The 45,967-nt window shown below is 70.3% G+C and carries 50 protein-coding genes (1 of these 50 only partly in view); 26 read left to right on the top strand and 24 right to left on the bottom strand.

Annotated elements, in window-relative coordinates:
• Positions 1–171 precede the first annotated feature (171 nt).
• The 4 genes from hisI to DQW50_RS18145 all read left to right on the top strand — a co-directional run bounded on the left by hisI (position 172) and on the right by DQW50_RS18145 (position 2,531).
• Entirely contained in the window at positions 172–552 is a 381-nt protein-coding gene (gene hisI, locus DQW50_RS09225) for a phosphoribosyl-AMP cyclohydrolase (RefSeq protein ID WP_112078989.1), read from the top strand.
• Complete coding sequence (locus DQW50_RS09220) at positions 552–1,757, top strand: hypothetical protein (RefSeq protein WP_112078988.1); 1,206 nt, start codon at positions 552–554, stop codon at positions 1,755–1,757. The genes hisI and DQW50_RS09220 overlap by 1 nt, the downstream gene beginning before the upstream one ends.
• A gap of 78 nt (positions 1,758–1,835) precedes the next feature.
• Positions 1,836–2,234 (top strand): hypothetical protein, encoded by a 399-nt coding sequence (locus DQW50_RS09215; RefSeq protein WP_112078987.1) that lies wholly within the window; start codon positions 1,836–1,838, stop codon positions 2,232–2,234.
• A 132-nt stretch (positions 2,235–2,366) separates the two neighbouring features.
• Positions 2,367–2,531, top strand: a complete 165-nt coding sequence (locus DQW50_RS18145) for a hypothetical protein (RefSeq protein ID WP_198664649.1) — start codon at positions 2,367–2,369, stop codon at positions 2,529–2,531.
• A gap of 396 nt (positions 2,532–2,927) precedes the next feature.
• On the opposite strand, the gene DQW50_RS09210 is transcribed toward DQW50_RS18145, so the two are convergent.
• Entirely contained in the window at positions 2,928–3,725 is a 798-nt protein-coding gene (locus tag DQW50_RS09210; protein WP_112078986.1) for an SDR family oxidoreductase, read from the bottom strand.
• A 109-nt stretch (positions 3,726–3,834) separates the two neighbouring features.
• Between DQW50_RS09210 and DQW50_RS09205 the strand changes: the two genes are divergently transcribed.
• The 3 genes from DQW50_RS09205 (at position 3,835) to DQW50_RS09195 (ending at position 7,383) form a co-directional block, all read left to right on the top strand.
• Positions 3,835–5,085 carry a CaiB/BaiF CoA-transferase family protein gene (locus tag DQW50_RS09205; protein ID WP_112078985.1) on the top strand — a complete coding sequence of 417 codons (1,251 nt, stop codon included), beginning with the start codon at positions 3,835–3,837 and terminating at the stop codon, positions 5,083–5,085.
• 100 nt (positions 5,086–5,185) lie between these two features.
• Positions 5,186–6,400 carry a threonine synthase gene (locus tag DQW50_RS09200; RefSeq protein ID WP_112078984.1) on the top strand — a complete coding sequence of 405 codons (1,215 nt, stop codon included), beginning with the start codon at positions 5,186–5,188 and terminating at the stop codon, positions 6,398–6,400.
• A 62-nt stretch (positions 6,401–6,462) separates the two neighbouring features.
• Complete coding sequence (locus DQW50_RS09195) at positions 6,463–7,383, top strand: decarboxylating 6-phosphogluconate dehydrogenase (RefSeq protein WP_112078983.1); 921 nt, start codon at positions 6,463–6,465, stop codon at positions 7,381–7,383.
• Between the two features lie 18 nt (positions 7,384–7,401).
• Here the strand turns inward: DQW50_RS09195 and DQW50_RS09190 are convergent, their stop codons facing one another.
• Positions 7,402–8,160 (bottom strand): hypothetical protein, encoded by a 759-nt coding sequence (locus tag DQW50_RS09190; protein WP_112078982.1) that lies wholly within the window; start codon positions 8,158–8,160, stop codon positions 7,402–7,404.
• 112 nt (positions 8,161–8,272) lie between these two features.
• On the opposite strand from DQW50_RS09190, the gene DQW50_RS09185 reads away from it, so the two are divergent.
• The 3 genes from DQW50_RS09185 to DQW50_RS09175 all read left to right on the top strand — a co-directional run bounded on the left by DQW50_RS09185 (position 8,273) and on the right by DQW50_RS09175 (position 12,136).
• Entirely contained in the window at positions 8,273–8,617 is a 345-nt protein-coding gene (locus tag DQW50_RS09185) for a DUF5802 family protein (RefSeq protein ID WP_112078981.1), read from the top strand.
• 98 nt (positions 8,618–8,715) lie between these two features.
• Positions 8,716–9,624 (top strand): Vms1/Ankzf1 family peptidyl-tRNA hydrolase, encoded by a 909-nt coding sequence (locus DQW50_RS09180; protein WP_112078980.1) that lies wholly within the window; start codon positions 8,716–8,718, stop codon positions 9,622–9,624.
• Between the two features lie 298 nt (positions 9,625–9,922).
• Entirely contained in the window at positions 9,923–12,136 is a 2,214-nt protein-coding gene (locus DQW50_RS09175) for a hypothetical protein (protein ID WP_112078979.1), read from the top strand.
• A 67-nt stretch (positions 12,137–12,203) separates the two neighbouring features.
• On the opposite strand, the gene DQW50_RS09170 is transcribed toward DQW50_RS09175, so the two are convergent.
• The 4 genes from DQW50_RS09170 to DQW50_RS09155 form a co-directional block, all read right to left on the bottom strand.
• On the bottom strand, positions 12,204–12,587 hold the full coding sequence (locus tag DQW50_RS09170) for a rhodanese-like domain-containing protein (RefSeq protein ID WP_112078978.1): 384 nt from the start codon (positions 12,585–12,587) through the stop codon (positions 12,204–12,206).
• Positions 12,587–12,913 carry a cupin domain-containing protein gene (locus DQW50_RS09165; RefSeq protein ID WP_112078977.1) on the bottom strand — a complete coding sequence of 109 codons (327 nt, stop codon included), beginning with the start codon at positions 12,911–12,913 and terminating at the stop codon, positions 12,587–12,589. The genes DQW50_RS09170 and DQW50_RS09165 overlap by 1 nt, the downstream gene beginning before the upstream one ends.
• A gap of 62 nt (positions 12,914–12,975) precedes the next feature.
• Entirely contained in the window at positions 12,976–13,929 is a 954-nt protein-coding gene (locus DQW50_RS09160; protein WP_112078976.1) for an alpha/beta fold hydrolase, read from the bottom strand.
• A 94-nt stretch (positions 13,930–14,023) separates the two neighbouring features.
• Positions 14,024–14,653: a bifunctional 2-polyprenyl-6-hydroxyphenol methylase/3-demethylubiquinol 3-O-methyltransferase UbiG gene (locus DQW50_RS09155; protein WP_112078975.1), complete on the bottom strand. Its 630-nt coding sequence runs from the start codon at positions 14,651–14,653 to the stop codon at positions 14,024–14,026.
• A 272-nt stretch (positions 14,654–14,925) separates the two neighbouring features.
• On the opposite strand from DQW50_RS09155, the gene DQW50_RS09150 reads away from it, so the two are divergent.
• The gene (locus DQW50_RS09150) at positions 14,926–15,411 is read left to right on the top strand and encodes a CinA family protein (protein WP_112078997.1); all 486 of its coding nucleotides are present in this window, start codon (positions 14,926–14,928) and stop codon (positions 15,409–15,411) included.
• A 67-nt stretch (positions 15,412–15,478) separates the two neighbouring features.
• Here the strand turns inward: DQW50_RS09150 and DQW50_RS09145 are convergent, their stop codons facing one another.
• From DQW50_RS09145 to DQW50_RS09135, 3 genes are all read right to left on the bottom strand, one after another.
• Positions 15,479–16,369: an MOSC domain-containing protein gene (locus DQW50_RS09145; RefSeq protein ID WP_112078974.1), complete on the bottom strand. Its 891-nt coding sequence runs from the start codon at positions 16,367–16,369 to the stop codon at positions 15,479–15,481.
• A gap of 172 nt (positions 16,370–16,541) precedes the next feature.
• Positions 16,542–17,078: a hypothetical protein gene (locus DQW50_RS09140; protein ID WP_112078973.1), complete on the bottom strand. Its 537-nt coding sequence runs from the start codon at positions 17,076–17,078 to the stop codon at positions 16,542–16,544.
• A gap of 158 nt (positions 17,079–17,236) precedes the next feature.
• Positions 17,237–18,040, bottom strand: coding sequence for an archaeal proteasome endopeptidase complex subunit alpha (locus DQW50_RS09135; RefSeq protein WP_112078972.1), 804 nt, complete (start codon positions 18,038–18,040; stop codon positions 17,237–17,239).
• A gap of 140 nt (positions 18,041–18,180) precedes the next feature.
• Between DQW50_RS09135 and DQW50_RS09130 the strand changes: the two genes are divergently transcribed.
• From DQW50_RS09130 to DQW50_RS09120, 3 genes are read left to right on the top strand one after another with little or no spacing between them, the layout of a single operon-like run.
• Complete coding sequence (locus tag DQW50_RS09130; protein ID WP_241964384.1) at positions 18,181–19,569, top strand: hypothetical protein; 1,389 nt, start codon at positions 18,181–18,183, stop codon at positions 19,567–19,569.
• Positions 19,562–20,398, top strand: coding sequence for an ABC transporter ATP-binding protein (locus tag DQW50_RS09125; RefSeq protein ID WP_241964383.1), 837 nt, complete (start codon positions 19,562–19,564; stop codon positions 20,396–20,398). Before DQW50_RS09130 ends, DQW50_RS09125 begins: the two co-directional genes overlap by 8 nt.
• Positions 20,395–21,531, top strand: coding sequence for an ABC transporter permease (locus DQW50_RS09120; RefSeq protein WP_112078970.1), 1,137 nt, complete (start codon positions 20,395–20,397; stop codon positions 21,529–21,531). The genes DQW50_RS09125 and DQW50_RS09120 overlap by 4 nt, the downstream gene beginning before the upstream one ends.
• Before the next feature lie 44 nt (positions 21,532–21,575).
• On the opposite strand, the gene DQW50_RS09115 is transcribed toward DQW50_RS09120, so the two are convergent.
• From DQW50_RS09115 to thyA, 3 genes are read right to left on the bottom strand one after another with little or no spacing between them, the layout of a single operon-like run.
• Positions 21,576–22,361, bottom strand: coding sequence for a molybdopterin-binding protein (locus DQW50_RS09115; protein ID WP_112078969.1), 786 nt, complete (start codon positions 22,359–22,361; stop codon positions 21,576–21,578).
• Positions 22,362–22,414: 53 nt separating this feature from the next.
• Positions 22,415–23,041, bottom strand: a complete 627-nt coding sequence (locus tag DQW50_RS09110; protein ID WP_112078968.1) for a dihydrofolate reductase — start codon at positions 23,039–23,041, stop codon at positions 22,415–22,417.
• Positions 23,041–24,069: a thymidylate synthase gene (thyA, locus tag DQW50_RS09105; RefSeq protein WP_112078967.1), complete on the bottom strand. Its 1,029-nt coding sequence runs from the start codon at positions 24,067–24,069 to the stop codon at positions 23,041–23,043. Before thyA ends, DQW50_RS09110 begins: the two co-directional genes overlap by 1 nt.
• A gap of 234 nt (positions 24,070–24,303) precedes the next feature.
• Here thyA and DQW50_RS09100 point away from each other — a divergent pair, with 234 nt between their 5' ends.
• The 4 genes from DQW50_RS09100 to speB all read left to right on the top strand — a co-directional run bounded on the left by DQW50_RS09100 (position 24,304) and on the right by speB (position 27,094).
• A complete protein-coding gene (locus tag DQW50_RS09100) occupies positions 24,304–25,464 on the top strand; it encodes an aminotransferase class I/II-fold pyridoxal phosphate-dependent enzyme (RefSeq protein ID WP_112078966.1) in 1,161 nt (386 codons plus the stop codon).
• A 1-nt stretch (position 25,465) separates the two neighbouring features.
• On the top strand, positions 25,466–25,735 hold the full coding sequence (locus DQW50_RS09095) for a hypothetical protein (RefSeq protein WP_112078965.1): 270 nt from the start codon (positions 25,466–25,468) through the stop codon (positions 25,733–25,735).
• 149 nt (positions 25,736–25,884) lie between these two features.
• Complete coding sequence (locus DQW50_RS09090; protein ID WP_094532605.1) at positions 25,885–26,262, top strand: translation initiation factor IF-5A; 378 nt, start codon at positions 25,885–25,887, stop codon at positions 26,260–26,262.
• 7 nt (positions 26,263–26,269) lie between these two features.
• Complete coding sequence (gene speB / locus DQW50_RS09085; protein WP_112078964.1) at positions 26,270–27,094, top strand: agmatinase; 825 nt, start codon at positions 26,270–26,272, stop codon at positions 27,092–27,094.
• A 37-nt stretch (positions 27,095–27,131) separates the two neighbouring features.
• Here the strand turns inward: speB and DQW50_RS09080 are convergent, their stop codons facing one another.
• Together DQW50_RS09080 and DQW50_RS09075 are read right to left on the bottom strand one after the other, a co-directional pair.
• Positions 27,132–27,383 carry a hypothetical protein gene (locus tag DQW50_RS09080; protein ID WP_112078963.1) on the bottom strand — a complete coding sequence of 84 codons (252 nt, stop codon included), beginning with the start codon at positions 27,381–27,383 and terminating at the stop codon, positions 27,132–27,134.
• 110 nt (positions 27,384–27,493) lie between these two features.
• A complete protein-coding gene (locus DQW50_RS09075; RefSeq protein WP_112078962.1) occupies positions 27,494–28,144 on the bottom strand; it encodes an HVO_0476 family zinc finger protein in 651 nt (216 codons plus the stop codon).
• Between the two features lie 172 nt (positions 28,145–28,316).
• Here DQW50_RS09075 and prs point away from each other — a divergent pair, with 172 nt between their 5' ends.
• Genes prs through DQW50_RS09060 form a run of 3 tightly spaced genes read left to right on the top strand, consistent with a single transcriptional unit; the run spans position 28,317 to position 30,921 of the window.
• Positions 28,317–29,195, top strand: a complete 879-nt coding sequence (prs, locus tag DQW50_RS09070; protein WP_112078961.1) for a ribose-phosphate diphosphokinase — start codon at positions 28,317–28,319, stop codon at positions 29,193–29,195.
• Positions 29,192–29,365: an AbrB/MazE/SpoVT family DNA-binding domain-containing protein gene (locus DQW50_RS09065; RefSeq protein WP_112078960.1), complete on the top strand. Its 174-nt coding sequence runs from the start codon at positions 29,192–29,194 to the stop codon at positions 29,363–29,365. The genes prs and DQW50_RS09065 overlap by 4 nt, the downstream gene beginning before the upstream one ends.
• 53 nt (positions 29,366–29,418) lie before the next feature.
• Complete coding sequence (locus tag DQW50_RS09060; RefSeq protein ID WP_112078959.1) at positions 29,419–30,921, top strand: replication factor C large subunit; 1,503 nt, start codon at positions 29,419–29,421, stop codon at positions 30,919–30,921.
• A gap of 16 nt (positions 30,922–30,937) precedes the next feature.
• Here DQW50_RS09060 and DQW50_RS09055 read toward each other — a convergent pair whose 3' ends face one another.
• The 3 genes from DQW50_RS09055 to DQW50_RS09045 all read right to left on the bottom strand — a co-directional run bounded on the left by DQW50_RS09055 (position 30,938) and on the right by DQW50_RS09045 (position 33,883).
• A complete protein-coding gene (locus DQW50_RS09055; RefSeq protein WP_112078958.1) occupies positions 30,938–32,173 on the bottom strand; it encodes a HAMP domain-containing sensor histidine kinase in 1,236 nt (411 codons plus the stop codon).
• A gap of 223 nt (positions 32,174–32,396) precedes the next feature.
• Positions 32,397–32,891: a PaaI family thioesterase gene (locus DQW50_RS09050; protein ID WP_112078957.1), complete on the bottom strand. Its 495-nt coding sequence runs from the start codon at positions 32,889–32,891 to the stop codon at positions 32,397–32,399.
• A 542-nt stretch (positions 32,892–33,433) separates the two neighbouring features.
• Positions 33,434–33,883 (bottom strand): universal stress protein, encoded by a 450-nt coding sequence (locus DQW50_RS09045; protein WP_112078956.1) that lies wholly within the window; start codon positions 33,881–33,883, stop codon positions 33,434–33,436.
• Between the two features lie 150 nt (positions 33,884–34,033).
• On the opposite strand from DQW50_RS09045, the gene DQW50_RS09040 reads away from it, so the two are divergent.
• Entirely contained in the window at positions 34,034–35,683 is a 1,650-nt protein-coding gene (locus DQW50_RS09040; RefSeq protein ID WP_112078955.1) for an amidohydrolase, read from the top strand.
• Between the two features lie 38 nt (positions 35,684–35,721).
• Here the strand turns inward: DQW50_RS09040 and trpG are convergent, their stop codons facing one another.
• The 6 genes from trpG to DQW50_RS09010 form a co-directional block, all read right to left on the bottom strand.
• Positions 35,722–36,321 carry an anthranilate synthase component II gene (gene trpG, locus DQW50_RS09035; protein WP_112078954.1) on the bottom strand — a complete coding sequence of 200 codons (600 nt, stop codon included), beginning with the start codon at positions 36,319–36,321 and terminating at the stop codon, positions 35,722–35,724.
• Entirely contained in the window at positions 36,318–37,988 is a 1,671-nt protein-coding gene (trpE, locus tag DQW50_RS09030) for an anthranilate synthase component I (protein ID WP_112078953.1), read from the bottom strand. Before trpE ends, trpG begins: the two co-directional genes overlap by 4 nt.
• Positions 37,985–38,629 carry a phosphoribosylanthranilate isomerase gene (locus DQW50_RS09025; protein ID WP_112078952.1) on the bottom strand — a complete coding sequence of 215 codons (645 nt, stop codon included), beginning with the start codon at positions 38,627–38,629 and terminating at the stop codon, positions 37,985–37,987. The genes trpE and DQW50_RS09025 overlap by 4 nt, the downstream gene beginning before the upstream one ends.
• On the bottom strand, positions 38,629–39,684 hold the full coding sequence (trpD, locus tag DQW50_RS09020) for an anthranilate phosphoribosyltransferase (protein ID WP_112078951.1): 1,056 nt from the start codon (positions 39,682–39,684) through the stop codon (positions 38,629–38,631). Before trpD ends, DQW50_RS09025 begins: the two co-directional genes overlap by 1 nt.
• A gap of 119 nt (positions 39,685–39,803) precedes the next feature.
• A complete protein-coding gene (locus tag DQW50_RS09015; RefSeq protein ID WP_112078950.1) occupies positions 39,804–40,460 on the bottom strand; it encodes a universal stress protein in 657 nt (218 codons plus the stop codon).
• Positions 40,461–40,542: 82 nt separating this feature from the next.
• A complete protein-coding gene (locus DQW50_RS09010) occupies positions 40,543–41,826 on the bottom strand; it encodes a tRNA pseudouridine(54/55) synthase Pus10 (protein ID WP_112078949.1) in 1,284 nt (427 codons plus the stop codon).
• Between the two features lie 88 nt (positions 41,827–41,914).
• Here DQW50_RS09010 and DQW50_RS09005 point away from each other — a divergent pair, with 88 nt between their 5' ends.
• Together DQW50_RS09005 and DQW50_RS09000 are read left to right on the top strand one after the other, a co-directional pair.
• Positions 41,915–42,295 carry a DUF5830 family protein gene (locus tag DQW50_RS09005; protein WP_112078996.1) on the top strand — a complete coding sequence of 127 codons (381 nt, stop codon included), beginning with the start codon at positions 41,915–41,917 and terminating at the stop codon, positions 42,293–42,295.
• A 131-nt stretch (positions 42,296–42,426) separates the two neighbouring features.
• Positions 42,427–43,068 carry a cyclase family protein gene (locus DQW50_RS09000; RefSeq protein WP_112078948.1) on the top strand — a complete coding sequence of 214 codons (642 nt, stop codon included), beginning with the start codon at positions 42,427–42,429 and terminating at the stop codon, positions 43,066–43,068.
• A gap of 77 nt (positions 43,069–43,145) precedes the next feature.
• On the opposite strand, the gene DQW50_RS08995 is transcribed toward DQW50_RS09000, so the two are convergent.
• Positions 43,146–44,501: a RimK/LysX family protein gene (locus tag DQW50_RS08995; protein WP_198664648.1), complete on the bottom strand. Its 1,356-nt coding sequence runs from the start codon at positions 44,499–44,501 to the stop codon at positions 43,146–43,148.
• Between the two features lie 120 nt (positions 44,502–44,621).
• Between DQW50_RS08995 and DQW50_RS08990 the strand changes: the two genes are divergently transcribed.
• Both DQW50_RS08990 and DQW50_RS08985 read left to right on the top strand, forming a co-directional pair.
• Complete coding sequence (locus tag DQW50_RS08990) at positions 44,622–45,674, top strand: succinylglutamate desuccinylase/aspartoacylase family protein (protein ID WP_112078947.1); 1,053 nt, start codon at positions 44,622–44,624, stop codon at positions 45,672–45,674.
• 99 nt (positions 45,675–45,773) lie between these two features.
• Positions 45,774–45,967, top strand: partial view of a hypothetical protein gene (locus tag DQW50_RS08985; protein WP_112078946.1) — the 5' portion only. Its footprint extends 529 nt past the window's final position; only the first 194 of its 723 coding nucleotides appear in the window; its start codon is at positions 45,774–45,776; the stop codon falls past the right edge of the window.

The following is a 45,967-nucleotide window of genomic DNA, read 5'->3' as shown; positions in this document are numbered from 1 at the left end:
CGCCCTCCGGGCGCTCACCGGCACGCCACCGCAGAATCGTTCGTTCCTTCACCTGTACTGAGCATCCGCGAGGGAAGCGAGCAGTTCACGCGCGATCCGACGGGACGTGTGCGAACGGTTCTCTACCACCCTAACAAAAGGCCTATTCGGGGGGCCCGCCTCCGGCGAGGTATGAGCGAGGCAGACACGGACGCCGAGGTGGCGGTCGAGTTCGGCGAGAACGGGCTCGTCCCCGCGATCGCACAGGACGCCGAGGACGGCGAGGTGTTGATGCTGGCGTACGTCTCTCCGGAGGCGCTCGAGTTGACCCGCGAGACGGGCGAGGCCCACTACTACTCCAGATCGCGCGAGGAGCTGTGGCACAAGGGCGGCTCCTCGGGACACACCCAGGCCGTCGAGGAGATCCGTGTCGACTGCGACGCCGACACCCTGCTGTACCTCGTCGACCAGTCGGTCGGCGCGTGTCACACCGGCTATCGGTCGTGTTTCCACCGCACGATCGACGGCGAGCACGTCGGCGAGCGGGTCTTCGACCCCGACGAGGTGTACTGATGGCCGGGCGGGAGGACGGTGACGATGCGAGCGGGCTCGCCGACCCGGTCGACGTCGACGCCCGCGACCTCGACCCCGAGGGCCCGGTTCGCTCCGCCGGCGAGGCGGCCGCCGAGCTACGCGAGCGGTACGACGAGCTCCGCCGGCTCGAGTCGCGGATCGCGGACCTGGGCGAGGGCCGGGTCGAGGCCGCCGCCGACGCCTACCGCCGGGCCCACCGCGTGCTCGACCAGTACGAGGACGACGCGGTCGGCACCGGCGACTTCGGCTCGTACGTCCAGTTCGAGGGGGCGTTCGCGAACGCGGTCGACGTCGACGACGACACCCCCGCGGCGGACGCGTTCGCTGTCGCCGACGAGGCCGTCGACAAGCGTCGGCTCTCCGAGTCGGACTTCGCCACGGCCCGCGAGGCGCTCGAACCCGCGGGCGACTACGTCGAGTTGCTGTCCGACCGCGACGACGCCGTCGACGCGTACCGGCGCGCCAGAAAGGCTGTAACCGACGCTCGCGGCGCGCTCGCCGATCGGCTCGAGGAGCTCCGCGAGGTCGCCGACATGGCGGACGCCGACCTCGACGCCGACGTCTCCCGACTCCGCGAGCCGATCGAGGGGTACAACGAGGCGGTCCGCGGGGCGTTCCACGAGTTCTCCGGGTCGGCGTCGGCCCGCGACGTCCTGGACTTCCTCGAGCGCGCGGACGCGACTCCCTTCGTCGACGCTGACGTCCCGCCGGCGGACCTCCGCGAGTACGTCGACGACCACGCCGCCGGCGAGGAGCCGATCCCGACCTTACTCGAGTACGCCGACTACTCCAACTCGAAGCTGGAACACTACGTCGACGACGTGGGCGCGCTCCGGACCGCCGTGGCCGTCCACCGGACGTTCCTCGACCGGATCGACGCCGAGCCGCTGACGCTCGCGTGGCCGCCCGCCCCCGGCGACGAGTTGGCCTACGAGATCGACGAGCTGATCCCGCTGGTCTCGCGGATCGCTTCCGCCGACACGGTCGCGGACCTCCGGTCTATCCGCGACCTCGCCCGCTCGGCGGAGTACGCGCGGCTCCGGCGCGCCGCGGTCGTCCGGGACGCCCTCGACGGCGCCGAACTGGCCTTACTCGAATCCGGCGAGATCGACGGGCGAGTCGCCGAGGCGGAACGGACGCTCGCGCTCGTCGACGACGTGCTCGCGGAGACGGAACGCGGGTAGCGTCGCCTCCCTCCCGTCTCCGGGGCGCGCTCGACCCGACCGCGACCGTTTAAGTCGTGAGGGCGACGAGACGACGGCATGACCCGATTCGACGCCGCGACGGAGTCCGAGCGGCTGGCGCTGTTCGCGGACGCGGCGGCAGCCCACCGTGCCCGCTCGAGCGACGTGATGACCGTCGACGTCGACCCCGAAAGCGACGTCACGGACGGCGGGGAGCTCCCCCCGTGGATCCAGCTCGCGGGCACCGAGCTCGTGATGGACTGTACGGACGCGGAGCTCGATCGGCTGAAGGACCTCCTCTCCGAGTTCCCCGAGTTCCGGATCGACGAGCTCGTGACCCCGGAGGAGGCCGAGGGGACGAACGCGGTCGTCACCGCCCGGTCGGACGCGAACCGCGTCGCGGGCTTCATCGAGCGCGCATTCCGGGAGGTGTACGGGCTCGACCCGGAGTATCGGGCCTGGGTCACCGCCGTCTAGCTCGCGGCGTCACAGCCGTGTAGCTCGTGGCGTCACCGACGCTCGGCTCGCCGCGTCACAGCCGTGCCGTTCGGTTCCGATCGTCCCCGCCGGACCAATAGCTTGAAATCCGACGTGGTCCCACGGGTACGCATGGCGCTCGAAAAGGACGTGAACTGTCCGGAGTGCGGGGAGACGAACGCGTTCTACCGGACGGCGGCGACGACCCTCCACCTCGGGGAGAAGACGAAGTGGCGGTGTCCGGAGTGTGGCTTCGGCTACGTTGAGATCGACGGCATCAGCACGCTTTCGGCCTGAACCGTCGGTTCCTCTCTCCTCGACGCTGTTGAAATGGTTTCGGAGTGATCTGTTCGTCCCCCGTGCGGTCAGTACAGCCCAAGCAACGATCACTTGTAGTTCGGTGGCGTCGCCGGCGCTTCGCGCCGGCTTCAAGCGAGAGCCTCGCCCTGCGCCGGTGAGCGCCCGGTAGGGCGCGAGGAACCCACGCGATCACCGGGACGACGCCGAGTTCGAGCGCGAGGGTCGAGCCGGTCGAGCCGGGACGGGTCGAGGACGCCGACGCTCAGGAGGTCCGTGTCGACGAGCAACACCGCGCATTCCGAGAAGACCGAAGAGGACCTCCACGGGAGCCACACTCCCCGGGAGGTGGTGATCGTTCGGGTCGCGGACCGCAAACCGGTTCCGGTCGGCCCGCTACAGGTTCGCGTTGCCCGCGCCGCCGTCGAGAACGATCGACTGGCCGTTGATGTAGCCAGCTTTCGGCGAGGAGAGGAACGCGACGGTGTTGCCGAGTTCCATCGGATCGCCGATTCGCTCGGCCGGGATACCCTCGCCCCAGGCGGCGAGTCCCTCCTCGTAGGAGTCGTACTCGCCGCGTTCGACGGCCTGGGTCACGAGGTCCTCGATCCGGCTCGTCTCGTGGGGGCCGGGCAGGACGGCGTTCGCGCGTACGTCCGGGGCGAGCTCCTTCGAGAGCGTCTTCTCCAGCCCGATCACGCTCATGCGGACGGAGTTCGAGAGCACGAGCCCGTCGATGGCCTCCTTGACCGACCGGGACGTGACGTTGACGATGGTGCCGCCGTCGCCCTCGCGGAGCGGATCGGCCGCTTCACGGCAGAGCCGGACGACGCTCATCACGAGCAGGTCGTACGCGTGGTACCAGTCCTCATCGTCGGTTTCCAGGAACGGTCCCGACGGCGGGCCGCCCGCGGAGGTGACGAGGTGGTCGAGCCGACCGAACTCCTCGAGCGTCTCGTCGACGAGCCCCACCACGTCGTCCTCGTCCGTCAGGTCGCCCTGGACGGGGTGGACGCGCGCGTCTCCGGCAGCCTCCTCGCGCAGTTCCTCGGCGGCCTCCGCGAGTCGGTCCTCGTCACGGCCGTTGATCACGACGTTGACGCCCTCGCGGACGAGTGCGGTCGCGGCCGCGTTTCCGAGCCCGTCGCTCGATGCCGTCGTCAGCGCCACGTTCCCGTCGATATCGAGATCCATACGTGAACCCCTCTCACCCGAAGGGTTAATGATTACCGACTCGGCATCGGGAGCCGGCGACGGGGGATTTATCACGGTCGGCTCGGAGGTGCGCGTATGCGAGGGAACTATGGTCGGTGAGGCGCGCCACCCGTCGAGCGATACCGGACCGCTGGACGGCGTCACCGTGCTCGACGCCTCCCGCGTGCTCGTGGGGCCGTTCTGTACGATGCAGCTCGGGGACCTCGGCGCGGACGTGATCAAGATCGAACGGCCGGGCATCGGCGACCAGACGCGGACGTGGGGTCCGCCGTCGTTCGGGGAGGGTGAGGACGCCCAGAGCGCCTACTACACGAGCGTCAACCGGAACAAGCGCTCGGTCGTGTTGAACCTCGCGAGCGAGGAGGGACGGGACGTCTTCCGGGACCTCGCCCGCGAGGCCGACATCGTCGTCGAGAACTTCCGCGTCGGCAAGACCGCGGAGTGGGGGCTCGACTACCCCGACCTCGTCGAGGAGAACCCCGGACTGATCTACTGCGGGATGTCGGGCTACGGCGAGTGGGGTCCCGACCGCGACGAGCCGGCCTACGACATCGTGATGCAGGCGCGCGGCGGGCTGATGTCGATCACGGGCGTCGACGGCGGCGCCCCGGTCCGTGTCGGCGTCGCGCTCGCGGACATCGGTGCGGGGATGTACGCCACGCAGGCGATCCTGGCCGCACTGCTCGAACGCGAACTCGGCGACGGGACGGGCCAGAAGATCGACGTGAGCCTGCTCGACGGGCAGGCCGCGTGGATGAGCTACATGGCGACGAACTACTTCGCGAGCGGGGAGGTGCCGGGTCGGATGGGGAGCAAACACCCGAACATCGCGCCGTACCGGGCGTTCGAGACCGAGGACGACTACGTCGTCGTCGGCTGCTCGACGGACTCCTTCTGGCCGCGGCTGTGTGACGCCCTTGACCGGCCGGACCTCCTCGCGGACGAGCGGTTCGAGACCAACGAGAAGCGGGTGAAACACCGCGAGGCGCTCGACGCGGACCTCGAGGCCCAGTTCGCCGAGATGTCGACCGACGAAGCCGTCGGGACGCTCACCGAGCACGGCGTGCCCGCGAGCCACGTTCGCGACATGGCCGAGCTGTTCGACGACCCACAGCTCGAGACGCGGGACATGCGCCTGGAGATCGACCACCCCGGGGTCGGCACGGTGGAGGTGCCGGGCTCCCCGATGAAGTTCTCACGGACGCCCGTGACGGTCCGCCATCACCCGCCCATGCTCGGCGAACACACCGAGGAGGTCCTCCGGGAGTACGGCTACGCCGACGCGGACCTCGGCCGCCTCGCGGAGGCCGACGTGATCCCCGAGCCTGCGGACGACTGATCCGCGGGTCGACACCTGCCGAACTGCCGATCCCGGTCCACCGGTCGACGAACGTTCCCCGACCGATGGAGCGAAGTCCCCCGGTGTGCGATCCTCGCGCATGGAAACGACCGCTGCCTTCGAGGGGCTCACGTGTGTCGACTGCGGGGAGACGTTCGACGCCGAGACGGCCACGCACCGCTGTCCGGACTGCGACGGGATCCTCGACCCGAGCTACGACCTCGACCGCGTCGACCTGACCCCGGCGGCCCTCGAGCGCCGCCCCGGCGAGACGATGTGGCGCTACGAGGAGCTGTTGCCGTTCACCCGCGAGGCCGCGGTGACGCTCGGGGAGGGCGGAACCCCGCTCGTCGAGTGCCCCGCGCTCGCGGACGCGATGGACGTCGGGCGGGTGCTTTTGAAAGACGAGGGGGCGAACCCCACGGGAACGTTCAAGGACCGCGGGCAGTCGCTCGCGACCACGGCGGCGCGCGAGCACGGCGCGACCGAGGTCGCGTTGAACAGCGCCGGCAACGCGGGACAGTCGGCGGCGGCGTACGCGGCCCGCGCCGACCTCGACGCGCACGTCTTCCTCCCGTCGCGGGCGGGGTTCACCCAGAAGGCGATGACGGAGGTCCACGGCGCGGACCTGACCGTGACCGACCCCGTCGGCGGCAACTCGCAGATCGGCGACGCCGGGAGGGCGTACGCCGCTGCGATGGAGGAGCACCCCGACTGGTACTCCACGAAGACGTTCGTCACGCCGTATCGCCACGAGGGAAAGAAGACGATGGCGCTGGAGCTCCTCGAGGGGCTCGACTGGGAGGCCCCGGACGCGGTCGTCTACCCGACCGGCGGCGGCGTCGGGCTCGTCGGGATGCACAAGGCGGCCCGCGAGGCCCGCGAGCTCGGCTGGAGCGACGACCTCGTCCCGATGTACGCCGCCCAAGCTGTCGGGTGTGCACCGGTGGTCGACGCCTACGAGGCGGGCGCGGACCGTCACGAGCCGCTCGCGGACGACGAGGTCGACACCGCCTGTAACGGGATCGCGATCCCCGACCCGGGCGCGAGCCCGCTGATCCTCGAGGCGATCCGCGAGTCGGACGGCGGCGCGGTGGCGACGACCGACCGCGAGATCCTCGACGCCGCGATCACCGTTGCCCGCGAGGAGGGCCTGGAGATCGGCGCGACGTGTGCGGCGGCGGCCTCGGGCGCGTTCGCGCTCGCGGACGCGGGGGAGTTCGGCCCCGACGACACGGTCGTCATCCTGAACACCGGCGCGGGCAACAAGGACGTCGACACTCTGCGAGCACACGTCGGCGAGACGGAGGACTGAGCCAGGGGGCCACCGGGACCCGAACCGGAACCACTAGGGCCCGCGCCGGCGACCGCCTCGACATGCAACTCGGCGTCATCGGACTCGGACGGATGGGGCGGATCGTCGTCGACCGGAGCCTCACGGCGGGCCACGACGTGGTCGCGTTCGACCTCTCGGCGGAGGCGACGGCGGCGGCCGCGGAGGCGGGCGCGGAGCCCGCGGACTCGGTCGGGGACCTCTGTGACCGCCTCGACGGGTCCGACGCGGGGGGCGGCAAGCGTATCTGGTTGATGGTGCCCGCCGGCGACGCGGTCGACGCCACGCTCGCCGACCTCGAACCGCACCTCACCCGCGAGGACGTCGTCGTCGACGGCGGGAACTCCCACTTCGAGGCGTCGGTCCGCCGCGCCGAGGGGACGGACGCGGCCTACCTCGACTGCGGGACGTCCGGCGGCCCCGCGAGCGCCGAGGAGGGGTTCTCCCTGATGGTGGGCGGCCCCGAGTGGGCCTACGAGGCGCTCGTGCCCGTGTTCGACGCGGTCGCGACCGGTCCCGACGGCCACGACCGCATGGGCGAGTCCGGCGCGGGCCACTACGTGAAGATGGTGCACAACGGCGTGGAGTACGCGCTGATGCAGGCGTACGGCGAGGGGTTCGAACTGCTCGCGGAGGGGCGGTACGACCTCGAGATGGAGTCGGTCGCGCGCACCTGGAACAACGGCGCGGTGATCCGGTCGTGGCTGCTCGAACTCTGCGAGGAGGCGTTCCGCGAGGAGGGGAACGACCTGGGCGACGTCGCCGACCACGTCGCCGGCGGGTCGACCGGGACGTGGACCGTCGAGGAGGCGCTCGAACAGGAGGTCCCCGTCCCGCTCATCTACGGCGCGCTCGCCGAGCGGTTCGACTCGCGCAACGAGGGCCGGTTCTCGCGCCGGCTCGCCAACCGCCTGCGGTACGGCTTCGGTCGTCACGAGGTGAAGCGGCGGGACGACGTGGCGTAGGGGCCGGCGGGACGCTCCCTACCGAAGGACGGAATAATACGTTGGAAGCCCGACAGCGACGGCCCCTACCGTCAATGTACGGGACTGAGAGACGGTGAGTATCCCTCCCATGTGGAGATAGGGAACGGCAAGCGCGAAGACACCGATCAGGAACCCGAACGCGATGTCGTACGACGCGAACCCGTTACCGTCGGGATTCGGGGGGAAGACCGTGTTGTGAAAGAGTACGCCCGAAACCGACAGTAGCATCAACGAGCTGAGGATCATGAGGGGGAGACCCTCCAGGTCCCACCCGTCCCCGTGGCCCAGCGCTCCCGTTTGAAGGACGTACGCCCGACCGTCGTCGACGATCACCGCGTACAGTTCGTCTTCGTCGACGTTGTGGCCCACGGCACCGTACCGGAACTCCGCTGGAACGTCCGATTCGTAGTACTCGTCACAAACGAGCGTCCAGTCGTGGCATATCCGTATGGTGAACGAGTCGTCCTCGGCCGACCTCGTCTCGTCGAAGACGTCCTTCGCAGCGGGTGAGAGTTCGCTGTACCGATACACGCTCGTCTCGTCCGTGACTTCGGCGTGTTCGATCGATCCGACGTCGCTGGCCTGCTCGACGATCCGGTTGTCGTAGTACCCGTCAAGTCCCGTCTCGCTATACGGCGAGGACATGGCCCCCGGATAGAAGAACACGAGGCCGACGAGTGACACCGCGAGGACGACCCGGACCAGACCACGGACGGTCGAGCGATCCGACGTTTCGATGGAGGGCGGAACGTTCACGGGTCCACTTCGTTCCGCAACTCTTGAATATCTACGGGGGACCCGTCCGTCACGATCGATCCTGGGCGAGTAACGCTTATATGCGATCGTGGCAGAGGATATCACGCACAGAATGTTCGAACGCTTCTCCAGCGGGTACTACCTGGGCGAACTGTACGTGGAGCCCCACGACGGCGACCGGGCTGCCATCCAGCGGGCCGACCACGAGCGGGTCAACGAACAGCTGTACGCGGACGGCGAGGGAGTGGAGCGACTCGACGCGCCGCTCGTAATGAAACTCGGTTCGGGTCACATCCCGGTCGCCGGCGACGAGGGGGTCCCGAGCGGGACGCTCGCCGTCCCGCGCCCGCTCGCGGACGACGACCTGCCGTCCAGGCGGAACGTCCTGCTGGCCGATGCCGACCGCGCCGAGAACCTCCTCCGGTGGGAGGGGTGGGAGCCGTACGTCGACGTCTGACGTCGGGAGTCGACGAACGCCGACTGTCGCACGACACGGTCCGCTGACCGAACGCCGACTGTCGACGCACCTTTGAGGCCGGCACGGGACCTCCCTCCATGATCGACCGGTTGCTCGGCCGTGCCGAGCTGAAAGAGCGGATCGCGGAGCTGGAAGAGGAGAAGCGCCACCTCGAGCGGCGCGCGGAAGCCGAGGAGGAACGGCGCTCGGACGCGGTCGCGGACCGCCAGCGCGCGGAGGAGCGCGTCAACCGGCTCGAAGCGCGGATCGAGTCGCTCGAGGACCGCGTCGAGCGCGCCGAAGGCGACGAGGAGACGGTCGAGTTCCGCCGCGTCAGCGACGCCTCCGGCTCCCGCCTCGCCGACGTCCTCGACCGACTTCGAGGCGTCGAAAGCGACGACCCCGAGGGCGTGCTCACCGCGTTCGTCCCCGACGGCGCGGTCCCCGAGAGCGTCGGCGAACACTTCGGCGACCGGACCCGGCTCGTCCGGCGGACGGTCCCGTCGGTCGTCGTCGCCGACGACACGGGCGCGGTGAGCGCCGCGCTCTCGACGCCGATCGAGCCGGAGCCGTTCGATCGGTGGGCCGACCGCGCCTACCTGCCGGACGAGTCGTTCCGCCCCGCCGGCCGTTTCGCGTTCGCGCTGGTCCGGTCCGACACGTTCGCGTGCGGGATCTACGAGGACGACGACCGGGTCGACTTCGAGGGATTCACCTCCGACGTGATGGGCGCCCACTCCAAGGGCGGGTTCTCGCAGGGACGGTTCGAGCGCCGGCGCGACGGACAGATCGACGACCACCTCGAGCGCGCCCGCGACGCCCTCGTCGACCTCGTGGACGCCGCGGGGGACGTCGACCGGACGATCGTCGTCGGCGAGCGGAGCGTGCTCGGTGAACTCCGCGACCTCGCCGACCACACGGACGTGAGCGACGCGACCGGCCGGCCCGAGGAGGCCCTCGAGGACGCGTTCCGGGACTTCTGGACCGTTCGAATCCACGCGATCTGACCCGTCCAGAGCCGTCTTCCGGTCCGTCGTGGGCCCCCCTCCCCTTGTCGGTACCTCACGAACCGATGAAACCGAAAAAACGTACCAATAACTATGGTACTCGCCCGCATAATTCCTCGTGGAGGGACCTGTCACACGCTCCCTCCCCCCCTTCGTCGCCCCGAGCGGACGCTGTGACGTTTCGAGCCGTTTCGACCCGCTTCGGCGAGCCGTTTCGACCCGCTTCGAGGGACAGTACTAAATCGGGGACGGTCGGTTATCGTTCATGCCTCGGTTGGGGTCATCTCCCGGTGTCCGCGTGGTCGTCGCACTGCTGACCGTCTCCCTTCTCCTCGGCGTCGTCGCCGTCGGCGGGGTCGCGAGCGCCGATCCGGGCGAGTTCGCTGTCTCGGGTGACTCCTCGCCCGCCCCGTCGACGGCCCCCTCCGCCGTGAGCGGGAGCGCGTGGACCGCCACGACCGAACCGGCAGGGACGATTGAGCCGGCCGGGCCGACGGGGACCGGATCGGTCGCCGGGACGGGCGGGACTGCCGACGTCGACGACGACACGATCCACGTCGAACACGCGCTGTCCACGACCGACGAGGCCGGGACCGTCGGGGTCACGACGACGGCGCGGATGCCCGACCGCGTCAAGGAGCTCGAACTCTCCCTCCTGAGCGCGAACGACGACGACGTCGAGGCCGACGGCTTCGAACGCGACGACGACGCGGGCGACGGGGAGGTCTGGGTGTGGGACGGCGAGACCGAAGCCCCGTCGATCACCTACCGGATGGACGCGAACGTGTCGACCGAGGAGTCGGGGCCGCTCGCCACCGGCGGGACCTACCGCTTCGTCGACACGGGCGAGTGGGCGCTCGTCAGAACGCCACGGGTCGGAGCCGGGTGGTCACAGACCGGCCAGACGAAGATCCGGCTCGACCGCGAGAACGTCGTGGACGGCGAGGGCGTCGCCTCCCAGGCGATCGCGTTCCTCGGCCCCCACGAGGAGCACGTCCGGGAGGGCGAACCCCAGCGATATCGCCTGGTCGTGCCCGCTGCGGCCGACATGGAGGCGCCCCCCGAAGCGGTGTTCGACGCCTTCGAGGGCGGCGCGAGGAGCCTGCCGGTCGGGGCGGTCGACGACGAGGTGTTCGCGGTCGCTGTGCCGACCGGCGACGTGACCTGGTCGGTCCGCGGGCTCCAGACCGGCGACGCGGACCTGTGGGTTCGCGACGAGGAGCCGGCCGGGACCGCGGACGACGTGTGGACCCACGAGTACGTCCACACCCGGCAGGCGTACACGGTCGACCCGGCGGATCCGAGCGCCCGGTGGTTCACGGAGGCGAGCGCGACCTACTACGCCGCGCTGTTCGCCCTCGATCGCAGTGCGACCGACTTCGAGAGCTTCGAGCGGACGCTCGCGCGCGGCGAGCGGGACCCGGCCGCCTCCTCGACGCTCGCCGAGCCGGGGACCTGGCAGGCCAACGCCCCCTACACCAAGGGCGCCCTCGTCGCCGGCGAACTCGACCGCCGGATCCGGCTCGCCAGCGACGGGCGTGCGTCGCTGGCGACCGTCTTCCGCGAACTCAACGACGACGGCGAGGACGTCACGAACCGCGACTTCCTCGACGCGGTCGAGGCGTCAGCCGCCGCGGGCGGCGACGACGAGGCGGCCGCGGAGGTCCGTACGGAGGCGGAGCGACTGACCACGACGGACGACCACCCGGAGATGTGGGACCGGGACGCTCATACGGAGGCGTTCGGCGAGACGCCCGCGCAGATCGGGTACGCCCTCGCCGACGACGGCGTCCGCGCGACCGGCGAGTACCGGAACCGATCCGTCGACGACGATCCGGTTCGGCTCGTCGCGAACGAGACGCTCGCCCTCGCCGTCGACGTCTCCAATACCGGCGGCGTCGAGGGGGACTACGACCTCTCGCTCTCGGTCGACGGCGAGACGGTCGAGCGCCGGAACGGGACCGTCGTTGCGGACGAGGCGACGACGGAGCGCTTCGAACACGCCTTCGCGGAGCCGGGCGAGTACGAGATCCGTGTCGGTAGCCAGACGCTCACCGTCGTCGTCTCCGAGCCCGCCGATCCGCTCGTTCGCGGGGTTTCCACCGACGTCGACCGCGTGACTGCCGGGGGGTCGGTGACCGTGACCGCGACCGTCGCCAACGACGCGTCGCTCCCCGCCGGGTCGCCCCTCGAGTTCCGCGTCGACGGCGAGACGGTGGGCACCGAACCCGTCCGGTTGGACGCCGACGCGGAGACGACGGTCGAGCGGGCGGTGACGGTCCCCGGCGCCGACGACGCCGACACCGCGACCGTGAGCGTCGTCGGCCCCGCCGACGAGGCCTCGACGACCGTTGCCGTCGATCGCGACGACGGCGAGTCGGCCGACGGAGACGACGGATCGACGATCGATGGCGACTTCACCGACGACGGGGTCCCCGGCTTCGGTCCGGTCGTCGCGCTCCTCGCGGTGCTATCGCTGGTCGGGGTGTCGGCACGACGTGGCTCGCGGTGAGCGACCGACACGGGGGTCCGGGGTCGGTCACCCCTCGATATCCGGTTTCGTCCCTCGCCTGAACCACTCAGAACGGCGCGTCGGGTCCCTCGTCGCCCTCGTCGGAGCCGTCGCCGTCCTCGTCCGCCGTCGTCTCCAGCTCGTGACCGCCCTCCTGCCACGCCTCGATCCCGCCGCGGAGGCTCTCGACGCGGGCGTTCGCCGTCCCCTCGTAGCTCCCGATCAGCTGGGCAGCCTGCCGGCTCGCGATCCCGTGCGGACAGACCGTCACGATGCGGTCCGACCCCTCCAGCTCGGCGACGCGAGCGGTCAGTTCGGGGAACGGGATCGACTCGCTGTCCGGGACGTGGCCCCGGGTGAACGCCCGTTCGTCGCGGATGTCGACGATCCGCACGTCCTCCCCCTCGTCCAGTAGCGCGGCCAGCCCTGCCGGGTCGATCTCCCCGTCCATTACGGGAGCGGGCAGAGGCTCGCCGTGAGCACGGCGCGCTCGTCGGTATCGTTTCGCGCCCCGTGGACGTCCCCGCGGGCGTTGAGGACGACCGCTGGCGCTGTGAGCGTCTCGGAGTCTCCCTCCCGGATCACGGTCGGCTGCCCCTCGAGGACGTGGAAGACGTTCGTCGCGTCCGCGTGTTCGTGGGGGTCGACCTCGCTCCCGGGCGCGAGGACGAACGCCTTCACGAGCACGTCGTCGGTGACGACGAGTTCCGCGGTGGCGACCTCGCCCTCGCCGGGGTCGAGGTCGTCGACGGCGTCGGCGTATCGGTCGAGCGTCATACCCGAGCGGTCGGGCTGCGGGGGTTAAAACGCGTCGTCGGAGGCGAGCCCGTCCCGTTCGTTCACTCACGCGCGCCCGGCGGCAACGGGTCGGCGTGGTCCGCGACCGCCTCCGCGACGCGGTGGGGGTCCTCGTGGATCACCCAGTGGGTCGCGTCGTCGATCGTGTGGAGCCGGCCGTCGGCGCAGTGCTCGAGGCTCTCGCCGGCCAGCCGCTTCTCGAGGAAGGGGTCGTTCGCGCCCCAGATCACGAGCGTCGGGACCGTCACACGCGGGTCCTCGGGTTCGGGCCGATCCCGGACGATCGCCCGATACCAGTTCACCATCGACTCGAACGCACCCTCGCGGCCCCACGCGCGCCGGTAGCGCCGGAAGTCGTCCTCGCCGAACGTTCCCGGGTTGCTCGTCTCGCGGAGGGTCCGCACGCCGAGCCGCCAGTTCCCGGCGCGCATGACGACCTCGGGGAGCTTCGGGAGCTGGAAGGCGAGCACGTACCAGCTCTTGTGTCGTTGTCGCCACGAGTTCCGGAGGGCGCGCTCGAAGACGGTGGGATGCGGGACGTTGACGGCGACGAGCTCCGAGACGCGGTCGGCGTGGTGGAGCGCGAGCCACCAGCCGACGGCGGCCCCCCAGTCGTGGCCGGCGACCGCGGCCTCGTCTCGACCGTACGCGTCGATCAGCCCCACCACGTCGCGGGCGAGTTCGTCGATCCGGTAGTCCGAGACCGCGGGGGGTTTCTCCGAGAGGTTGTACCCGCGCTGATCGGGGACGACGACGCGGTAGCCCGCGTTCGCGAGCGGCGCGATCGTCTCGTGCCATCCGTACCAGAACTCCGGGAACCCGTGGAGCAAGACGAGTAGCTTCCCGTCCTCCGGACCCGCCTCGACGACGTGGAGGCGGACGCCGTTCGTCTCGACCGTCCGCGACCGTCCCGGCACTCCCTCGGGGATCTCGTCGGACGGGACCTCGAGGGGCGGGGTCACCGCCGTCTCGTCGTCTACGGAACCGTCGACCATACCGCCCGATCGCTCCCCGACGACTAATAGCTACGTCCGACGGTTCCGTCACGTCCGCCGATCCGGTCGCACGGCACACGCACCCCGAGCGAACTCACCGGCCCTCCGGACGTCGCGGGTACGACTGCCGCGGGCCGTGGGAGCGACGCGCGAGGAGTCGCGCGGTCGCCCGCCGTCGGTCGTCGGGTCGTTCCTCGGTCGTCTCGTCGTAGTGGAGGACGGTCAGGCCGAGGCCCGCCCGCAGGAGTTCGTTCGACCCGAAGCGGTATCGATCCGTGCTGGGTCCGGAGGGCGTCGGCTCGGCCGACCGGAGGTGTCCCTCGACGAAGAGGTATCCGCCGTCCGCGAGCGACTCGCGGAGGTCCGTGAACCGGTCGAGCGTGTGGTAGAAGCTCACCGTGACCAGGTCGTACCGCTCCGTCGGGAACGCGTACTCCGTCGCGTCGGCGTGAACCGTCTCGATCCGGTCCCCGACCCCGCGTTCTGCTGCCCGCTCCCGAACGATCCGAAGCCCCTCGCTCGAGGCGTCGAGCGCGTCGACGTCGTAGCCGGCCGCCGCGAGGAACAGCGCGTTCCGTCCGGTCCCGGTCGCCAGGTCGAGCGCCCGCCCGTCCGGGATCGACGGCTCGTAGGCGCACAGCACCGGCGACGGCTCGGGGTCACGCGGATACTCGCCCGAGGCGAACCGTTCGTCCCAGCTGCTCGCGCTCTCGTGGTCGTCCATGGAGCCGGTAGCGAGCCCCGGCGGATAACGTCCACGACGGTTCCCGTCCCGTGCCGATGCGAGCGCCCGCCGGGCGTTTCAAGCCCGGGCCGGACGGACCGACCCGTATGACCGAACATCCCGACCCGGACGCGACCGTCGACCGTGACCGTTTCACCGACCGCGCCGGCGACCGTTTCACCGACCGCGCCGGCGACCGTTTCACCGACCGCTCCAGCGACGAGCACCGTCTCGCCGACGGCGGTCGTCCGCCCGACGATCGGCCCGAGGCGGTGCTCGGCGAGCTGTTGACGGACCGCGGGGAGACGCTCGCGACGGCCGAGTCGTTGACCGGGGGGCTCGTCGGGTCGACCGTGACCGACGTGCCGGGCTCGAGCGCGTACTTCGACCGCGGCTTCGTGACCTACGCGTACGACGCCAAACGCGAGATGCTGGGCGTCACACGCGAGGCGCTCGACGAACACGGCGCGGTCAGCGGGCCGGTCGCCCGCGAGATGGCCGCCGGCGCCCGCGACCACGCCGACACGACGTGGGGCGTCTCGACGACGGGGGTCGCCGGCCCCGGCGGCGGAACGGCGGAGAAGCCGGTGGGATTGGTGTACGTCGGCGTGGCCTACGCCGCGCCGTGGGGGACCCGCGACTCGTTCACGCGGAGCGTTCGCGCGGAGTTCCCCGGCGACCGCGACGCGGTCAAGCGGGCCAGCGTGGAGCGCGCGCTCGCCGAACTCGTCCGGGCGATCCGGGGTGTGGAGCGCTGATACCGTCCCCGCGACGACGCCGGAGTCGACTTCCCCTACGCGACGACGACGCCGGAGTCGGTCTCCCCTACGCGACGACGACGCCGGAGTCGGTCTCCTCCACGCCGACGACGTCCCCGACCTCGAGTTCGTCGCCGACCGCGACGGCCGTCCCCCACGACGTCTCCGGGACGACCGTGTTCACCATGAGCCGGAAGTCGTGGTCGAATCGGTCGCTCGCGGTCCACTCGGGCAACGTCTCCCGGCGTTGCCGGATGAACGTCTCCCTGAAGTCGTCGATCTCGACTGCCGTGTCCGGGTTTCGCGACGGGACCACACAGCGCTGGCAGGGGTTGACGCCGACGAGGTCGGCCTCGCCGATCGAAAAGCGGATCCCAGTTCCGTGGTCCCCGAACAGCCGGTCCTCGAAGAACGCCGGGCAGTCGGCGAGCACGACGTTCGGCCTGAACCGCCGGCGCGCCTCGGTCGCGTCCGCGATCGCGTCGAACCACGAGGCGACGGCCTCGAGCGTCCCCGCGGAGATCACCGTCGGGCCGGGAGCCGCCCGGTCGTCCGGGAACCCGCCGGCCGGCTCGCGGACGAGGTCGACCTCGTAGCCGAGGTACTCGCCGACCCACGCCGCCAGCGCGTCGCCCTCCTCCGGCAGCGCGAACGTCCGCTCGTCAGCCGCTGTATCGCCGCTCGCCGGTCGCTCCAGCGTCACCGCGGTCGGCGTCGCGTCCGCCGGTCCGGCGACCTCGTAGCTCGCCCGCAGCCGATGGATCGCCGGCTCGCTCTTCCCGTTGACGTAGCCGCCGCCCCCGCCGACCGACGCGGTCGCGGGATCGACGCCGGCCTCCACGAGCGCGTACGAGCGATCCCCCCTGAGCGCGCTGTACGGGCCGATTTCGGCCCGATCGATTCGAACCCCATCGAGCGACTTCATCGGGTACGCGACGAGTTCGTCGAGACGTGTCATACGCGTCGTTCGCGGGACGGGGGCAAAAGGGTAGTGAGGCCGGAGGGGATCGCGGTCGAGTGGGTACCGGGCTGGAGGGCGCCGTCCACTACGACCCGGTCGCGTACGCGGTCGTCCGCTCGACGCTCGAACGCGCTCGTTCTCCGTTCGGCTCCGCCTCCCGTTGCTGCCCTCACCGCACGACCGACAGCCACGTCTCGGCGGCCCGCGGGAACGCGAGCACGCCGGCGCCGGCGACGACCGCGGCCCAACCGAGCCCAGCACCGATCGCGGGGCCCGGGCCGACGACCCCCCCGACCCCGGCGTGAACGGCGAGCCCTCCGAAGATCGCGAGCCAGAACGTCCCGTTGAAGTACGGCACTCGTAGCGCGAGCAGCCACGGCGACAGCGACACCCAGCCGCGGGTGGGGGTCGCGAGCGGCCGGACGTGACCGGTCCGTAGGAGCGTCGAGACGACGACCGCCACCGTCCACGCGACGAGCGCCGTTGCCTTCGAGTCGAACCACCCGGAGGAGGGGTAGCCCATCACCACGAACAACACCGGGAGCGACAGCACCGACACCTCCGTGAACAGCCGCGGCACGTCGTGGAGAAACAGACCGAAGCCTGACTTCTCGACCCGCGCCCGCCGGCCGTAGCCGTACCACGTCGCGCGTTCTCCGGAGCGGGCAGCCGCCGTCTCACGTCCTGGGGGGCCGTGTCGACTCACTGCCCATCGCCTCCGGCGTCGGCATCGATCGGCGTCCCGTCCTCGTCGACGACGCGCGTCATACCGCGGATTCGACGTGACGGCACAAAAGCGATCGGCCGGAACGGGACGATTCGCCCCGGAACGACGCGGTCGCGACCGACGGGGGCGCGGAGACGCTACTCTTCGTCGGCGTCTTCGTCCGTCCCGTCGTCGGCCGCTGGTCCCTCGTCTTCGGCGTTCTCCGCGGACTCATCGTCTTCTGCGGTGAGTCCGGTGGCCTCGAACGCTGCCTCGATCTCCGCGAGCGGAACGGTTCGGTAGCCGTCGGCCTCGGTCACCGTCGCGACCGCGAGGTCGGTGGGATCGAAGTCGTCCCCGTGGGCCGCGAGCGCACGAACGCCGAGTTCGATCCCCTCGGCGAGCGAGAGGCCCGCCTCCCACTCCTCCTCGAGGACGCCCTGGATGTCCTGTCTCCCGCCGCCGATGACGGTCGCCTTCCACTCGTTGGGGGTCCCCGAGGGATCGGCCGCGAACAGGCGCGGCTCGCCGTCGTCGATGCCGCCGATGAGCAACGCCGCGCCGTACGGCCGCGTGCCGCCGCGCTGGGTGTTCTCCTGGATGTGGTCGGTGATGAACTTCGTCAGCGTCTCGACGCCGAGCGGCTCGCCGTACCGGAGGCGGTTCCCCTGTGCCTGCCGGCGCGCGAGGTCGATGAGCTGGCGGGCGTCCGCGACGTGGCCCGCGCTCGCGGTGCCGAGGTGGTCGTCGAGCTTGTGGAGCTTCTCGATGCTCTCGGCCTCCATCAGCGTCGAATTCGCCCGCGACATCGCGACGAAGACGACGCCGTCCGCCGTTCTGACGCCGACGCTCGGCGCGCCACGCGAGACCGCCTCCCGGGCGTACTCGACCTGGTAGATACGCCCGTCGGGCGAGAACAGCGACGTCCCGCGGTCGTACGCCTGCTGGTCGTTGCCGCCCATCATCGCTTCTCACCCGCTCGCGCGGAGACGTGATCGCTCATTGTCCTTTATTACGCCGGGCGGTTGAAAAACCCTCCTTAACCGGTACGTGGATCTCCCGCGACGGGTATATGTTCGGTGAGTCCGTACCTTTCGTTCCAGTGCGATCCAGCCACACGATAGCCCTCCTCGCCGTCTGTCTCGTCGCCGGACTCGTAGCCGTCAGCGGAAGCGCGGCCGTCCCGGACGCCCGGATCACCGTCGACACCGTCGACGTGACGCCGAACGACCCCGTCGTCGTCGAGCGGACGAGGCTGAACGTCACCGTCTCGAACTCCGGCGGAAGCCCGGATGCCGCGAACGTCACCGAAATACGGCTCCTCGACGCCGACGGTGCGGTGTTGGACGCGTCGACCGCACCCGGGGCGTTGTCGCCCGGTGACGACCTCGAGACGGCGCTGTGGACCCGATTCCAGGAGCCCGGCGAGCACCGACTCACCGTGGAGGTCGTCGCGACGGAACCCGTCCCCGACGACGCCGACGACGCCGACGAGTCCGACGACGCCGACGACGCCGACCCGCCCGTAGTCCGGGTCGAACGTGACGTTGTCGTCGACGTCGAACCGATGGCGAGCGTCGTCGACCTCCGGGTCCGAGCGCTCTCGCCGGCGGACCTGGAGACGGACGACGACGACGGCAACGTCCAGGTCGACGGCGTGAACGGAATAGACGGGCTGCTCGGCGGCGGCGGTGGCGACCTCGATGTCGAGGACGCTTCGGAGCCGGTCACCGCGATGGACGCGCCGGTGGCCGTGACCATCGTGAACACCGGGACCGTTGCCGCCGACCGGGTAACCCTGACCGCCGCGGGCGACGCCTCGGCGTCGGGTTCCGTCGAGGCGGGACCGTTCGTCGTCGAGGACGTCGCGCCCGGCGAGGAACGCCGGGTCGTCGTCGATCTCGGTTCGATCGACCGACGTTCCGCGGTGACGTTCACCGCGCGGTTCCGGTCGACCGTCGGCCCGCCCGACGGAAACGGGGCCTCACGCACCGCCACGGCCGAACTCTCGTACCCGCCTCGCGAAGGCCGCCCCACCCTCACCGGCGCGAACGTGACGCGAACCGCGAACGGCGCGGTAACCGTCGACGCGAACGTGGGGAACGCGGGAGCCGCCGAGCTCTCCGGGGTGGTCGTCTCCGTCCTCGACGCGCCCGGCGTCGAGGCCACCCCGGCCGGCGAGGGCTACTTCGTCGGTAGCATCGCTGCCGACGACTTCGTCCCGGTCGAGATACGGGCGACCGCGAACGCGACGACCGCCGAGACGGTCCCCGTCCGGATCGCGTACACCGATCGCGGCATTCGGTACGCCGAGGTCGTCGAGCTCGAGGTGCCGAGACGGACGGACGGGAGCGAGGACGACTCGGGCGCCGGGATCGTGAGCACGCTCGACGGCATCGGCTGGGATCGGCCCCTCGTCGGAGGAGTCGCGGTCGTCGTTCTCGGGCTCGTTGCCGTCGGCGGGGCCCTCCGGTATCGTCGCGATGTATAGCGTCGAACTCCGCGGCGTCAGGAAGCAGTACCCCGGCGGGGGCGCGGAGCCGGTCGTCGCGCTCGACGACGTCGACTTCGCGGTCGAACCCGGGGAGTTCGTCGCCGTCGTCGGGCCGAGCGGCTCGGGGAAGTCGACGCTCCTCAACGTGCTGGGGCTCCTCGACGACCCGACCGCCGGACGACGACTCCTCTCGGGGACGGACGTGACGAGCCTCTCCGTCGCCGAGCGCACCACGGCGAGGAAGGACTCGATCGGGTTCGTCTTTCAGGACTTCCACCTGCTTCCGACGCTCACTGCCGTCGAGAACGTCACCCTCCCGACCGCATTCGATCCGGGTGACGCCGGCGACCGGGCCGTGGACCTGCTCGGACGGTTCGGCCTCGGCGACCGGCTCGACCACGAGCCGGCGGAGCTGTCCGGCGGGCAGAAACAGCGGGTCGCGATCGCCCGCTCGCTCATCAACGAGCCGGCCGTGTTGCTCGCCGACGAGCCGACCGGGAACCTCGACACGGAGACTGGCGAGTCGATCCTCGCGGAGTTCGAGCGGGTCAAACGCGAGGGTGTCGCCGTGGTCGCCGTCACCCACGACCCCCTGGTCGAGGAGTTCGCGGACCGCGTCGTCGAACTCACCGACGGCGTCCTCGTCGGCAGTAGTGCGAGGAACGTGTCCGAGGACGCTGTGGGCGACGGAACGGTGTCGGATGACGTCGACGGCGACGGGAACGCGTCCGGCAGTGAGGAACCGCTTCGGGACCTGTTCGGCGGCTCTCGCGACGGCGACTCCGGAGCGGACGCCGACGTGGCGGAGGAGGGCGAAGACCGATGAACCTCCGGGCGTGGCGGCCGTCGGTGGCGATGGCCGCCCGGAACCTCCGGCGGAACCGGGTTCGAACGCTTCTGGCGGTCCTAGGCGTCGCGATCGGCGTGTTCGCCGTCGCGACGCTCGGGATCTTCGGGAACGTCCTCGCGCTCGGAGCGGACGACGCGATCGGCGACATCGGCACGCAGGTCGTCCTGTCGCCGAACGCCGACGCGGGCGTGGAGTCGCTCTCGGAGGCCGACGTCGCCGCGATCCGGCGCGCGGTCGGCGAGCCGGCGGTCGTCCCGCTCTACACCGACGGCGCGATCGTCGCCAGCGCGAGCGACCAGCAGTTCGCGACGGTCTACGGGGTCGAGCGTCCCGGGGCAGCGTTCACGGCCGCGGAGGGATCGCTTCCGGAGCGTCACCGCGACGGCGCGATCGTCGGCGCGGGCGTCGCCGAGGACCTCGACGTGAGCGTCGGCGACCGGCTGGAGGTCGCGGGCGGACGGACACGCGTGGTCGCCGTGCTGGCCGAAAGCCAGACGTTCAGTCCGGTCGCGCCCGACGACGCCGTCTTCCTCCCCGAGTCGGCGTTCTCAGCCGACGGCTATTCGCAGGTCCTCGTGGTTTCGGAGTCGGGGACCGAGGCGCGCACGGCCGCCGACGCGATCCGCGAGTCGGTGAACGCCCGCGAACAGCGGGTGGACGTCTTCGAGCTGGCGGCCGTCGTCGACGAGATCAACGAGTTCTTCGAGCTCCTCGGGACTTTCCTGCTCGGGCTCGGCGGGATATCGCTCGTCGTCGCCGGCGTCTCGATCCTCAACGTGATGCTCATGAGCACCGTCGAACGGCGCCAGGAGATCGGCGTGATGCGCGCGGTCGGCGTGACGCGGCGGGACGTGTTGCGCGTCCTGCTCGCGGAGGCGGGGCTGATCGGCGCGCTCGGTGCGGTTCTCGGGACGGCGTCGACCGTCGTCGTCGTCGCCGCCCTCGTCGCCTCGACGCCCGCCGTCGACACCGCCATCGTCCTCGACCCGACGAACGGGTACTACCTGCTTCTGGCGCTCGGGTTCGGCGTCGGCGTGGGGGTGGTGAGCGGCGCGTACCCCGCCTGGAAGGCCGCCAACGAACGACCCGTCGAGGCGCTACGAAGCTGACTCCGGGCGCGGTTTCGTCGTCACGGTCGGGACGGCCTCAGTCGTCATGGCCTTCGTCCCCGGTCGTCATGGCCTTCGTCCCCGGGTTTCCCCCACTCGCGCGAGACGGGCGTCCCGCTCGCGTTGACGTTCGCGAGGAGCCACTCGGCTCCGGCATCGAGCGCCGACTCGTCGGTGCCGACGAGCTTCAGCCGGTTGTGACCCGCCTCGCGGTCGGGATAACACCCGATCGTGACATCGAAGCGCTCCATCGCCTCCTCGAGTGCGGGGACGATGTTCGCCTCCGGCTCGACCGTGTAGAGGAACCGCGACCGGCGCTCGCCGGCGAACTCGTCGGCGACGGACTCGAACATCGCCTTCAGCTCCTCGGGGATCCCCGGGAAGACGTAGACGTTCTCGAGCACGCAGCCGGGCGCGAGCCCGGCCCCGTTCAACAGCGGGCGGCTCCCCTCCGGGAGCGCGGCCTCCGCGTCGACGTCCACGTTCAGGTCGCGGTCCGGGATCCGCGTCGCGATCTCGGCCAGTCGCTCCTCGACGTCGGCGCGTGCGAGTTCGGAGACGTCGAGGTCGTGCCCGAACGCGTCCGCGACCGCCTCCATCGTCACGTCGTCGGGCGTGCCGCCGATCCCGCCGGTGACGATCACCCGATCGAAGGCGTCCGCGTAGGCCGCGACCCGCCCGGCGATCGTGTCGCGGTCGTCGGGCACGGAGAGGATCCGCGCGACCGTGACACCGCGGTCGGCCAACCGCCCCGCGAGCCAGTTGGCGTTCGTGTTCACCGTGTCGCCGGAGAGCAGCTCGTCGCCGACCGTGATCAACGCAACGTACATCTATCCGCCATCGTGTCGGTGGGAGCATAAACGTTCCACGACGCGACGGTGGGTCACTCCCGCGCCCGCTCGTAGGTGACGAACGCGAGGTCGCCCTCGGTCTCCCGGTCGACCTCGGCCCACTCGTCGGGGTCCCACTCCGGGAAGCGGGTGTCGCCGTCGGGGGACTCGGGGACCTCCGTCAGGACCATGCGGTCGGCGACCGGGAGGAACGCCCCGTAGACGGTCGCACCCCCGACGACGTAGACTTCGTCGACGCCGCGGTCGATCGCGAGGTCACGCGCGCGCTCCGTCGCCTCCGCGACCCCGTTCGCGACGACGACGCGCTCGCCCCCCTCGTCGGTCCCCCGGAGGTCCGACGGGTCGCGGGTCGTCAACACGACGCTCGTTCGGTCCGGGAGCGACCCGCCGAGCCGGTCGACGATGCTCTCGTAGGTGACCCGTCCGAGGACCACGGGGTGGCCCGTCGTCAACCGCTTGAAATGTGCGAGGTCCGCCGGGTAGTGCCAGGGCATCCCGCCGTCCGCGCCGATGACGCCGTTCTCGGCGACGGCCGCGACGAGGACGAAGGACACGTCGTCGGGGTCGACGTCGCGGTCGTCCGCGTCGGCAACGTCGTCCGCGTCGGCAACGTCGTCCGCGTCGGCAACGTCGTCCGCGTCGGCTCCGGTCCCCGTCATCACTCCGCGACCGCGAACGAGATCCCCTCGGCGCAGTCGTAGTCGACGACTTCGACGTCGTCGTAGGTCAACTCGTCGAGCGGGACGTCGGCTATCTCGATCCGCGGGCGCTCACGCGGCTCGCGCGCGAGCTGTTCGAGGAGGCCCGGGACGTGGTCGTACCCCTCCTCGCCGTCGGCCTCCGCCGGGGCGGCTCCCTCCAGCCAGCCCCCGACGTCGCGGTAGTCGGCCTTCGTGTCGACGTCGGCCAGCCGGGCCTGGAGCGCGGGAAGGTTCTCGCCGTACCACTCGCCGCGTTCCCCCTGTCCGCAGTAGACGTGGGCGTCGACGATCGTGTGGCCGAACTCGCCCACCTCGAACCCCGCCCGCCCCGCGAGCGCGTTCGCGAGCAACGCGTACGCCGCGACGTTGAACGGGACGCCGAGCGCGATGTCGCCCGAGCGCTGGGTGAGGTGGAGGTTGAGCTTCCCGCCCTGGACGTTGACGACGAAGGTGTAGTGACACGGCGGCAGCGTCGAGGTCGCGGCGTTGGCGGGGTGCCACGCGTTCACGACCATCCGACGGGAGTGGGGGTTCTCCTCGAGCGTGTCGAGCACGTAGGCGATCTGGTCGAAGGTTCTGCGCTCCGTCCCGTCCGCAGCTTCCTCGACGGTCAGCCAGCGGTGCGCGTCGTCGGGCCACGTCTCGCCGGGTAGCCCGTCCCCGTCGTCCGGGACCGGATAGCGCCGCCAGAACCGGCCGTAGGCGGTGTCGAGGAGGCCGTCCTCGTCGGCCCACGCGTCCCAGATCTTCGTCTCCTCGCGGAGGTTCCGGACGTGCTCCTCGCCCGAGAGGTACCAGAGCACCTCGTGGATGAGCGAGTTCCAGCGGTAGCCGTCCATCCGCTTGGTGGTGAGGAGGGGGAACCCCTCCGCGAGGTCGACGGTGTACCCGGCGCTGAACGTCGCGATGGTGTCCACGCCGGTCCGGTTCGGCTTGTACGTGCCCGTCGAGAGCGCGTCGTCGACGAGGTCGAGGTACTGTTGCATCGTGGTGAGTGGTGGCCCCGACGCACGACAGCGTCGGCGCGATCGGTCTATCGGGTCAACGTGCCACACGACATAAATCGCTCCCATCCTGTGTCGATGCCATCTCGTATCGTTCCCGTCTCGTATCGCTCCCACCTTGCCGGCCGTCCGGCGGTCGTCTCACGGGGGTCGCCACCGGTCGGACGCGCTCACCCGACCGTAGCACCTAACCTCGCGCCGTGCGGACTCGTTCGCATGGACATCGACCCGTTCGGGCTCGAACGCTGGTTCGCGGAGTACGAACACGAGGCGGACGTCATGCTCGCCGAGAGCGGGATCCGGTCGCTCGAGGCGGACCGGTTCGACCTCGATCCCGGTGCGGTGGGGTACGTGATCCCGACGAACGGCGACCCGGAGTTCCGAGCGAGGGTGGGCGACCGGTACGGCCGGAGCGCGAGCGAGGTGGTTTTCACCTGTGGCACCCAGGAGGCGAACTTCCTGACGTTCCTCGCGCTCGTGGCCTCGGCCGACCCGGTCGGCGACGAGGGGATCGGCTCCGGCTCGCACGCCGTCGTCGTCACCCCGACCTACCAGGCGCTCCACGCGGTCCCCGAGGCGTTCGGCGAGGTCACCCGCGTCGAACTCTCCCCACCGGAGTGGCGGCTGGACCCCGACGCGGTCGCGGACGCGGTCCGCGACGACACCGCGGTCGTCGTCGTGAACAACCCGAACAACCCCACCGGACGCTATCACGACGAGGGGCGGGTCCGGGAGATATACGACGTCGCCGTCGAGCACGACGCCTACCTGCTGTGTGACGAGGTGTACCGCCTGTTGGCGTCGGACCCACAGGAGCCGGTCGCGAGCTTCGGCGCGCACGGGGTCTCGACGACGAGCCTCACGAAGGCGTACGGGCTCTCCGGGCTTCGGTTCGGCTGGATCGCTGGCCCGGAGCCGGTCGTCGAGCGCGCCTGGCGGTGGAAAGACTACACCACCATCTCGCCGAGCATCTTCGGCCAGCACGTCGCGAAGCAGGCGTTGGGCCGACGCGAGGACCGGATCCTTCAGGAGAACCGCGAGCTGGCCGACGGGAACCGCGAGCGGATCGCGGCGTGGGTGGACCGCCACGGCCTGGAGTGGTACGACCCCGCCTCCGTCAACGCCTTCCCGACGGTCCCCGAGGGGTTCTCGGACGCCCGGGAGTTCTGTCGGACCGTCGTCGAGGAGGCGGGCGTCGTGCTCGCGCCCGGCGACCTGTTCGGGTTCCCGGACCGCTTCCGGGTCGGCTTCGGACACCGGCGAGAGGTGCTCGAGGAGGGGCTCGACCGCGTGAGCGCGGTCATCGAGGCGCACGCGGACGACGCAGAGGAGACGGACGGACGCGACGACAGCGCGGTCGTCAACGGGGGGAGTTGAGATGGGGCTCGCCGACGACCTCAAGGAGGACGTGGTCGGGCTCGTCCGGAACCCGACGGACGAACAGAAGGCCATCCTGGTCGCCATCGTCGCCATCGCGATCGCCGACCGCTACTTCGTCTGGATCGAGTTCCCGTTCGTGGTACGGACGACCGCCGCCGTCGGCGTGGGGTTCATCGTGCTGTTCGTCGTCAGCTACCTCCTCACCGGCCACCTCGTCCCGCCGGACGAGGACGACGTGGAGGAGTACGAGGACGAGTTCCACCCCTGACCGTTCCGCCGTCCCGTCGCCCGCGGTCGTTCACGGCCGTCCGCGATCGACCGCGCCTGCTCGCGATCGACCATCGGCTCCCCGCCCCGATCGGCGGGGAACGGCGGCGTTCCAAACCGTTTATACCCGCGCCGGGGGTAAGCCGGAGTATGCCGCGAGAGCAGAAGCAGGTTCGAGAACTCCAGGAGGGGAGCTACGTCATGATGGACAGCTCGCCCTGCAAGATCAACCACTACAGCACCGCGAAGCCCGGGAAACACGGCAGCGCCAAGGCCCGCGTCGAGGGGAAGGGCGTCTTCGACGAGAAGAAGCGCTCGCTCTCACAGCCGGTCGACGCGAAGGTGTGGGTGCCGATCATCGAGCGCAAGCAGGGCCAGGTCGTCTCCGTCTCCGGCGACGACGCCCAGGTCATGGACCTGGACACTTACGAGACGTTCACCATGCGGATCCCCGAGGGCGAGGACTTCTCCTCGGACGACACCATCGAGTACCTCGAGTACGAGGGCCAGCGCAAGGTCGTCGGGTAGTCGGGCCATGTTCCCCGGAGCGACCGCCGACCGCGACACGGCCTCGTACGTGGTCGTCGGCGCTCCCCTCGACGCCACGACCACGTTCCAGCCCGGAACCCGATTCGGCCCCGACCGAGTCCGGCGCTTCTCGTCGTCCTACGACGACTACGACGATCGAACCGGGAGTCACTTCTCCGCACTCGGCGTCCACGACGCGGGCGACGTCGACCCCTGGGACGACACGCGCGAGTACCTGGATCACTTGGCAGCCGAGCTCCGGAGCGTCGTCCTCGACGGCGCGGTCCCGCTCGCGATCGGCGGGGAACACACCGTCACCTACGCCGGCGTCGAGGCCGTCACGCCGGAGACCCTCGTCGTCGTCGACGCCCACCTCGACCTCCGGGCGGAGTACGCCGGCAACCCCTGGAACCACGCCTGCGTCACCCGCCACGCGCTCGACGTCGTCGACCGCGCGGTGGTCTTCGGGGCGCGCACGGGCTCCGCAGCGGAGTGGGACCGCGCCGCCGAGAGCGACGTGGAGATCGTCGCGCCCGAGGACGCCCGCGCGTGGCTCGACGCCCTCGATCCCACCCGGTTCGCCGACGGCTCGACGTACCTCTCGGTCGACATCGACGGCCTCGACCCGGGGTTCGCGCCCGGAACCGGAACCGTGGAGCCGTTCGGGCTCCACCCGCGCGAGGTCCGCGACCTCGTGCGGGCGGTCGCGCCCCACGCCGACGGTTTCGACGTCGTCGAGGTGAACGACCGCGACGACGGCCAGACAGCGGCGCTGGGCGGCAAGCTGCTCCGGGAGTTCGTTCACTCACACGCGGCCGGCCCGTCGGCGTGACGGCCCGCAACCGGGGCGCGCGTGTTTCGGGACCGGCTCAGTGGCGCTCGGAGAGTCGACGGCGAACGGCCGACACCGCCTCCATGGCGTCGATCCACTCGCGGGGATCGGTACACCAGATCCGGTCGCCCTCGACGCTGACACAGAACACCGACTCCGCGGACGGTGAGAGGGTCACGTCGTCGACGTCGGGACGGTCACCGAGGTAGGCGTCCATCAGGCGTCGGGCGGTCTCGGCCTCCGAACGGAGCCGGTTCCCGGAGGCGTACTCGATGGCTATCTCGGCCATACCTGTCGTTAGAATGTACACGATTAATAACTACTGTATACGGGCAGTGATTGCGGGGACCGGAGACGGGTGGCCCTCGTCGCGGAAGGGTCACCACGCCGGCGGAAGGGTCACCACGCCGACCAGGCGGTCAGGCTCTCGTCGCGGCCGTACACCCGCTTGAGGTCCTTCGCGTACGCCATGTCGCCGGGGTGGTCGAACTTCTCGTGACGGTACTCGGGGGCGTCCTCGCGGATGTGAAGGCCCTCGATCGTGAACTCCTCGTCGCCGAACTCGACGGTCTCGCCGACGACGAACTCCATGTCACCGGGGACGTTCACGTCGATAGAGCGGGTTCGGTCGGCGTCGCCGTCCTTCGGGTGGAGCGTGACGTCGACGGCGACGTTGTCGACCGCCCGGGTCCACAGCGTGTCGACGCTCGTGATCGCGGCGTCCTCGACGCGGTGTTCGGGCCCGAGTTCGATGCCGGTGATCCGGACCTGCATCAGCGCGTCCTCGGTGTCGACGACGAACTCCTCGCCGGTCTCGACGCCGCCCTCGGCGGGGACCTCCATCTCGGTCGTGAACGACTCGCCGTCCTGTGAGACGACGATCGTGACCTCGACGGTCTCCACCTCGGGGATCTCGGTTTTGTGCGTGTGGTCGCAGTCGGTACACCGGACGGTGGCCTGGCCGCCGGGTCGCAACACCTCGTGGACGGTCTCCTCGCCCGGCGAACACGACGGGCAGACGAGACCGACTCGGTCTCCGGTTTCGGTCATTACGGCGTCGTTCCCGCCGCGTGCGTAAATATCCGCTCCCCTGGCGGTCGTGTGCGTGTCGCTGTCTCTCCATCTCCGTGCGTGTCGCTGTCTCCCTCCGGCCCCGCTCGTCGTCGCGATGGCCCGGCCGAGTACAGAAACAGGTTTACCGGTGTCGGCGGAACGGACGCCCATGATCGTACCCGGGTCGAGTTCGCAACTGCTCGCGGCCGCGCTCGCCGAGGGGACGGGCCGGCGGCTCGCGACCGCGACGTACGACCGTTTCCCGGACGGCGAGCGTCTCGCCGCCGTCCCGGGCTTCGACGGCGGGCAGGCGACGGTGGTCGCGACGACCGACTCCGACGAGGCGTGGGTCGAACTGCTCCAGCTCCAGGACGCCGTCCGCGAGGCGGGCGCGGAGGACGTGACGACCGTGATCCCGTACATGGGATACGCCAGACAGGACGCGTCGTTCCGCGACGGCCAGCCCGTCTCCGCGCGGGCGATGGCGCGGGCAGTCTCGACCGGCACCGACCGCGTCGTGCTCGTCAACCCGCACGAGCCGGCCGTGGCCGACTTCTACGACGTCCCGGTCGAGGCCGTCGACGCCGCGAGCGTCCTCGCCGAGCCCCTCACAGCCGACCTCCGCGACCCCCTCTTCCTCGCGCCCGACGAGGGGGCGATCGGGATCGCCGAGACCGTCCGCGACGCGTACGGCGCCGGCGAAACGGACCACTTCGAGAAACACCGCGACCGGGGGACGGGCGAGGTCGAGGTCTCCCCCTCGGACGCGTCCGTCGCCGGCCGCGACGTGGTCGTCGTCGACGACATCGTCGCCACCGGGTCGACGATGAGCGAGTCGGTCGACGTGCTGGTCGAGCGCGGGGCCGACCGCGTGGTCGCCGCCTGCGTCCACCCCATGCTGGCCGAGAACGCGGTGACGAAGCTACGGGCCGCGGGCGTCGACCGGATCGTCGGCACCGACACGATCGAGCGCGGCTGTAGCGTCGTCAGCGTCGCCCCGGTCCTCGCGGAGGCGCTCGTCGCCGACGCGGTCGCGGAGGGAGGGTGACGGACGGAGACCGGGATCACGTCGCCGACCGCGACGACGGTAGCGAGCCGGTTCCGACCGGATCGGATCCCCTCGCCACGCTGCGGGAGGTGTTCGCCGACGTCGACGAACCCGTGGACGAACTGCGTGACCGGGCACGGGAAGCGGCCCTGAACGAGGCCGGACGCTGAGGGACGCGTAGCGCTCCGCAACCACTAAACGGCGCTCGCGCCTTCCTCCGGTAATGGCCGACTGGACCGAGCGGTACCGCCCGAGCACGCTCTCGGAGGTCCGCGGCAACGACAAGGCCCGCGACGCGTTCGCGGACTGGGCGCGCTCGTGGGACGACCACCGCGAGGCGGTGATCCTCCACGGGAGCCCCGGCGTCGGGAAGACGAGCGCGGCCCACGCCCTGGCGAGCGACATGGGCTGGGAGACGGTCGAACTGAACGCCTCGGACCAGCGCACCGCCGACGTGATAGAGCGGTTCGCCGGTCGGGCAGCGCGCAACGCCACCCTCGGCGGGAGCGCGGCCGGCGGCGGCGCGGCCGGCAGAGACACCGCCTCAAGACAGCTCGTAATCTTAGACGAGGCGGACAACATCCACGGCAACTACGACCGCGGCGGGGCCTCCGCGATCACGAAGCTGGTCAAGGAGTCGGGCCAGCCCATCGTGCTCATCGCCAACGAGTTCTACGACATCTCCCGCGGGCTCCGGAACGCGTGTCAGGACATCGAGTTCCGCGACGTCTCCGCGCGCTCCATCGTCCCCGTCCTGCGGGACGTCTGTCGCAAGGAGGGGATCGAGTTCGAGCCGGACGCGCTCCAGCGGATCGCCGAGCGCAACCGCGGCGACCTCCGCGGCGCGATAAACGACCTCCAGGCAGCCTGCGAGGGGCGCTCGTCGATCGCGGTCGAGGACGTCGTCACCGCCGACCGCGACAAGGCGATGGGGATCTTCCCGTTCCTCGACGCGGTGCTCAAAGAGGAGTCCGCGGAGGAGTCGCTCCGGTCAGCGTACGCGGTCGACGAGACGCCCGACGACCTCACGAAGTGGATAGAGGACAACATGCTCTCCGTGTACGACCCGGCGGAGGCGACGCGCGCGTACGACTTCCTCGCGAACGCCGACGTGTGGCTGGGCCGCGTCCGTGCCAGTCAGAACTACACCTACTGGCGGTACGCGACCGACAACGCGGCTGCCGGGGTCGCCGCTGCCCGCGACGGAACCAAGGGAGGGTGGACCCGGTACGGCCGTCCGCAGTTCTGGCCATCCTCCGATTCGACCGCCGACGAGGTGGTCGGCCGGATCGCCGAGACGAGCGGCTGTAGCGTCGCCACGGCCCGCCGGGAGGTGTTGCCGTTCCTCTCCGCGATCACCCACCACTGTAAGCCCCGCGAGCTCACCGTGGCGATGGCGGCCGCCTACGACCTCGACGAGGCCGGCGTGGCGTTCGTCACCGGCTCCGGGGAGTCGACGAACAAGGTCGAGTCGATCGTCGAGGACGCACGGGAACGTCGCGAGGAACGGATGGCGGACAACGCGGACGGAGCGTTCGTCGGCGGGCGCGGGACGCGGGACGACGACACGGCCGACCCCGCAGGCGACGACCTGTCCGGAGGCGACGCTTCGGACGGACACACGGGCGACGAAGTGGGTCCGACGGACGCCGACGCCGACGGTGACGACGACGACGCCGACGCCGACGGCGACGACGGACAGGCGGGGTTGAGCGACTTCGTGTGAACGGTTCCGCCCGGGATCAATCCGCCGGGCGACGCTCGGTGTCGGCGAACGTCTCGACGTCGGTGAACTCGAACCGTGCGCCGCCGGCCTCGCCCTCCGTCACCGAGACGGACCAGCCGTGTGCCGTGGCGATCCGCTCGACGATCGCGAGCCCGAAGCCGGTCCCCTCCTCCGCGGTCGTGTACCCGGGTTCGAAGACGGTCTCGCGTTCCGCCTCGGGGATCCCGGGGCCGTCGTCGGCGACGTAAAAGCCGTCGCGGTCGTCGAGCGGTCCGACGAAGACACGGACGTCGGCGGAGGCTGCTCCGTCGTCCGCCTCCGCTTCGGAGGCCCTTCGGGCGATCCAGCCGACCGCTGTTTCTCCCCGGCCAGCGCCGATCGCGGTCCCGGATCCGTCCGACGAGCCGTGCTCGACGGCGTCGCCGGACGCCGTCCGGCTGCTCGTGGAACCGTGTTCCACGGCGTTTCGGAACAGGTTCTCGAGCGCCTGCCGGAGCCGACTCCGGTCACAGTCGATCCGCGGGAGCGCCCCGTCGACGACGAGCGTCGCGTCCACAGCTCGGCCGACGGTCGCCCAGGCGCGGTCGACGACGAGCCGGAGGTCGGTCTCGGCGGTCGATTCGACCGATCGACCCTCGCGGGCGAGAGAGAGCACGTCGGAGATGAGGGCGTCCATCCGCGCTAAGGCGTCTTGGGCGCGGTCTATCCGCTCGACCGCGGCGTCGCCTTCGATCTCCCGGGCCACCTCGAGGTTGCCGACCGCGACGGAAAGCGGGTTCCGGAGGTCGTGTGAGACCACGCTCGCGAACTCCTCGAGCCGCTCGCGCTCCCGTTCGAGTCGTCGCTGTCGCTCGATCCGTTCGTACGCGGGGAAGAGGTACCCAACCACGTCCCCCTCCGTGTCGCGCCGACCGCGTTCGTGGACCCATATCGCCCCGTCGTCGGACGTGGACCCGTCATCGGATGTGGACCCGTCGTCGTCGGACGTGGACCCGTCGTCGTCGGACGTGGACCCGTCGTCGGACGTGGACCCGTCGTGAACGACCCGATACGCCACGTCGACGTCGCCGTTCGCGAGTTCTTTGCGGAGACGGTCCCGGTCCTCCGTGTGGACGGCGTCGAGCCATCCCTCCCGGGGGAGGTCCTCGACCGGGAGGTCCGGATCCGTGGCCGATTCGAGGACGACTTTCCCCGGATCGCCGTCCGGTCGCCGGTACGCGACGCCCGGTCGAGGGTCGACCCGAGGGACCATATCCGATCGTCGCGCTCGGACCGACATAAACATTGTCTGAATAACACTTGTATGGCGGTGGTATCAACCGATCGAACGAGCGAAATTAACCGATCGGGTGCCGTCGAACTCGCGTCGTCGAACCCGCTTCGCGCTCTCGAAGTCGAACCGGTCGTAGGGGTTCACGCGCGTATCGAGGTGGGCCGTCCGAACGTGTGCGTGTTCGTCCTTGTCGGTGAAGGTTTCAAAACAGGCGTGCCGTTGCCTCCCCGGAGGCCAAGATCCGCGGGTCTTCGTCTTCCACGTCACTTTTCGGGAGTACTTCGATACGCGCGGTCGCTAATGTCGAGCCGAAATCAATTACTTCCGCTTCGATGACATGATCCTCGTTGACACCGTCGTGGAACGACATGTCGACGCGTGTCGTTGCGAGCGGCACCGGTTCAAGCGCTTCAGCAATGATCGCTGCCATGCCTGCCGCATCTGCGAGCGTCATGAGGATCCCACCGTTAATTCCGTCCGCTGGTCCAACTTCCGGTGGTCTCGTCCGGTCGCTAGCAGACTGTCGCAACCGAACGAATCCGCGTTCGACCGTGAGTATTTCGGGCTGTAGCCACTCGTAGTACGGATTCGACTCTCGAAGGTACTTCAGGTACTCTTCGACCGTGCCCAGTTTCTCCGTCGTCTCGTCTTGCGGTGCGTTCTCTGGTTCAGGCGTCGTCTCAGTGTTCTCAGCCATGCTCACCAGTATCAACACTCAACGGGAAGTCGTTGCTGGGGTGCTCGGGCGACATTCCACAGCTCAGACGTCGGAGAAACGTCTTCACTGATGATACGTTCCCGTCCACGTTCCCCGTCCCAGTCGTCGGCAACATGCGAGCGGACTTCCGGAACCGTTGATGACAACTCACTCACAATAACCGCACCGGGTTCACCGGTCGACTCACCGCTCCCGTCGCGTAACCCCTCCTCCGTAGGGCCACCACTCATGAAACGACGTAGCACGATATCCCATATAGTAGTTTTGTTGATGATAATATTTGTAAAACGAACCTACCGATCGGACACAAAAATCTAACTCGATCGTCACGAAAAATCCGAGGCGAAAGCCTCGTGCTTCAGCGTGGGGAGGACGTCAACGCGAGGAGGACGTCAACGCGAGGAGGACGTCAACGCGAGGAGGACGTCAACGCGGAGAGGACGCCATCCGATAGGAACGGATCTCGTTGGGCCCGAAAACGAGTCGAGCCGGCTTGAGTCAGCCGAATTTCCAGAACTCGCTCACTTCGAAACGGTCGTCTTCACGATGCTGACCGGTGCGGGCGATCGTCGGGAGACGCGCTCCGTGACGGAGCCGAGCATGCGCCGGTACTCGCCCGGCCGCGTCTTCGAGCCCATCACGGTGAGGTCGATGTCCTTATCGTCGATGTACCGGAGGATCGTCTCGTCCGGCTTCCCGTACACGAGGTCGGTCACGACCTCGACGCCCGCGCTCGAGGCGCGCTCGGCGACCGCCTCGAGCGCCTCGCGACCGTTCTCCTCTAAGGTCTCCTCCGCGCCCTCGGAGCCGTCCACGAACTCGTCGCCGGAGTAGGCGTTGACGATGTCGCTGTCGACGACGTAGAGCACGTGGAGAGTCGCGCCGTACCGGTCGGCCGCGTCGATGGCGTGATCGGTCGCACGGTCGACGCCCTTCGTGCCGTCCGTCGGGAACAGTATCCGATCGTACATACGCGAGGGTTCGTCCGACGCCCGAATAAAAGGTGTGCCCGGTTCCCGGATCGGGACATCGGTCGTGGCGGACGGCGACGGTCCCCGCGATCGGCGGGACCCGACCGGAGCGCCCCAAACGGTTAATCCGTCCCGCGCGGGAGGACGTTCATGAGCGAAGCTGCGGACCGGGTCTTCCTGAACGGGGAGGTCCACACGCTAGCCGAGCCCGACGAGACTCACGAGGCGGTCGCCGTTCGAAACGGCGAGGTCGTGCGAGTCGGCCGGACGTACGACGTCGAGTTCTTCGCCGGCGCCGACACCGACGTCGTCGACCTCGCGGGGCGGGTCCTCCTGCCGGGGTTCATCGACGCGCACACCCACCTGACGACCGTCGGGCGCTCGCTCGTCCACGCCGACCTCTCGGACGCCGAGTCGCCGGCTGACGCAGTCGAGTTGTTGAGCGAGCGAGCGCGAGAGATGGCGGCGGAGGCGGCGGAAACGACGCGGACGACCGCGGCGGGGGACGACGAAGTCGGCGACGGCGGGGCGGGGGACGACGAGGCCGGGAGCGACCCCGCGACCGAGTGGGTGCTCGGCTACGGCTACGACGAGTCGACGTGGGAGGAGGACCGGTACCTGACGCGGGCCGACCTCGACCGCGTCCCGACCGACCGGCCGGTGGCCGCGTTCCGCGAGGACATGCACGTCGCCGCGGTCGACGGCGTCACGCTCGACCGGTTCGCCGACGTCCTCGAGTCCGTCCCCGACCGAACGGTCCCGACGGACGAGGCGGGCGAGCCGACCGGCGTCCTCCTCGAGGGCGCGATCGACCCGATCTACGAGGCGGTCGAGCCGGGGGTAGCGGGAACCCGGACAGCCGTCGAGGCGGGCCTCGAGCTGTGTGCCGAACGCGGGATCACGGGGTTTCACGACATGGTCCGGGACTCACACGCCCCGCGGGTCTACCGCGACCTCGACGCTGCCGACGAGCTGACCGCGCGCGTCCGGATCAACTACTGGACCGACCACCTGGACGCGCTCCGGGAGGTGGGGTTGACGACGAACGCCGGCTCCGCGTTCGTCGAGACCGGCGCGATCAAGTCCTTCACCGACGGGAGCTTCGGCGGCCGGACCGCCAGGCTCTCCGAGCCGTACGCCGACGACCCCGACGAGACCGGCCAGTGGGTGATCGAGCCCGACGAGCTACGCGACTGGGTCCGCGAGGCGACGGCCGCCGGCTACCAGTTCACGGCGCACGCCATCGGCGACGAGGCGATCCGGGCGACGCTCGACGCCTACGAGGGGGTGGCCGTGGGCGACCCAGGGGAGGACCGCCACCGGATCGAACACGTCGAGCTCGCCGCCGACGACGTCGTCGAACAGCTGGCGGAGACGGGCGTCGTCGCGAGCGTCCAGCCGAACTTCCTGAAGTGGGCGGGACCGGACGGGCTCTACGAGGCGCGTCTCGGCGGGGAGCGCACCGCCGGGACCAACCGGTACCGTGAGATGCTCGACGCCGGGGTCCGGCTCGCGTTCGGCTCGGACGGGATGCCGATGGACCCGCTCCTCGGCGTCCACCACGCCGTCAACGCGCCCGCCGAGGGACAGCGGCTCTCCGTGACCGAGGCGCTCCGCGCGTACACGAGCGGGGCCGCGTACGCCGGCTTCGACGAGGACCGGCTGGGGACCGTCGAGCCCGGCAAGCGCGCGGACTTCGTCGTCCTCGAGAGGTCGCCGTGGGAGGAGCCGGAAGCGATCCGCGACGTCGACGTGGCGATGACGGTCGTCGACGGCGAGGTCGTCCACGACGCGCGCTAGGGGACGGTCACGGCGGAACCGTCGCCGCCTACCGTCTCTTACGCGACCGATTCGAGGAAGTTCCGGATCACGTCGTGGCCGACCGCGGTGAGGACGCTCTCGGGGTGGAACTGGACCGCCTCGATCGGGTGGTCCCGGTGTCGGATCCCCATCACGACCGGCTCGCCGTCGTGATCGGTCGTCGCGGTGACCGCGAACGACTCGGGCACCTCCGTGGCGACGAGCGAGTGGTACCGCCCCGCACGAAAGCCCTGTTCGAGGCCGGCGAACACGCCCTCGCCGTCGTGGTCGACCGGGAACGCCTTGCCGTGGATCGGCTCCGGCGCGTGACCGACCGTGCCGCCGTACTCGTGGACGGCCGCCTCCAGCCCGAGACACACCCCGAGCGTGGGGACGTCGGGGGACAGTTCGCGGAGCACGGACGCGGAGACGCCCACGTCCCGGTCGTTCTTCGGGTGGCCCGGACCGGGGCTGATCAACACGGCGTCGGGCTCCTCGGCTTCCACCGCCGCCAGCGACGCGGTGTTCTTCAACACGGTGATGTTGACGTCGGTGCCGTCGCCGATCGACAGCTCCGAGACGTACTCGACGAGGTTGTAGGTGAACGAGTCGAAGTTGTCGACGACGACGACCTTCATTTCTCGATCCCCTCCAGGGTGGGTTCGTCCTCGCGGACGCGATCGATCGCGGCGAGGACGCCCTCCATCTTGTGTTCGGTCTCCTCGTACTCCGCGGTCGGGTCCGAGTCCGCGACGAGCCCCGCGCCGGCGCGGACCGTGATCTCGTCGACGCCGGTGTCGACGCCGCCGTCCGCCCCGATCCCCTCGCGGATCGTCGCGGTCCGGATCACGATGGCGAAGTCGGCGTCGCCGGTCCACGAGTAGTAGCCGACGCCGCCGCCGTAGGCGCCCCGCGGGGTCGTCTCGAGGTCGTCGATGATCTCCATCGCGCGCACCTTCGGCGCACCGGTGAGCGTGCCCGCGGGGAACGCCGCCCGCGTGGCGTCGAACGGGTCCGACCCGGACGCGAGCGTCCCCGTCACCGTCGACTCGATGTGCTGGACGTGGCTGTATTTCAGCACGTTCATGAACTCCTCGACGCGGACGGACCCCGGCTCCGACACCCGGCGGACGTCGTTGCGTGCGAGGTCGACGAGCATGGTGTGTTCGGCGCGCTCCTTCCCGTCCGCGAGCATCTCGCCGGCCAGCCGCCGGTCCTCGACCGGGCTCGTCCCGCGCGGACAGGTGCCCGCGATCGGGTTCGAGACGACCCGGTCGCCTTTCACCGAGACGAGCGTCTCTGGGCTCGCGCCGACCACCGTCCGGTCGTCGTGCCGGAGGACGTACATGTACGGCGAGGGGTTGATCTCCCGCAGCGCCGCGTACAGCCCGAGCGGGTCGACGTCCCCGCGGAGACGGCGACTCCGGGAGATCACGCCCTGATAGATGTCGCCGTCGAGCACGTGGCGCTTCGCGGTCCGCACCGCCTCCTCGTAGGCCTCTTGCGGATCGGCTTCCTCCTCGCGCACCCGGATCCCGCCGGGGTCCGGCGGCTCGGCGGCCGTGAGGTCGGCAGCGACCCTGTCGGCCTCCGCGGCGAGCGCATCGTAGACCTCGCCGGGGTCGTCGTCGACGTCGACGATCGGCGTGAACACCAGCTCGACGGTTCCCTCCTTCTCGTCGAAGACGACCGTCCGCGTCGTCAGGAGGAACTCGGCGTCGGGGAAGTCGGTCGCCGGTCGCTCGACGCCGACCTCCTCGAGCCAGAGGTCGTAGACCGCCTCGTACGCGAGGAAGCCGACGAAGCCGCCGGAGAGGATCTGCCGGTCCGTCTCGGGGAATCCGCGACGGGCCACGTCGGGGAACGCCGTGCGGATCCGATCGATGACGTCGGCGTCGGTGCCGCGGTCGTCGTCCGCACCGCCCGCGTCGACGTCGAACTGGTCGACGTCGCCGACGAACGCCGCGGCGGGACCGAGCTGGGTCACCCGCGTCCCCTCCGGGCGAACCGAGACGACCGCCTCCGGGTCGTAGCCGACGAACGAGTAGCGGGCGTGTCTGTCCGCCTTCCCGCCGGCGGTGAACGCGCCGTCGGGGTCGCTCGAGGCCACCTTCTCGCCGGACTCGAGGAGGAAGCCGTACGGCTCGTCGCCGACGAGCGTGGCGTACGCCGAGAGCGGGGTGACCCCGGGATCGAGCGACGCGGCCGCCCGGACGACGACCGGCCGCTCGGCGCCGTCGACCAACTCGACGAACTCCGCGCGCGAGCGGTCGAGCGGGGTCGCCCCGTCGTGGTCGCCGTTCATACGACCTCCATCTCGCGGCCCGCGTTGGTGACGAACCGGGCGACCGCGTTGTGGTCCTTCCGCCCCTCGATACGCTCGACGCCGGAGGCGACGTCGACCGCGAAGGGGTCAGCGACCCGCACCGCCTCGGCGACGTTCTCCGCGGTGAGCCCGCCGGCGAGCACGACGGGAACGGTCAGTCGCTCGGCCAGTTCGCCGGTCGCCGCCCAGTCGTGGGTCTCGCCGGTGCCGCCCGCCCCGGACTCGCGCGTCGAGTCGACGACGAGCGCGTCGGCGACGCCGTCGAACTCCTCGGCGCGGACCGGGTCCGTCGCGTCGACGGCGAGCAGTACCTTTCGTTCGGTCTCCGCGCGGATGAACCGGAGTTCGTCGGGCGTCCACTCGCCGTGGAGCTGGACGGCGTCGGGGCCGATGGTCCGGACGAGTTCGACCGCGCGTTCGGCCGAGGTCGGCATCGTGACGAGCGTCGCCGTGACGAACGGGGGGACGTCGGCGAGCAGGTCCGCCGCGCGAGCCGGGTCGACCTCGCGGGACGTGTCGACCGGGACCTCGGTTATCACGCCGACCGCGTCGGCCCCCGCCTCGACGGCTGCCCGGAGGTCCGCGCCGTCGGTGAGCCCGCACACCTTCACTCGCGCCATCACTCGACCTCCGCGCCGGAGCCCGCGGCCACGCTCGAGTCGGCCGGTTCCGCCCCGTCGCCGCAGAGTGCCGCGAACTTCTCCGTAGCCGCCCCGGAGTCGATCGCCTCCGCCGCGCGCTCGACGCCCTCGGACAGGGAGTCGGCCTCGCCGGCGACGTAGATGGCCGCGCCCGCGTTCACGAGGACCAGGTCGCGTTTCGCGCCCGTCACCGAGCCGTCGACGATCCCCCGGAGGTCCGCGGCGTTCTCCTCGGGCGACCCGCCCGCGACCGCCTCGATCGGCGCTCGCTCCACCCCGAGGCCCTCCGGCGTGATCGTGAACTCCGTCACCTCGTCGCCGTCGACCTCGGCGGCGACCGTCTCGTCGTGGATGCCGATCTCGTCCATCCCCGCGCCGTGGACGACGAGCGCGCGCTCGACGGGCATGTGTGCGAGCGCGCGGGCGATCGGCGCGACCAGGTCGGGGTCGTAGACGCCGAGCAGCTGGGCGTCAGCGCCGGCGGGGTTCGTCAGCGGGCCGAGCACGTTGAACACCGTCCGCATCCCGAGCTCCTTTCGCGGGCCGATGACCGCCTTCATCGCGGGGTGGAAGACGGGCGCGAGCATGAACCCGATCCCGTCGTCCTCGATGGCGGCCTCGACCTCGGCCGGCTCGGCCTCGACGTCCGCGCCGGCGACCTCGAGCACGTCGGCGCTGCCGGAGGAGGAGGAAACCGAGTAGTTGCCGTGTTTGGCGATCGGTACGCCCGCGCCCGCAGTGACGATGGCGGCGGTCGTCGAGACGTTGATCGTGTCGTAGTCGTCCCCGCCGGTCCCGCAGGTGTCGACGAGCGGCGAGCGGTCCGGCTCGATCGTCCGGGCGGCGTCGCGCATCCCCCGAGCGAAGCCCGCGATCTCCGCCTCGGTCTCGCCCTTCGCACGCAACGCGGCGAGGAGCGCCCCGATCTGCGCCTCGGTCATCTCCTCGAAGACGAGCCGCGCCGCCTCGCGGGCCTCCTCGAGCGACAGGTCCTCCCCGTTCGTCACGCGTTCGACCGTGTGCTGAATATCCATAGTGTTCACCGATGTATGTGTCCGTGTTGTAATGTACAAGTATGTACACTAATTTAACGCTGTCGCCCGGGGGTCAAGGACGCACGACGTGCTCGAATCGAAAAGCGGGCGACGGTGGGCTACTCGAGCGGCTGTTCGTCGGCAGCCTCGACGACGACCACCGGGACCGCCGCCTCGTCGACGACGGTGTCGGTCGTGGAGCCGAAGACGAACCGGCCGACTGCGCCGGTCGTCGGCGCGCCGAGGACGACGAGGTCGTAGTACGGCGACTGCTCGACGATCGCGCCCGCGGCGGTTCGGTCCTCGACGAGCCAGCGGTCCACGCGGTCGAACGCCCCGAGGCGGTCACGGGCGGCGTCGAGGAGGCGCTCGCCGGCCGTCTCGTAGTCGCCGTCCTCGTTCCCGGCGTCCCCATCGACCTCGCGAGCGCCCCCGGCCGTGAGCGCTTCCTCGGAGGGGACGACGTGGAACAGCTCCAGCCACGCGTCGGTCGCCTCGGCGAGCCGTCTCCCGACGTCGACCGTCGCACCGGAGTGGGGCCCGGGCCCCACCGCGACGAGGACCGAGGAGACGCGGTCGGGGCGGGTCGCGCGGTCGAGCCCGTTCAACGCCACGTCGCCCGCCGTCGGAACGTCCGCCGCGGCCGTCGCGACTGCCGGCTCGACGACCGGTTCGCCGACCGCCGGAGTTTCGGTTCCCGGGCCCGTGTCCACCGGCGAGTCGGTTTCGCCGCCGCCGGCATCGGCGTCGTCGACGTCGGCGTCGCTCCCCTTCATACCCTACGCGTCAGACGTGCGTCTCATAAATCCCGTTGATCCGACGGATGCTGTCCCGGGCCGGGAGCGGTCCCCGCGGAGGTCAATCCCTGAAGAACGCCTCGTCCTCGAACGGCTCGTCTTCCCCCTCGACGGCGAGGACGTCGAGGGCGGTGACTTCGGCGCCGACCCCGAGGAGCCCGGCGAGGCTCGGCTCGGTCCGCCCCTCGTCGCCGGAGATCAGCTCCTTGATGTAGAGCCCGCCCGCGCCGTGGACCTCGACGGTGGCGTGTCGCGGGTCGGCGAGCTCGGCGTCGGCCTCGTACACGTCGCGCTCGCGGGTGAGGCCCGCGCGCCGGTGGTCGACGCGGTTCGGCGTGTACTGCTCGACCGTCGCGCCCTCCAGTTCGTCGATCGCGGCCGAGAGGTCGTCGCCGTCGACGTCGGCGTCGAACCGCACCTCGGCGCGGTAGCGCTTCGAGGCGTCGTGTTCCTTGACGCGCTCGACCATGTCGTAGCTCGCGAGCCGGAGCCCCTCGACCTCGACTGCGCCCCCGGCGAACGCGTTGATGTCGGCCTCGAGCCGGTCGGTGTCGACCCGTCTGCGACGCGGCTCCGCGACCTCGATCACGAACGGGCGGCCGGTACCGAGCATGCGCGCGTCGACGTCCTCGCGGCCCGCGCCGTGGAACGTCGCCTCGGTGCCGTCCATCACGTCCTCGACGATCGGCGCGGTGTACTCCTCGACGCTGTCGTCGTAGAGGTACCCCGAGCCGCCGCAGTGGTCACACGGGTCCGCCCCCTGCCGACCCGACCCCTGACACTCCCGACAGGGCCACTCGGTCTGGGGGACGTCGCGCTCCAGCTTCCGGTAGCGCCCGTACACGAACGCGGAGTTCACCTTCGCGTCGAGGTCGTCCTCGGCGAGGTCGATCGTGAACTGGACGTCCGGGCGGTCGAAGGAGACCTCAGCGCCCGTCAGTCGACCGACGCGTTTGCCCACTTCGCGGTTGAACTCCGATTTGAACGGCTCGCCGGCGTCCGCCGCCAAGTCGGCCTCCTCGCGGAGCAACGCCTCGTTTTCCTCGATCAGCGGCGGCGGCCGAGTCCCGACGTTGTAGGTGGAAAACGCCGTCCCCTCGACCGCCTCCACCGCGCGTTCGGCCCACTCGTCGAACTCGTCACACCGACCCTCACACACCCAGCAGTCCGCGGTCGCGACCGGCTCGTGGTCGTCGTCCTCGCGCAACGCGAGCGAGGTTCGCAGCGCCGACCCGCGCTCGGCGTTCGACAGCCCGAAGCTCCGGTCGGCGACCAGTCGACCGAGACAGGCGTCACACACCGGCCCCGTCGCGGTCGCCCGCGCGGCGACTTCCAGTACGTCCATACGGGGGGAAACCGGCCGCCCGATAACTGTCTTGCCCTTGGCCGTCGGTCCCGACCGACTTATGTCCGTCACGGCCGTCGGCTCGGGCGTGAGCGAGCCGGCGACGCGTGCGGAGAAGGTGGAGCTCGCCGTCGAGCTCCTCGCACACCTCGAACGCGAGGAGCTCTCACTGCCCGAGGCGATGGACCGGATCGAGACCGTGACGACGAACCCCGCGCTCACGCGAGAGATACTCGACACGGCGGAGAAACGCGGCGTGATCGAACGCGAGAACGCCCGCCTGCGTGTGCTGCGGGGCGGAACCTACGTGGAGTACGACAGCCAGGTGGTCGCCCGCGAGGGCGAGTTCGAGTGTAAGCGGTGCGGCGCGGGGATCACGACCGGACACTTCCTCCGGCTCGAGGCCGGCGAACTCGGGCCGTTCGGCTCCTCGTGCGTCCGGAAAGTCACCGGTCGAGACGCCGAGTGACTCGCCGGTCGAGACGCCGAGCGACCCGCCGATAGGGGCGCCGAGCGACGTCGGGGGGACGGTCGGGGTCTCGTCGACCCGCGGGTTCGGTAGCGGGGGTCGTTTTCCGTGTCCGGTTCCCTGACTCGGCTGTGCACCACGACCTCAGCCATCCCATCGAGACCGGCATACAGACGTACCCGGGCGACCCCGCCGTCACCGTCGAACCCGCCGCGACCCACGGGACCGACGGCTTCCACGTCGAGTCCGTCGAGTGTGGGAGCCACTCCGGGACACACGTCGACGCGCCCGCGCACACGGAGCCCGACGGCCGAACGCTGGACGCCTACCCGGTCGAACGGTTCGTCTTCGACGCGCTCCGCGTCGACTGCCGGGATATCGGCGCCCGCGAACCGATCCCCGCCCGGCGCGTCCCGGACGCCGACGTGGACCTCCTCGCGTTCTGGACCGGGTGGGACGCCACGTGGGGAACGGACCGCTACCTCGACCACCCGTACCTCTCGCCGGCGGCCGCCGAGGCGTGTGCCGACCGCGGGTTCGACGTCGCCGTCGACACCCTGAACCCGGACCCGACGCCGTCGCCGAACGCCGGTGACGACGAGCCGACGGGGTTCGAGGCGCACCACGCACTGCTCGGCGACGGCTCGCTGATCGTGGAGAACCTCGCCGGACTCGGTGCCCTCGACGAGCGGTTCGAACTCCGCGCGTACCCGCTCGCGCTCCCGAGCGACGGCGCGCCGGTACGGGCCGTCGGCGTCGACATCGACGAGTAGCCGTCGGCGACGCTACCGAGTAGCACCGGCAGTCCGGCGACGGCGGATCCCAGAAACGGCGGGCCTCGCAGGCCGGACTACTCCTCTTCTTCCAAGATCTCGCGGTCCTCGCCGCGCTCCGCTTCGTCGACGTCGGCGCGCTTCCGGACGTTGACACGGTAATCACTGAGGATGTCGCGACCGAGCAGGAGCGGATAATCCATGTGTCCGCGGTCCTCGACGCTCGCGGTGACGGTGTGTTGGTTGCCCCCGATCCCGATCACGAGGTCGACGACGGGACGGGCCTTTCCGCCCTTGACGCTGCCCGACTTTACCCGAGTCATGCTCTTTATCGGGCCCGCGCCGATCTCCGCGGCCAGTTGGGTGTCGATGCTGGTCCGGGTCGCGCCCGTGTCGGACTTCGCGAACGCCTGGACCGACCCGGAGGTGCCGGTGGCGACGACCTCCTCGATGTAGCCGATGACGGGCTGTTCGGACGGCCGTGACTTCGGTTTCGGCGCACACGAGGGGCGGGAGTCGTCGAGCGTGTTCGCGATGCGGGCCACGTCGTCGTCGTCGAGCTCGCCGTCGACGGTCTCGATCGCGAGCTTTGCGATGTGCGGCGCGGGGCTCGTGCCGGTCGCCTCGAAGAGCCCCTTGAACCCCGCCGTCGGGTTGACCTCGAGGACGTACCAGCCGTCGTACCCCTCGACGAGGTCGACGCCGGCGTAGTCGAGCCCCATCACCTCCGCGGCGTACAGTGCGGTGTCGGCAGCCTCCTCGGGCATGTCGTCGGTGGCGTCCTCGACCGCGCCACCGAGCGCGACGTTGGTCCGCCAGTCGCCCTCCGGGGCGTATCGGTACATCGAGCCGACGATCTCGTCGCCGACGATGTACACCCGGAGGTCACGGTGTTTCTCGTCGTCCCGGTCGATGAGTTGCTGGAGGAACGCCTGACGGTTGCCGACCTTCGGGTTCACCCGCTCGGTGAGGTCGACCTTCCAGGTGCCGCCGCCGTGGGTGCCGATCGCCGTCTTGTACACCCCCACCTCGCCGAACCGCTCGCGGTCCTGGTTGAGCCGGTCGTTCGAGAGCGCGAGCAGGGCGTCGGGCACGCGGATGTTCCAGTCGGCGAGCGTCGCCGCTGTGGCGAACTTGTGGATCGACGCGAGCACCGCGTTCGGCTCGTTGAGCATCGGTCGGATCCGCTCGAAGGTGGCGGCGAGCCCGAGCAGCTCCGCGGGCTGGTCGGTGTTCGACAACAGGAGCCGGTTCGCGATCACGTCGACGGCCGGCTCGACCGACACGTCGCCGTCCTCGACGCTTATCGCCGCGTTCTCCTCGCGGAGCCACACCGGCTCGTGGCCGAGGTCCTCGACCGCGTTACAGATCGCCTTCGTCTCCTTGCTGTTGTGTAACGACAGCACGCCCACTCGGACCGGATCCGTTCCCATGCGGACCACTGTGACGGCCGGGATAAAAACTGGTCCGATCGTTTCACACGCCCAAACCCTGTCTGACACGTTCGTCGTCCGTGCGTCACGTATAAACCCCGTCCCCGGCTCGCGTGTGACATGGGAAGCGACCGGGCATTCACGTACAACGGCGGCGCGGTCCCGCCCGGCGAGACACAGAACATCCGCTACGGCATCAGCGAGACGTACCTCGGCGACCCCGTCCGCATCCCGGTAACGATCGTCAACGGCGAGCGCGACGGCCCGACCGCGTTCCTCTCCGCGGCCTCCCACGGCGACGAACTCAACGGGATCGAGGTCGTCCGCGAGGTCGCTCACGAGTGGGACCTCTCGGAACTCTCGGGGACGATCGTCTGTCTCCCCGTGCTCAACGTGCCCGGCTTCCTCGCCCAACAGCGGTACCTCCCCGTCTACGACCGGGACCTGAACCGGTCGTTCCCCGGAAAGCCTGGGTCGACGAGTTCGAATCGGATGGCCCACCGGATCTACTCGAACTTCGTCGAGCCGTGCGACTTCGGGATCGACTTCCACACCTCGACGCGGGGACGGACGAACATGCTCCACGCCCGCGGCGACATGACCGACGAGGGGGTCTACCGCCTCGCAATGGCGTTCGGCTCGAGCGTGATCATCGACAGCGAGGGCCCGAGCGGGACCCTCCGCGGGGAGGCGACCGCGGACGGGATCCCGACGGTCACGATCGAGATGGGCGAGGCCCACCGGTTCCAGCGACACCTCATCGACGACGCGCTCGCGGGCGTCCGGTCGGTGTTCGCGGAGTACGGCCTGCTCGAGACGGAGTCGGTCCGCTGGCCCGGCTGGCGCACGGTCGTCGCGGGATCGGGCGAGAAGACGTGGCTCCGGGCCGACTCCGGCGGGATCGTCGACACCCACTACGAGAGCGGTTCGCTGGTTCAGGAGGGCGAACGGATCGCGACGATCACCAACCCGTTCAAGGAGGACGCGGTCGGCGTGAAAGCCCCCTTCACCGGGCTGTTGATCGGCGTTCTCGAGAACCCCGTCGTCTACCCCGGGAACCCCCTCTGTCACCTGGTCGAGGTCGACGACTCCACGGAGCGGGTCCTGTCGTCGCGGGGATCGTCCGAACCCGCCCAGTCGGACCTTCCTTCGTCGGACCGCGCCCAGTCGTAGCGAAGCGATCGGTATTACCCGTTGGGCCCTGTAGGTGGACGCGAACAGAATGAACGGAACCACGAGCGGACGGACCGGGGCGGCCGTCGAGGTGGGTCGATGAATCCTCGCAGGGTGGACTTCTTCGTCGATCTGGCCTACGGTGTGTTGATCTTCGTCGCCGTCGCCCTCTTCGCGGTCGTCGGAAACCGGGTCGGGATCGCCTTCGGGATGGGCGTGCTCGTCTCGTACGCCATCCACGTGTTCTGGAAGATGGCCCGGTTCGACCCCGACTGGATGACGCAGGAGGTCAC

This window comes from Halorubrum sp. 48-1-W, assembly GCF_003287355.1.
Lineage (GTDB): Archaea > Halobacteriota > Halobacteria > Halobacteriales > Haloferacaceae > Halorubrum.
Note: the sequence above shows the minus strand (reverse complement) of the source record. Positions and strands in the feature narration are given on the sequence as shown.

Coding starts and splice junctions, on each gene's coding strand:
- hisI (WP_112078989.1), top strand. CDS start 172: ATGAGCGAGGCAGACACGGACGCCGAGGTGGCGGTCGAGTTCGGCGAG.
- DQW50_RS09220 (WP_112078988.1), top strand. CDS start 552: ATGGCCGGGCGGGAGGACGGTGACGATGCGAGCGGGCTCGCCGACCCG.
- DQW50_RS09215 (WP_112078987.1), top strand. CDS start 1,836: ATGACCCGATTCGACGCCGCGACGGAGTCCGAGCGGCTGGCGCTGTTC.
- DQW50_RS18145 (WP_198664649.1), top strand. CDS start 2,367: ATGGCGCTCGAAAAGGACGTGAACTGTCCGGAGTGCGGGGAGACGAAC.
- DQW50_RS09210 (WP_112078986.1), bottom strand. CDS start 3,725: ATGGATCTCGATATCGACGGGAACGTGGCGCTGACGACGGCATCGAGC.
- DQW50_RS09205 (WP_112078985.1), top strand. CDS start 3,835: ATGGTCGGTGAGGCGCGCCACCCGTCGAGCGATACCGGACCGCTGGAC.
- DQW50_RS09200 (WP_112078984.1), top strand. CDS start 5,186: ATGGAAACGACCGCTGCCTTCGAGGGGCTCACGTGTGTCGACTGCGGG.
- DQW50_RS09195 (WP_112078983.1), top strand. CDS start 6,463: ATGCAACTCGGCGTCATCGGACTCGGACGGATGGGGCGGATCGTCGTC.
- DQW50_RS09185 (WP_112078981.1), top strand. CDS start 8,273: ATGTTCGAACGCTTCTCCAGCGGGTACTACCTGGGCGAACTGTACGTG.
- DQW50_RS09180 (WP_112078980.1), top strand. CDS start 8,716: ATGATCGACCGGTTGCTCGGCCGTGCCGAGCTGAAAGAGCGGATCGCG.
- DQW50_RS09170 (WP_112078978.1), bottom strand. CDS start 12,587: ATGGACGGGGAGATCGACCCGGCAGGGCTGGCCGCGCTACTGGACGAG.
- DQW50_RS09165 (WP_112078977.1), bottom strand. CDS start 12,913: ATGACGCTCGACCGATACGCCGACGCCGTCGACGACCTCGACCCCGGC.
- DQW50_RS09160 (WP_112078976.1), bottom strand. CDS start 13,929: ATGGTCGACGGTTCCGTAGACGACGAGACGGCGGTGACCCCGCCCCTC.
- DQW50_RS09155 (WP_112078975.1), bottom strand. CDS start 14,653: ATGGACGACCACGAGAGCGCGAGCAGCTGGGACGAACGGTTCGCCTCG.
- DQW50_RS09145 (WP_112078974.1), bottom strand. CDS start 16,369: ATGACACGTCTCGACGAACTCGTCGCGTACCCGATGAAGTCGCTCGAT.
- DQW50_RS09135 (WP_112078972.1), bottom strand. CDS start 18,040: ATGGGCGGCAACGACCAGCAGGCGTACGACCGCGGGACGTCGCTGTTC.
- DQW50_RS09125 (WP_241964383.1), top strand. CDS start 19,562: ATGTATAGCGTCGAACTCCGCGGCGTCAGGAAGCAGTACCCCGGCGGG.
- DQW50_RS09120 (WP_112078970.1), top strand. CDS start 20,395: ATGAACCTCCGGGCGTGGCGGCCGTCGGTGGCGATGGCCGCCCGGAAC.
- DQW50_RS09115 (WP_112078969.1), bottom strand. CDS start 22,361: ATGTACGTTGCGTTGATCACGGTCGGCGACGAGCTGCTCTCCGGCGAC.
- DQW50_RS09110 (WP_112078968.1), bottom strand. CDS start 23,041: ATGACGGGGACCGGAGCCGACGCGGACGACGTTGCCGACGCGGACGAC.
- thyA (WP_112078967.1), bottom strand. CDS start 24,069: ATGCAACAGTACCTCGACCTCGTCGACGACGCGCTCTCGACGGGCACG.
- DQW50_RS09100 (WP_112078966.1), top strand. CDS start 24,304: ATGGACATCGACCCGTTCGGGCTCGAACGCTGGTTCGCGGAGTACGAA.
- DQW50_RS09095 (WP_112078965.1), top strand. CDS start 25,466: ATGGGGCTCGCCGACGACCTCAAGGAGGACGTGGTCGGGCTCGTCCGG.
- DQW50_RS09090 (WP_094532605.1), top strand. CDS start 25,885: ATGCCGCGAGAGCAGAAGCAGGTTCGAGAACTCCAGGAGGGGAGCTAC.
- speB (WP_112078964.1), top strand. CDS start 26,270: ATGTTCCCCGGAGCGACCGCCGACCGCGACACGGCCTCGTACGTGGTC.
- DQW50_RS09080 (WP_112078963.1), bottom strand. CDS start 27,383: ATGGCCGAGATAGCCATCGAGTACGCCTCCGGGAACCGGCTCCGTTCG.
- DQW50_RS09075 (WP_112078962.1), bottom strand. CDS start 28,144: ATGACCGAAACCGGAGACCGAGTCGGTCTCGTCTGCCCGTCGTGTTCG.
- prs (WP_112078961.1), top strand. CDS start 28,317: ATGATCGTACCCGGGTCGAGTTCGCAACTGCTCGCGGCCGCGCTCGCC.
- DQW50_RS09060 (WP_112078959.1), top strand. CDS start 29,419: ATGGCCGACTGGACCGAGCGGTACCGCCCGAGCACGCTCTCGGAGGTC.
- DQW50_RS09055 (WP_112078958.1), bottom strand. CDS start 32,173: ATGGTCCCTCGGGTCGACCCTCGACCGGGCGTCGCGTACCGGCGACCG.
- DQW50_RS09050 (WP_112078957.1), bottom strand. CDS start 32,891: ATGGCTGAGAACACTGAGACGACGCCTGAACCAGAGAACGCACCGCAA.
- DQW50_RS09045 (WP_112078956.1), bottom strand. CDS start 33,883: ATGTACGATCGGATACTGTTCCCGACGGACGGCACGAAGGGCGTCGAC.
- DQW50_RS09040 (WP_112078955.1), top strand. CDS start 34,034: ATGAGCGAAGCTGCGGACCGGGTCTTCCTGAACGGGGAGGTCCACACG.
- trpG (WP_112078954.1), bottom strand. CDS start 36,321: ATGAAGGTCGTCGTCGTCGACAACTTCGACTCGTTCACCTACAACCTC.
- trpE (WP_112078953.1), bottom strand. CDS start 37,988: ATGAACGGCGACCACGACGGGGCGACCCCGCTCGACCGCTCGCGCGCG.
- DQW50_RS09025 (WP_112078952.1), bottom strand. CDS start 38,629: ATGGCGCGAGTGAAGGTGTGCGGGCTCACCGACGGCGCGGACCTCCGG.
- trpD (WP_112078951.1), bottom strand. CDS start 39,684: ATGGATATTCAGCACACGGTCGAACGCGTGACGAACGGGGAGGACCTG.
- DQW50_RS09015 (WP_112078950.1), bottom strand. CDS start 40,460: ATGAAGGGGAGCGACGCCGACGTCGACGACGCCGATGCCGGCGGCGGC.
- DQW50_RS09010 (WP_112078949.1), bottom strand. CDS start 41,826: ATGGACGTACTGGAAGTCGCCGCGCGGGCGACCGCGACGGGGCCGGTG.
- DQW50_RS08995 (WP_198664648.1), bottom strand. CDS start 44,501: ATGGGAACGGATCCGGTCCGAGTGGGCGTGCTGTCGTTACACAACAGC.
- DQW50_RS08990 (WP_112078947.1), top strand. CDS start 44,622: ATGGGAAGCGACCGGGCATTCACGTACAACGGCGGCGCGGTCCCGCCC.